This window comes from Cupriavidus agavae, from assembly GCF_004217045.1.
GTDB lineage: Bacteria > Pseudomonadota > Gammaproteobacteria > Burkholderiales > Burkholderiaceae > Cupriavidus > Cupriavidus agavae.
This window is the reverse complement of the sequence record NZ_SGXM01000002.1, coordinates 517,775-573,951: the sequence shown is the minus strand read 5'-3', so window position 1 is coordinate 573,951 and position 56,177 is coordinate 517,775. Positions and strand designations below refer to the sequence as shown.

The 56,177-nt window shown below is 68.5% G+C and carries 49 protein-coding genes and 1 pseudogene (2 of these 50 running past the window's edge); 22 read left to right on the top strand and 28 right to left on the bottom strand.

The window, feature by feature from the left end:
• Positions 1–892 carry the 5' portion of a pyruvate dehydrogenase (acetyl-transferring) E1 component subunit alpha gene (pdhA, locus tag EV147_RS13560; protein WP_130391687.1) on the bottom strand. It extends 200 nt beyond the left edge of the window, so the window shows 892 of its 1,092 coding nt (coding positions 1–892); the start codon lies at positions 890–892; its stop codon lies off the left edge, out of view.
• Between the two features lie 289 nt (positions 893–1,181).
• On the opposite strand from pdhA, the gene EV147_RS13555 reads away from it, so the two are divergent.
• Genes EV147_RS13555 through EV147_RS13535 form a run of 5 tightly spaced genes read left to right on the top strand, consistent with a single transcriptional unit; the run spans position 1,182 to position 5,688 of the window.
• On the top strand, positions 1,182–2,057 hold the full coding sequence (locus tag EV147_RS13555; RefSeq protein WP_130391686.1) for a TauD/TfdA dioxygenase family protein: 876 nt from the start codon (positions 1,182–1,184) through the stop codon (positions 2,055–2,057).
• 51 nt (positions 2,058–2,108) lie between these two features.
• Complete coding sequence (locus EV147_RS13550; protein ID WP_235844726.1) at positions 2,109–3,146, top strand: ABC transporter substrate-binding protein; 1,038 nt, start codon at positions 2,109–2,111, stop codon at positions 3,144–3,146.
• 1 nt (position 3,147) lies between these two features.
• Positions 3,148–4,002, top strand: coding sequence for an ABC transporter ATP-binding protein (locus tag EV147_RS13545; RefSeq protein WP_130391685.1), 855 nt, complete (start codon positions 3,148–3,150; stop codon positions 4,000–4,002).
• A 2-nt stretch (positions 4,003–4,004) separates the two neighbouring features.
• Positions 4,005–4,874 (top strand): ABC transporter permease, encoded by an 870-nt coding sequence (locus tag EV147_RS13540; protein WP_130391684.1) that lies wholly within the window; start codon positions 4,005–4,007, stop codon positions 4,872–4,874.
• A gap of 46 nt (positions 4,875–4,920) precedes the next feature.
• Positions 4,921–5,688, top strand: a complete 768-nt coding sequence (locus tag EV147_RS13535; RefSeq protein ID WP_130391683.1) for a class I SAM-dependent methyltransferase — start codon at positions 4,921–4,923, stop codon at positions 5,686–5,688.
• A 15-nt stretch (positions 5,689–5,703) separates the two neighbouring features.
• Here EV147_RS13535 and EV147_RS13530 read toward each other — a convergent pair whose 3' ends face one another.
• Positions 5,704–6,939 carry an MFS transporter gene (locus EV147_RS13530; protein ID WP_130391682.1) on the bottom strand — a complete coding sequence of 412 codons (1,236 nt, stop codon included), beginning with the start codon at positions 6,937–6,939 and terminating at the stop codon, positions 5,704–5,706.
• A 226-nt stretch (positions 6,940–7,165) separates the two neighbouring features.
• On the opposite strand from EV147_RS13530, the gene EV147_RS13525 reads away from it, so the two are divergent.
• From EV147_RS13525 to EV147_RS13515, 3 genes are all read left to right on the top strand, one after another.
• A complete protein-coding gene (locus EV147_RS13525) occupies positions 7,166–7,942 on the top strand; it encodes an IclR family transcriptional regulator (protein WP_130391681.1) in 777 nt (258 codons plus the stop codon).
• Between the two features lie 206 nt (positions 7,943–8,148).
• Positions 8,149–9,423: a GGDEF domain-containing protein gene (locus EV147_RS13520; RefSeq protein WP_130391680.1), complete on the top strand. Its 1,275-nt coding sequence runs from the start codon at positions 8,149–8,151 to the stop codon at positions 9,421–9,423.
• Positions 9,424–9,531: 108 nt separating this feature from the next.
• The gene (locus EV147_RS13515; protein WP_235844725.1) at positions 9,532–13,302 is read left to right on the top strand and encodes an autotransporter outer membrane beta-barrel domain-containing protein; all 3,771 of its coding nucleotides are present in this window, start codon (positions 9,532–9,534) and stop codon (positions 13,300–13,302) included.
• Positions 13,303–13,391: 89 nt separating this feature from the next.
• Here the strand turns inward: EV147_RS13515 and EV147_RS13510 are convergent, their stop codons facing one another.
• The 4 genes from EV147_RS13510 to EV147_RS13495 all read right to left on the bottom strand — a co-directional run bounded on the left by EV147_RS13510 (position 13,392) and on the right by EV147_RS13495 (position 18,513).
• Positions 13,392–15,704, bottom strand: a complete 2,313-nt coding sequence (locus EV147_RS13510; protein WP_130391678.1) for a cytochrome P450/oxidoreductase — start codon at positions 15,702–15,704, stop codon at positions 13,392–13,394.
• Positions 15,705–15,718: 14 nt separating this feature from the next.
• Positions 15,719–16,705, bottom strand: coding sequence for a Bug family tripartite tricarboxylate transporter substrate binding protein (locus tag EV147_RS13505; protein WP_130391677.1), 987 nt, complete (start codon positions 16,703–16,705; stop codon positions 15,719–15,721).
• A 138-nt stretch (positions 16,706–16,843) separates the two neighbouring features.
• On the bottom strand, positions 16,844–17,551 hold the full coding sequence (locus tag EV147_RS13500) for a glutathione S-transferase N-terminal domain-containing protein (protein ID WP_130391676.1): 708 nt from the start codon (positions 17,549–17,551) through the stop codon (positions 16,844–16,846).
• 74 nt (positions 17,552–17,625) lie between these two features.
• Entirely contained in the window at positions 17,626–18,513 is an 888-nt protein-coding gene (locus EV147_RS13495) for a LysR family transcriptional regulator (RefSeq protein WP_130391675.1), read from the bottom strand.
• 100 nt (positions 18,514–18,613) lie between these two features.
• Here EV147_RS13495 and EV147_RS13490 point away from each other — a divergent pair, with 100 nt between their 5' ends.
• Together EV147_RS13490 and EV147_RS13485 are read left to right on the top strand one after the other, a co-directional pair.
• The gene (locus EV147_RS13490) at positions 18,614–19,363 is read left to right on the top strand and encodes an SDR family NAD(P)-dependent oxidoreductase (RefSeq protein ID WP_130391674.1); all 750 of its coding nucleotides are present in this window, start codon (positions 18,614–18,616) and stop codon (positions 19,361–19,363) included.
• Positions 19,364–19,417: 54 nt separating this feature from the next.
• Entirely contained in the window at positions 19,418–20,035 is a 618-nt protein-coding gene (locus EV147_RS13485) for a hypothetical protein (RefSeq protein WP_235844724.1), read from the top strand.
• A gap of 55 nt (positions 20,036–20,090) precedes the next feature.
• Here EV147_RS13485 and EV147_RS13480 read toward each other — a convergent pair whose 3' ends face one another.
• From EV147_RS13480 to EV147_RS13470, 3 genes are all read right to left on the bottom strand, one after another.
• Entirely contained in the window at positions 20,091–21,047 is a 957-nt protein-coding gene (locus tag EV147_RS13480; protein ID WP_130391673.1) for a glycosyl hydrolase, read from the bottom strand.
• A 100-nt stretch (positions 21,048–21,147) separates the two neighbouring features.
• On the bottom strand, positions 21,148–23,277 hold the full coding sequence (locus EV147_RS13475) for a di-heme oxidoreductase family protein (protein WP_198680238.1): 2,130 nt from the start codon (positions 23,275–23,277) through the stop codon (positions 21,148–21,150).
• A 446-nt stretch (positions 23,278–23,723) separates the two neighbouring features.
• Positions 23,724–26,039 carry an FdhF/YdeP family oxidoreductase gene (locus tag EV147_RS13470; RefSeq protein WP_130391797.1) on the bottom strand — a complete coding sequence of 772 codons (2,316 nt, stop codon included), beginning with the start codon at positions 26,037–26,039 and terminating at the stop codon, positions 23,724–23,726.
• Between the two features lie 293 nt (positions 26,040–26,332).
• On the opposite strand from EV147_RS13470, the gene EV147_RS25955 reads away from it, so the two are divergent.
• Both EV147_RS25955 and EV147_RS25950 read left to right on the top strand, forming a co-directional pair.
• Entirely contained in the window at positions 26,333–26,590 is a 258-nt protein-coding gene (locus EV147_RS25955) for a hypothetical protein (RefSeq protein WP_157994688.1), read from the top strand.
• A complete protein-coding gene (locus EV147_RS25950; RefSeq protein ID WP_157994687.1) occupies positions 26,587–26,736 on the top strand; it encodes a hypothetical protein in 150 nt (49 codons plus the stop codon). Before EV147_RS25955 ends, EV147_RS25950 begins: the two co-directional genes overlap by 4 nt.
• Before the next feature lie 44 nt (positions 26,737–26,780).
• On the opposite strand, the gene EV147_RS13460 is transcribed toward EV147_RS25950, so the two are convergent.
• Positions 26,781–28,250 (bottom strand): sensor histidine kinase, encoded by a 1,470-nt coding sequence (locus EV147_RS13460; RefSeq protein ID WP_235844723.1) that lies wholly within the window; start codon positions 28,248–28,250, stop codon positions 26,781–26,783.
• A 288-nt stretch (positions 28,251–28,538) separates the two neighbouring features.
• On the opposite strand from EV147_RS13460, the gene EV147_RS13455 reads away from it, so the two are divergent.
• Both EV147_RS13455 and EV147_RS13450 read left to right on the top strand, forming a co-directional pair.
• Positions 28,539–29,015, top strand: coding sequence for a Dps family protein (locus tag EV147_RS13455; RefSeq protein WP_130391670.1), 477 nt, complete (start codon positions 28,539–28,541; stop codon positions 29,013–29,015).
• A gap of 137 nt (positions 29,016–29,152) precedes the next feature.
• Complete coding sequence (locus EV147_RS13450; protein WP_130391669.1) at positions 29,153–30,418, top strand: TIGR03862 family flavoprotein; 1,266 nt, start codon at positions 29,153–29,155, stop codon at positions 30,416–30,418.
• A 66-nt stretch (positions 30,419–30,484) separates the two neighbouring features.
• Here the strand turns inward: EV147_RS13450 and EV147_RS13445 are convergent, their stop codons facing one another.
• The 6 genes from EV147_RS13445 to EV147_RS25940 are packed head-to-tail and all read right to left on the bottom strand — an operon-like array spanning position 30,485 to position 34,717.
• Positions 30,485–31,456, bottom strand: a complete 972-nt coding sequence (locus tag EV147_RS13445) for a cytochrome d ubiquinol oxidase subunit II (protein WP_130391668.1) — start codon at positions 31,454–31,456, stop codon at positions 30,485–30,487.
• A gap of 16 nt (positions 31,457–31,472) precedes the next feature.
• Positions 31,473–32,900, bottom strand: coding sequence for a cytochrome ubiquinol oxidase subunit I (locus EV147_RS13440; RefSeq protein WP_130391667.1), 1,428 nt, complete (start codon positions 32,898–32,900; stop codon positions 31,473–31,475).
• A 6-nt stretch (positions 32,901–32,906) separates the two neighbouring features.
• Complete coding sequence (locus tag EV147_RS13435; RefSeq protein WP_130391666.1) at positions 32,907–33,368, bottom strand: DUF3331 domain-containing protein; 462 nt, start codon at positions 33,366–33,368, stop codon at positions 32,907–32,909.
• Positions 33,361–34,365, bottom strand: a complete 1,005-nt coding sequence (locus EV147_RS13430; protein WP_130391665.1) for a helix-turn-helix transcriptional regulator — start codon at positions 34,363–34,365, stop codon at positions 33,361–33,363. Before EV147_RS13430 ends, EV147_RS13435 begins: the two co-directional genes overlap by 8 nt.
• A gap of 41 nt (positions 34,366–34,406) precedes the next feature.
• Positions 34,407–34,556 (bottom strand): hypothetical protein, encoded by a 150-nt coding sequence (locus EV147_RS25945; RefSeq protein WP_157994686.1) that lies wholly within the window; start codon positions 34,554–34,556, stop codon positions 34,407–34,409.
• Entirely contained in the window at positions 34,553–34,717 is a 165-nt protein-coding gene (locus tag EV147_RS25940; RefSeq protein ID WP_157994685.1) for a hypothetical protein, read from the bottom strand. The genes EV147_RS25945 and EV147_RS25940 overlap by 4 nt, the downstream gene beginning before the upstream one ends.
• A gap of 359 nt (positions 34,718–35,076) precedes the next feature.
• On the opposite strand from EV147_RS25940, the gene EV147_RS13425 reads away from it, so the two are divergent.
• Positions 35,077–36,516, top strand: coding sequence for an efflux transporter outer membrane subunit (locus EV147_RS13425; protein WP_235844722.1), 1,440 nt, complete (start codon positions 35,077–35,079; stop codon positions 36,514–36,516).
• Positions 36,513–37,703 (top strand): HlyD family secretion protein, encoded by a 1,191-nt coding sequence (locus EV147_RS13420; protein ID WP_407923229.1) that lies wholly within the window; start codon positions 36,513–36,515, stop codon positions 37,701–37,703. Before EV147_RS13425 ends, EV147_RS13420 begins: the two co-directional genes overlap by 4 nt.
• Positions 37,704–37,737: 34 nt before the next feature.
• On the opposite strand, the gene EV147_RS13415 is transcribed toward EV147_RS13420, so the two are convergent.
• Entirely contained in the window at positions 37,738–39,249 is a 1,512-nt protein-coding gene (locus EV147_RS13415; RefSeq protein WP_130391663.1) for an MFS transporter, read from the bottom strand.
• The gene (locus EV147_RS13410) at positions 39,231–39,470 is read right to left on the bottom strand and encodes a hypothetical protein (RefSeq protein WP_130391662.1); all 240 of its coding nucleotides are present in this window, start codon (positions 39,468–39,470) and stop codon (positions 39,231–39,233) included. The genes EV147_RS13415 and EV147_RS13410 overlap by 19 nt, the downstream gene beginning before the upstream one ends.
• A gap of 266 nt (positions 39,471–39,736) precedes the next feature.
• Here EV147_RS13410 and EV147_RS13405 point away from each other — a divergent pair, with 266 nt between their 5' ends.
• Genes EV147_RS13405 through EV147_RS13395 form a run of 3 tightly spaced genes read left to right on the top strand, consistent with a single transcriptional unit; the run spans position 39,737 to position 42,646 of the window.
• Positions 39,737–40,120 carry a response regulator transcription factor gene (locus EV147_RS13405; protein ID WP_130391661.1) on the top strand — a complete coding sequence of 128 codons (384 nt, stop codon included), beginning with the start codon at positions 39,737–39,739 and terminating at the stop codon, positions 40,118–40,120.
• A gap of 22 nt (positions 40,121–40,142) precedes the next feature.
• A complete protein-coding gene (locus EV147_RS13400; protein ID WP_130391660.1) occupies positions 40,143–41,990 on the top strand; it encodes a PAS domain-containing sensor histidine kinase in 1,848 nt (615 codons plus the stop codon).
• Positions 41,987–42,646 carry a response regulator transcription factor gene (locus EV147_RS13395; RefSeq protein ID WP_130391659.1) on the top strand — a complete coding sequence of 220 codons (660 nt, stop codon included), beginning with the start codon at positions 41,987–41,989 and terminating at the stop codon, positions 42,644–42,646. The genes EV147_RS13400 and EV147_RS13395 overlap by 4 nt, the downstream gene beginning before the upstream one ends.
• A 97-nt stretch (positions 42,647–42,743) precedes the next feature.
• On the opposite strand, the gene EV147_RS13390 is transcribed toward EV147_RS13395, so the two are convergent.
• The 3 genes from EV147_RS13390 to hppD all read right to left on the bottom strand — a co-directional run bounded on the left by EV147_RS13390 (position 42,744) and on the right by hppD (position 46,602).
• Positions 42,744–43,940: an amino acid aminotransferase gene (locus tag EV147_RS13390; RefSeq protein WP_130391658.1), complete on the bottom strand. Its 1,197-nt coding sequence runs from the start codon at positions 43,938–43,940 to the stop codon at positions 42,744–42,746.
• Positions 43,941–43,957: 17 nt separating this feature from the next.
• The gene (locus tag EV147_RS13385; protein ID WP_130391657.1) at positions 43,958–45,340 is read right to left on the bottom strand and encodes an amino acid permease; all 1,383 of its coding nucleotides are present in this window, start codon (positions 45,338–45,340) and stop codon (positions 43,958–43,960) included.
• Positions 45,341–45,528: 188 nt separating this feature from the next.
• Positions 45,529–46,602: a 4-hydroxyphenylpyruvate dioxygenase gene (hppD, locus tag EV147_RS13380; RefSeq protein ID WP_130391656.1), complete on the bottom strand. Its 1,074-nt coding sequence runs from the start codon at positions 46,600–46,602 to the stop codon at positions 45,529–45,531.
• Between the two features lie 203 nt (positions 46,603–46,805).
• Between hppD and EV147_RS13375 the strand changes: the two genes are divergently transcribed.
• Positions 46,806–47,279: an Lrp/AsnC family transcriptional regulator gene (locus EV147_RS13375; protein ID WP_130391655.1), complete on the top strand. Its 474-nt coding sequence runs from the start codon at positions 46,806–46,808 to the stop codon at positions 47,277–47,279.
• On the opposite strand, the gene EV147_RS13370 is transcribed toward EV147_RS13375, so the two are convergent.
• Positions 47,276–47,608, bottom strand: a complete 333-nt coding sequence (locus tag EV147_RS13370; RefSeq protein ID WP_130391654.1) for a thioredoxin family protein — start codon at positions 47,606–47,608, stop codon at positions 47,276–47,278. The genes EV147_RS13375 and EV147_RS13370 overlap by 4 nt on opposite strands.
• Positions 47,609–47,710: 102 nt before the next feature.
• Entirely contained in the window at positions 47,711–50,098 is a 2,388-nt protein-coding gene (locus EV147_RS13365; RefSeq protein WP_130391653.1) for an ATP-dependent DNA helicase, read from the bottom strand.
• Between the two features lie 134 nt (positions 50,099–50,232).
• Between EV147_RS13365 and xth the strand changes: the two are divergent.
• A pseudogene (gene xth, locus EV147_RS13360) lies at positions 50,233–51,039 on the top strand (exodeoxyribonuclease III); the annotation flags it as partial.
• A gap of 213 nt (positions 51,040–51,252) precedes the next feature.
• Here the strand turns inward: xth and EV147_RS13355 are convergent.
• From EV147_RS13355 to EV147_RS13345, 3 genes are all read right to left on the bottom strand, one after another.
• On the bottom strand, positions 51,253–51,903 hold the full coding sequence (locus tag EV147_RS13355; RefSeq protein WP_130391651.1) for a TetR/AcrR family transcriptional regulator: 651 nt from the start codon (positions 51,901–51,903) through the stop codon (positions 51,253–51,255).
• 229 nt (positions 51,904–52,132) lie between these two features.
• Positions 52,133–52,597 carry a copper resistance protein CopQ gene (locus EV147_RS13350; protein WP_130391650.1) on the bottom strand — a complete coding sequence of 155 codons (465 nt, stop codon included), beginning with the start codon at positions 52,595–52,597 and terminating at the stop codon, positions 52,133–52,135.
• 350 nt (positions 52,598–52,947) lie between these two features.
• On the bottom strand, positions 52,948–53,370 hold the full coding sequence (locus EV147_RS13345) for a VOC family protein (RefSeq protein WP_130391649.1): 423 nt from the start codon (positions 53,368–53,370) through the stop codon (positions 52,948–52,950).
• 152 nt (positions 53,371–53,522) lie between these two features.
• Here EV147_RS13345 and EV147_RS13340 point away from each other — a divergent pair, with 152 nt between their 5' ends.
• Positions 53,523–54,398, top strand: coding sequence for a LysR family transcriptional regulator (locus EV147_RS13340; protein ID WP_130391648.1), 876 nt, complete (start codon positions 53,523–53,525; stop codon positions 54,396–54,398).
• 2 nt (positions 54,399–54,400) lie between these two features.
• On the opposite strand, the gene EV147_RS13335 is transcribed toward EV147_RS13340, so the two are convergent.
• A complete protein-coding gene (locus EV147_RS13335) occupies positions 54,401–55,699 on the bottom strand; it encodes an MFS transporter (RefSeq protein ID WP_130391647.1) in 1,299 nt (432 codons plus the stop codon).
• 50 nt (positions 55,700–55,749) lie between these two features.
• A protein-coding gene (locus EV147_RS13330; protein WP_130391646.1) for a TetR/AcrR family transcriptional regulator crosses the window boundary here: on the bottom strand, positions 55,750–56,177 show its 3' portion. It continues 190 nt past the right edge of the window; 428 of the gene's 618 nt are visible here — the last part of the coding sequence; its start codon lies off the right edge, out of view — the gene reads right to left on this strand; it ends in the stop codon at positions 55,750–55,752.

The window sequence follows — 56,177 nt, the reverse complement described above, 5'->3', positions numbered from 1 at the left end:
CCCAGGCGCCAAGGCTCGCCAGATAGCTGCGCAGGCGCGCAATGGGTTCGTGGCGCCAGGCTTCCCTGACGGTGGCTTCGTCGCGGTAGCGCGAGGCATCGTCGGCGGTGGTGTGGTCGCCCAGCCGGTAGGTCACGGCCTCGACCAGCGCCGGGCCGCCGCCAGCGCGGGCATGTCCGATGGCCTCGCCCACGCGCTGCCGCACGGCTATCACGTCGTTGCCGTCGACCTGCTCGCCGGGCATGCCCGCCGCGATCGCCTTTTGCGCCAGCGTGGCGGCAGCGGTCTGCTTGCCGCGCGGCATCGAGATGGCCCACTGGTTGTTGTTGATGACGATGACCAGCGGCACCTGCCAGGCGCCGGCCATGTTCATGCCCTCGTAGAAGCCCCCGTTCGAGGTGCCGCCGTCGCCGATCAGGCAGACCGCCACGGCGCCGGGCCGGCGCAGCTTCAGCGCATAGGCGATGCCGGCCGCATGCCCGACCTGCGTCCCGATCGGCACGCAGTTGCCGAAGTCGTGCGGCACCGCCGCAAACGCGCTGCCGCGCTCGTCTCCGCCCCAGTACAGCAGGCTCTCGGTCATCGTGACGCCCCGCACAAACTGCGCCGCGTGGTCGCGGTAGGAGGGCACCAGTACATCGTCGGCCTGCATCGCCGTGGCCACCCCCACGCCCACGGCTTCCTGCCCGAGCGCCGAGGCGAAGGTGCCGATCTGGCCCGTGCGCTGCATGGCGATGGCCTTGAGGTCGAACTGGCGCGTCAGCACCATGGCGCGGTAGAGCGGCAGCAGCGCCGCCGGATCACGGGCGAGGTCGGGAAGCTCGGACGCGGGCGCGCCCTCGGGACTCAGGTAACGGGTAAAGCCGATTTCGAAGCGCGCAACAGTGCCCATGTGGGGGTCTCCTTGTGCGGTGCGGCGGAGCATCTTTTGAATGCTGCTGCTTTCGACTATAGGAGACGGCGCACGGGAATGGGCGTGCGGTGGCGCGCATGAAACGCGCGGAGGTTGCGCCCCGCTCCCGTGAGCGGGAGACGGGCGGAAAACCCGAACTTTCCGCATGTGCTTATGCACGCCTTCCCATATGCACCCACCGTATAACGCGGCGCGATTTGATTCGTTGTCTGCGCAATGCCGGATCCCTACAGTGCATGGCTTGTGCTTTTCCCCCAGAGAGCCTCACATGACATTCGCAGTCGATACCCTCCAGGATTTCGAGGTCCGTCCGTTCGATGCCGCGCTTGGTGCCGAAGTGGTGGGCCTGGACCTGAGCCAGCCGCTGTCCGCCGAGGATTTCCGGCGTATCCACCGCGCCCATCTCGACCACCACGTGGTGGTGTTCCGCGACCAGCGCATCACGCCCGCGCAGCAGATTGCGTTCAGCCGCCGCTTCGGGCCGCTGCAGATCCACGTGCTGAACCAGTTCCAGCTGGCCAATCATCCCGAGATCCTGATCGTCTCGAACGTGCTGAAGGACGGCAAGCCGATCGGGCTTGGCGACGCGGGCCATTTCTGGCATTCGGACCTCTCGTACAAGGAGACGCCGAGCCTCGGCTCGCTGCTGCATGCCATCGAACTGCCGTCGGAAGGCGGCGACACGCTGTTTGCCAACATGCACGCCGCGTGGGAAGGGCTGCCGGCCCGCCTGCAGCACAAGGTCGCAGGACTCTGCGCCGAGCACACCTATCTGGCGCGCTACGCCGAGCTGCAGCAGCGCAGCCCGTGGCGCCCGAACCTGACGCCGGAGCAGATTGCCCAGGTCAAGCCGGTGGTCCAGCCCGTGGTGCGCACGCATCCGGAGACGGGCCGCAAGGCGCTGTTCGTCAGCGAGCATTTCACGACACGCATTGTCGGCCTGCCCGAGGACGAGAGCCGCGCGCTGCTCGACACGCTGTTCGCCCACAGCGTGCAGCCGGCATACGTGTACCGCCACCAGTGGCGCGCGCATGACCTCGTGTTCTGGGACAACCGCTCGCTGCTGCATCTGGCCGCCGGCACGCCCGACCACCTGCGCCGCGTGATGTACCGCACCACGATCGAGGGCGATACGCCGTTCTGATCCGCTTACCCCAAGAACCTGCAGTCCGCAACCGCCAAACGGAGCCCCCGCATGTCCCTGCGCACGTCGCTGTATTCGTCCGCCACCACCCTGACCCGGCGCGCCGCGCTGGCGCTGCTGACCGCCGGCCTGGCCGTCACCGGCACCGCGCATGCGGAGGGCAGGATCCGCATCGCCGAGCAGTTCGGCGTGGTCTACCTGCTGCTGAACGTGGCACGCGACCAGCAACTGATCGAGAAGCACGGCAAGCAGCAGGGGGTCGACGTCAAGGTCGAGTGGACCCAGCTTTCGGGCGGCTCGGCCGTGAACGACGCGCTGCTGTCGGGTGCGATCGACATCGCCGGTGCCGGCGTGGGGCCGCTGCTGACGCTGTGGGACCGCACCCATGGCCGCCAGAACGTCAAGGGCGTGGCATCGCTCGGCAACTTCCCGTACTACCTGGTCTCGAACAATCCGAAGGTGAAGTCGATTGCCGATTTCACCGAGAAGGACCGCATTGCGTTGCCGGCCGTGACGGTCTCGGTGCAGTCGCGCGTGCTGCAACTGGCTGCCGCGAAGCAGTGGGGCGACAAGGAGTTCAACCGCCTCGACAAATGGACCGTGGCCGTGCCGCATCCGGATGCGGCCGCTGCCGTGATCTCGGGCGGCACCGAGATCAACAGCCATTTCGGCAACCCGCCGTTCCAGGAGCAGGAGCTGGCCGGCAACCCGAACGCGCGCATCGTGCTCAATTCGTATGATGTGCTCGGCGGCCCGGCCTCCGCGACGGTGCTCTATGCCACCGAGAAGTTCCGCAGCGAGAACCCGAAGACCTATCGCGCCTTTGTCGATGCGCTGGCCGAGGCTGCCCAGTTCGCCACGAAGAACCCCGAGGCGGCTGCCGATCTGTACATCCGCGTCAACAAGGCGAAGATTGACCGCGCGCTGCTGGTCAGGATCCTGAAGAACCCGCAGGTGCAGTTCAAGATCACGCCGCAGAACACGTTCGTGCTGGCGGATTTCATGCACCGCGTTGGCGCGATCCGGAACCAGCCGAAATCGTGGCAGGACTATTTCTTCCAGGACGCGGCCACCGCGCAGGGGAGCTGACATGGCGGAATCCGTGCATGGCGGCGCGCGTCTGCGCGTGGTCTCGCCGCCGCAGCCGCTGCTGCAGGTGGACAATGTCTCGCTGGAGTACCGCACCGCGCAGCGCGTGGTGCGCGCCACGCACCGGGTGAGCTTCGACGTGCATGCGGCGGATCGCTTCGTGCTGCTGGGGCCGTCCGGGTGCGGCAAGTCCACGCTGCTCAAGGCCGTGGCCGGTTTCGTGCCACCGGCCGAGGGCGAGATCCGGCTTGACGGCCAGCGCGTGCGCGCGCCGGGGCCGGACCGCATCGTCGTGTTCCAGGAGTTCGACCAGTTGCCGCCGTGGCAGACGGTGAAGCAGAACGTCATGTTCCCGCTGCGCCAGTCGGCCCGGCTGTCGAAGCCGGAGGCCGCCGACCGGGCGATGCACTACCTCGACAAGGTGGGCCTGGCCGCATTTGCCGATGCGTACCCGCACACGCTGTCGGGCGGCATGAAGCAGCGCGTGGCGATTGCCCGGGCGCTGGCCATGCGCCCCAAGGTGCTGCTGATGGACGAGCCGTTCGCCGCGCTCGACGCGCTGACGCGCCGCCGCATGCAGGAGGAGCTGCTGGCGCTGTGGGACGAGGCGGGCTTCACGCTGCTGTTCGTCACGCACTCGATCGAGGAGGCGCTGGTGGTGGGCAGCCGCATCCTGCTGCTGTCGCCGCATCCGGGGCGCGTGCGGGCCGAGCTGAACAGCCACCACTTCTCGCTGGCGAGCCAGGGCAGCGCGGAGTTCCAGCACGCGGCGCAGCGCATCCACCAGATGCTGTTCGAGGCGCCTGTCGAGCCGCCCGCCACCCATGACCGCGCCAGGGCTGCGGGGAGCCATTGACCATGACCACGTTTCAGACCACGATCCGTCCCGAGTACGAACGCACACTGGAGCCGTTCACGGCGGTGCCGCTGTCGCGCGGCCTGCCATGGTATCGCCAACTCTGGCAGCAGGGCTGGCTGCGCAAGGCCGCGATCCTGCTGGCGCTGGCCTTGTTCTGGGAGATCGCCGCGCGCTTCCAGGACAACGACCTGCTGCTGCCGACCTTCCTGTCCACCGCGCGTGCCTTCGGCGAGGCCGTGGCCAGCGGCGAATTGCCGGGCAAGGCGGCGGTATCGTTGTCGGTGCTGCTGCAGGGTTACGCGGCGGGCATCGTGCTGGCGTTCGTGCTGACCACGCTGGCGGTGTCCACGCGGCTCGGCCGCGACCTGCTGGAGACGCTGACCGCGATGTTCAACCCGCTGCCGGCGATCGCGCTGCTGCCGCTGGCGCTGCTGTGGTTCGGGCTCGGCAGCAAGAGCCTGATCTTCGTGCTGGTGCATTCGGTGCTGTGGCCGCTGGCACTGAACACCTACGCCGGCTTCCGGGGCGTGCCGGAAACGCTGCGCATGGCGGGGCGCAACTACGGCCTGCGGGGCCTGCGCTACGTGGTGCTGATCCTGGTGCCGGCCGCGCTGCCGGCCATCCTGTCGGGCCTCAAGATCGGCTGGGCCTTTGCCTGGCGCACGCTGATCGCGGCAGAACTGGTGTTCGGCGCGTCGTCGGGCAAGGGCGGGCTGGGCTGGTACATCTTCCAGAACCGCAACGAGCTGTACACCGACCGGGTATACGCGGGGCTGGCGACGGTGATCCTGATCGGGCTGGCCGTCGAAGGGCTGGTCTTCACCACGCTGGAGCGCCTGACCGTGCGCCGCTGGGGCCAGCAGCACTGAATCCACCGCTTGCCGGCGCCCTGCGGGCGGCGTATCGTCTCGGGTCATGACTGCGATCCATCATGCCGCCGCCCAGGGTTTTTCGACCCAGGCCGATGCCTACGCCCGCGGGCGCCCCGACTATCCCGCTGCGCTGGCCGACTGGCTGCGCGGCACGCTCGGGCTGGCGCCCGGCCAGGTCGCCGTCGACCTTGGCGCCGGCACTGGCAAGTTCACCCGGCTGCTCGCGTCCACAGGGGCCAGCGTCATCGCGGTGGAACCGGTGGACGCCATGCGCGCCCAGCTTTCCTCGAAACTCCCCGATGTGCAGGCGCTGCCCGGCAGCGCGGAATCGATGCCGCTGCCCGATGCGAGCGTCGATGCCGTGGTCTGCGCGCAGGCGTTCCACTGGTTTGCCAACGAGGCCGCGCTGCGCGAGATTGGTCGCGTGCTCAAGCCGGGCGGCCGGCTGGGCCTGATCTGGAACGTGCGCGATGAATCGTTGCCGTGGGTGGCCCAGCTCACGGCGATCATGACGCCATACGAGGGCGACGCGCCGCGCTTCTACAAGGGCGACTGGAAGAAGGTGTTTCCGGCCGAGGGCTTCGGCCCGCTGGCGCTCACGACACTGCCTTACACGCACGATGGCCACCCGGAGCAGGTGATCGTGGACCGGATCATGTCGGTCAGCTTTATTGCCGCACTGCCAGCGGCGGAACAGGATGCCGTGCGTGCGCGGTTGCACGCGGTGATCGCGGATGACCCGACGCTGCGCGGGCACGACACCGTGTCGTTCCCGTACAGCACCGAAGCCTATTGCTGCGCGCGCCTGTAACGCCGGCCCAGGCGGTCAGGTGGCCGGCGCCAGCTGTTCGCGGTTGCGCGCGGCCAGCACCTGGCTCAGCACGAGCCCGCCCACGGCGCAGAGCGCGGCGAACAGGTACACGGCCGGATAGCCGCCCTGTTTGGCGATCACGCCGGCGATCGGGCCGGTCAGGCCGAGCGCGAAATCGAGGAACAGCGAATACGCGCCCAGCGCCGAGCCGCGGTTGGTGGCCGGCACGCGCCTGACCGCTTCCATGCCCAGCGACGGGAACACCAGCGAGAAGCCGAATCCGACCACGGCCGCGCCCGCCAGCGCCTGCCACGGCGCGTGCGCCATCCAGATGATGGCCAGCCCGGCCGCTTCCACGGCAAACGAGACCAGCGCCACCGGGTAGCCCCCAAAGCGCGAAATCGTGTCGGCCATCAGCAGGCGCGCCAGCACGAAGCAGGTACCCAGCGCGGTCAGCGCCAGCGCGGCGTGGTCCCAGCCGTGGCCCGCGTAGTACAGCGTGATGAAGGCGGTGATCGCGCCGAAGCCCACCGAACCCAGCGCCAGGCACACGCCGAACGGGGTCATGGCACGGAACACGCGCCGGAACGGCAGGCGCTCGCCCTTGAGGATCGGCACCGGCGGCCGGCGCCGCGCCACCAGCAGCGCCACGCCTGCCAGCGCCGTGGTGACCACGCCGATGATCGCCAGCCCGCCGAAGCCGGCCAGCACCACGCCCACGGGCGCCCCCACGGCCAACGCGCCATAGGTCGTCATGCCGTTCCACGAGATCACCTTGGCCGTGTGGCGCGAGCCCGCGCTGCCGATGCCCCAGGCGATGGTGCCCGTGGTCACCAGGCTCTCGCCGGCGCCCAGCATCAGGCGGCCGGCCAGCAGCCAGCCCAGCCCGAGCCAGTCAGTGCCCGCGAACAGCGCCGCCACGAGCGTCAGCACGCCGCTGCCGGTGACCAGCGCCATGCCGGTCAGCACCGAGCGCTTCGGCCCCTGTGTATCGCACAGCGTGCCGGCCCAGGGGCGGCTCAGCAGCGTGGCCAGGTACTGGACGCTGATGGCCAGCCCGGCCAGCACGGCGCTGTAGCCAAGATCGCCATGGACGAACCCGGGCACGACAGCCAGCGGCAGGCCCACCGCGAGGTAGGCGACAAAGTTGAAGGCAACGACCGAAAGAATCCTGCGGGTCACATTGCCGGGTTCGGCATCATCATGCGGCGGCGTGACCGGCGTGGTCGACAAGGGGCGGGAAGCAGACATCGTGATGTTGGGGGCGCGGGAAGGACGGGGATTCGGCCATCCCCGATGGGATAGACCTAGGGAAAACCCGTAAGGCGCCATGATACCGACATTGCCGCAAGGGCGTGCGGCGGTTTTGTATCGCAGTCTGTCCGGTCAGCGGTCCGGGGGCGCCGTTGTTGCGCGATTGACAACGATCCGGCCGTTCTATACGGTGGACGCCCGTTCCGCCCGCCATGCCCTCGCCATGCCTCGCAAAGCCGCCCAACTCTCAGAAGCCGACAAGCATTCCGCCGATGGCGGCGCCGTGGCCGTGGACCGTGCGCTGTTCGTGCTGTCGGCGTTCCGCGAAGGCGACACGGCGCTGGGGCTGGCCGAACTGGCCCAGCGCAGCGGCCTGTACAAGAGCACGCTGCTGCGCCTGCTGGCCTCGCTCGAACATGCCCGGATGGTGCAGCGCCACGCCGACGGCCGCTACGGGCTGGGTCCGGAGATCGCGCGGCTCAACGCGGTCTATGCGGCGTCGTTCTCGCTCGAACACGTGGTGGTGCCGGTCCTGCGCGATCTGGTGCGGGCCACCAACGAATCGGCGGCCTTCCACGTGGAGCAGGGCGAGCACCGCCTGTGCCTGTACCGCGTGGATTCGCCGCAGCCGGTGCGCGACCATATCCGCGCCGGCGACCTGCTGCCGCGCAACCGCGGTGCCGGCGGCCGGGTGCTGCGGGCATTTGCCGGGGCGCGCGGCGAGATCTACCAGCGCATCCGGGACGAAGGGGTCATCGCGCTGGTGGGCGACCGCAGCCCCGATATCGCCGGGGTCTCGTCGCCGGTGTTCGGTCCCGACGGCACGCTGCGCGGCGCGCTGACGCTGACTTGTCCGACGCCGAGGTTCTCAGGCGCGTTCCGTGCCCAGGTGCTGGACGCCGCCCGGGCGCTGACCGCCGCGCTGGGCGGCACGTTCCCGCCCTTGCAGCCGCTGCGCGAATCGGCGGACCCCGACGCCACGCCGCCGCTCGACGACTGAGTCTTCCGGGGCGGTGCATTTCAGTGCGTGACAACGGTCCCGTACCCGGCTTGTCGGGGGTGCCGCCCCGCCGGGCGCGCGGGCTATGATGCGTGTTTTCCGTCGCATCCATTCCTCCGTTCCGCACGTCGGGTCACCCTCCAGGCTTCTCGGGTCTACGTGTTAACGGCAGTCGCCCCCGGTAGCGTTAGAGGACAGAGACTCCCTTGCACCTGGCTCAGCAGACCATTCTCGTGGTCATGATGGTGGTTTTCTCCAGCACGCTGGTCATGGGCGCGGGGCTGGTGCTCGCGCTGCGCGCGAGCGATGCCGGCCGGCTGTGGGCCAGCGGCCACGTGGTGGCCTCGGGCGCGGGACTGGTGGTGGCGCTCGGTGCCAGCGCCGGCACCGGTTCGATCCAGGTGGCCGCGCTCGGCGCCGGTGGCTATCTGGTGGGACGGCTCATGATTTATCGCGGCGTGCGCGTCTACTACGGCCTGCCCGACCACCGCCTGCTGCTGCGTGGCATCGGCCTGATTACGGTGGTGCTGCTGGCGCTGGCCAGCGGGCTGGCCGACGGGCCGCTGCTGGTGCACGGCGTGGCCTACGGCATGCTGGCGATGCTGTCGTTCAGCACCATCGTCACGATGCTGCGCAGCCGGCGCGGACGCACCAGCATCGGCGGGCCACTGGTACTGGCCTCGCACCTGGTGCTGCTGGGCGCGCAGATTGCCGCGCTGAGCTACGGCGCCGCGTTCAAGGGCCTGGCCATCACGCCGTTCTTCCTGCAGACCAGCGCTTCGGTCTGGCCGCTTGCACCGCTGGTGGCCGTGCTGCTGGGGCTGTTCGGCTTCAGCCTGATGGCGATGGAACAGATCATCGCGCGCAACGAGAGCGGCGCCCGGCTCGACGCGCTGACCGGACTGCTGAACCGCGGCGCCCTCGACGTTACCGCCATGGGCATGGTGGCGCGCTGGCAGCGGGGCGGCGAGCCGCTGTCGTGCCTGGTGATCGATGTGGACCACTTCAAGGCCGTCAACGACCGCCACGGCCACCATGCCGGCGACCATGTCCTGCGCGAGATCGCCACGGCGCTCGACAACTCCCGCCGCGCGTCCGATATCGCGGGGCGCTACGGCGGCGAGGAGTTCTGCATCCTCTGCCCGCATACCGACGAGCACCAGGCCACGGCGCTGGCCAACCGCATCCTGCGCAAGGTGCGCCTGATCGAACTGCCCGCCGGCGAGGGTGCCGGTTGCGGCCACGCCAGCGTCAGCATCGGCGTGGCCCAGCTGCGCGGCGGCCCGGCCGGACGCGAAGGACTCTGGCGCACGCTGTTCGCCGAGGCCGACCGCGCGCTCTATGCGGCCAAGCAACGGGGCCGCGACCAGTTCGTGGTGGGGTCGAGCATGGTGGTGGAGGCGGCGGGGACCGCCGCACCGCAAGCCACGGCGGATGCCACCGACCCGGCCGACGTTCCTGCCTTCGCCACCACCGGCTGACCCTCCCGATTTCACTTAAGTGTCAAATCTGAAACTTTCACTAACGTTTCAGTTATTCGCGGCACACACTTTGACACGGCTGCCTTCCAGGCAGGACAGGGGATGCCTATGTCCGTGTCAACGCGATTTCCTCGCCCGCGCCGGTACCTGGGTGTGGCGCTGCTCGGCCTTGCGCTGCCGTCAGCGCCGCGTGCCCAGACGGCGTATTGCGGCGCAATACCCGGCGGCAGCTACGGCAGCGTGGTCTGCGAGCCTGCCATCGGCGTGGCGGCCGAGGTCCAGACGGCCGAAGGCGGCAGCTTCAATTCCACGTCCGGCCCCACGCTGCGCGCGTACGGGCGCCAGGCCAGCGCGACGATTTCGGTCGTTGGCAGTACTTTTGCGAACAGCAGCGCGACCACGGCCAATGCCGTGGGGGTCCAGGTCAACGGGGGTGTCGGTGACGCCACGGCGCGTTTCACCGGCGGCAACAGCACGATCACGGCCTCGGGTAGCGGAACGTTCGACGCGGTATCGGTCGTCAACAACACGGCGGGGGCGTCGCTGATCGACGTGGCGGCTGGCGCCCGGGTCGACATCGTGAACGCGGTTGGCGGCGACGAGCGCGACGGGTTCGACATCAAGGCCACCGGCGGCGGCAATGCCACGGTCTCGCACGCCGGCACCGGCACCATCGTGACCGCCGGCGGCCATGGCGTCTGGATCCGGGGCAACGGCGGCAGCGCGCTGTCGGCGCAGGTCGGCAGCGGGGTGTCGATGGTGATAGACAACCGGCTGGCGTCGCCCAACGACACGGCGGAGGCACCCGGCCCGGAGGCCGGTGCGGCCAACCATGCGGGCATACGCGTGCTTCAGCAGGGTGGCGGTACCGTGAACATCGTCAACGGCGCCGCGATCCAGGGCATTGGCGAGAACGCGTTCGGCATCCTCGGCAATGCCACGACTGGCGCAATCACGATCGCCAATACCGGCAACATCTCGACGGACGGCACGGCCGGCTCAGCGATCCGCGCCGGTGCGACAGGCGGCGATATTGGCGTCGCCAATTCGGGCAGCCTGCTGACGACCGGCGCCAACGGGCACGGCATCTACGTCAGTTCGTCCGGGGGCTCGGGCAATGTCACCGTCGAGAACAGTGGCCGCATGCTGCTGGGCAGCCCTGGCGCCGTCGATGGCTCGCGCGGCATCTACGTGATCGCAGTCGGCGCCGGCAACGCCACCATCACCGGCACCGGCGATATCACGCTGCTCGGCAATGCGGCCACAACGCGCGGCTTCGGCATCACGGCCAGCGCGGTGAACGGCAATGTCGCGATCGACTACAGCGGCGCGTTCTCGACGGCCGGCAATGGCGCGGCGGCGCTGCGCGCACACTCCACGGCCGGCAATGCCAGCGTGAACTACACCGGCTCGCGCATCGAGACGTTCCACAGCAACGCCAACGGCATCTACGTGACGAGCGATTCGACGACCGCCTCCGCATCGATCACGGCTGGCGGTACGATCATCACGCACGCCGACGCGGGCACGGGAGATGGCTCGGGCGTGGGGTCGTTCGGCCTGCAGGCCACCACGCGCGGCGGCCCGGTGTCGGTGCGCTTCACGGGGCCGGCCATCGACGTCAATGGCTCGGGCGCAGCCATCGTGGCCGGTAGCGCCACGGGCAGCGGCAACACCGGGGCGGGCACGGTCACCATCGGGAATGCCGGAGCCTTGACGGCGCGCGGCAACGCGCAGCGCGGCATCTGGAGCTTTTCGCGGACCGGCGCGCAGACCGTAACGAACACCGGCGTGATCCAGACGCTCGGCGACGTGGGTTCGCAGGGAATCTATGCGCAGGGCACCGGGGTGGCCGATATCGCCGTGGTCAACAGCGGGGCCATCACCACGCGCGGCAGTGATGCGTCGGGTATCGAGGCCACCTCGTCGGGCGGCACCGTCGATGTCACGAATACGCAGCCCGTACAGGGCGGCTGGAACACCAGCGCTGGCGTCGCGACGGGCGGTGCCGTGCAGCGCGTGCGCAACGCGTCGGCGCTCGGCGCACTGAGCGATGTGGCCGTGCTCGCCGATACCGGCACGGCCGGCAGCCTGCAACTGGTGAATACCGGGCAGATGACCGGCGTGGTCACGGCCGCGACCTCCACCGCGTCGATCGACAATGCCGGCACCTGGAACCTGCGCCGCTTCGTGGACGCCGCCGGCACCGGGACGCGCGATACCTGGCGCGTGGCGATATCGAACCTGGGCACGAGCGGCGCCAACGTGCTGACCAACACGGGCACGCTGTCGCTGGCGGCGCAGCCGGGCGGCAACGGCACGATGCGAACACCGGCGGATGCCATCGTCTACTTCGATACGGCCGGTGCCTACCTGCCGCTGGGCAGAGCCACCAACATGCCGACGCCGGGCGGTGCGGCGCAGGGGAAATTGCTGGGCGTCGGCACGTTCCGGCATACGGGGACGATCGATCTGACCGGCGGGGCTACGGCGGTCGGCAACGTGCTCGTCATCACGGGCGGGCAGGTGGCGGGGGTGGCTGGCGGCGGGCAGTTCGTCTCGAACGGCGGCGCGCTGAAGCTCAATGCGGTGCTCGACGAAGGCGGCGCCGTCAGCCGCTCCGACATGCTCGTGGTGGACGCCACGTCGACCGGCGCGGGCGGGCCGACGCGGGTCGCGGTCACCAACCAGGGTGGTGCCGGTGCGTTGACGGTGGGGAGCGGCATCCCGCTGGTGGAGATCCTGGACACGGCGCCCGCCGCCAGCGCGCCGGACGCGTTCGCGCTGAACGGCCGCGCGGTGGCTGGTGCCTACGAGTATCGACTGTTCCGGGGCGACCAGGATGGCGCGAACACCGATGTCTGGTACCTGCGCTCGGAGCGTGGCCCGGACCCTGCGCCGCCGGGGCCGCCCCGGCCGCTGTACCGCCCCGAGGTGGCGGCCTATCTCGCCAACCAGCGGCTGGCCGGGCAGATGTTCGTGCACAGCCTGCACGACCGGCTTGGCGAGCCGCAGTGGATCGAACAGCAGGGTTTCGATCCTGCGCAGGACAAGCCGCGCGCCGGCTGGCTGCGCGCGGTGGGCAACTGGCAGGGGTCGCGCAGCAAGGATGGCGTGTTCAAGACCTCGACCGATGCCTTCCTGCTGCATGGTGGCGTGGAGCTGGCCAGATGGGATGACAGCCCGGACACCGACCGCGGCCACGCTGGACTGATGCTGAGCTACGGCACAGCCAGTACCGATGCCACGGCTGCCGGCAACGACTTCCGGGCGAAGGGCAAGGTAGAAGGGTGGAGCGTGGGCGCCTACGGCACCTGGTACCAGAACGACGAAAGGAAACTCGGTGCCTATGTCGATACGTGGTTCCAGTACGGCTGGTTCACCAATCGCGTCCAGGGTGACCTGCTGCCGACCGTCAGATACAACGCGCAGGGCCTGGCGCTATCGGGCGAGGTGGGCTACGCGCTGCCCGTGCGCGACGGGTGGGTCGTGGAGCCGCAGGCCCAGCTGATCTACGCCCGCTACGACGAAGATGACATCACCGAGCCAAACGGGACCCGCGTGAGCGGCGCGGATTCCTCGGGCCTGATTACCCGGCTGGGGGTGCGCACGCATCGCACGTGGGAACGCGACGACGGCCGGCGCGTGCAGCCTTATCTGACGCTGAACTGGTGGTACAGCGATACCGACAGCAACGTCACGTTCAACCAGTTGCCGATGGGCACGATGTACCCGCACAACCGCTTCGAGGTCAAGCTCGGGGCGAACGTGGATCTTGGCCGGAGATTGACCGGGTGGGCCAACGTGTCAGGGTCGTGGGGACAGCAGGATTACTACCAGTACGCGGTGCGGGTGGGGGTGAAGTACGCGTGGAAGTGAGGCGTTGCCAGCCCCTTGTTTTTGCTCCGCTCTCCCACTGCATGGGAGAGCGGAACGCATAGCAGCGGGTGGCGGTGTTGCCGAGCCAGCTACAACCCAAGCACAATCTTCCCGCCCTTGCCCCGCGAACAGCACGACATCATCCGCCGTCCTTCCTCCCGTTCCGCCCGCGTCAGCACCACGTCGCGGTGGTCGATCTCGCCGGCCAGCACCGGCACTTCGCAGGAGCCGCACAGCCCTTCCTCGCAGTCGCTCTGCACGTCGATGTTGGCGCAGCGCAGCGCGGTCAGCAGCGTCTGGTCGGCGGGCACTTCCAGCGTCAGGCCCGAATCCCTGAGTTCCACGGTGAACGGTTGTTCCTTCGACGGGTCGAGCGTGCCGAGCGTGGAGCTGAAATGTTCCACGCGCAGCGCGTCCTCGGGCCACGCCGCGCAGCAGGCTTCCAGGGCCTCGACCATGCGCGCCGGGCCGCAGGCGTAGATCTGCGTGGCGTCGTCGGGCGTGTCAAGGAGCGACGCAAAGTCGGCACGCTGGCCTTCGTCGCGGACGTGAAGATGCAGCCGGTCACCGTGCAGCGCCACGAGTTCGTCGCGCATCGCCATGGCCGCACGGGAGCGGCCGCAGTAGTGGAACGCGTAGTCGATGCCGAGCGCCCGGGCGCGCCGCGCCATGGCGCTGACCGGGGTCACGCCGATCCCGCCGGCAATGAAGATCGCCTTGCGGCAGCTTTCGTGGAGCCGGAAGTGGTTGCGCGGGCCACGTACCCTGACGCGATCGCCGGTGCGCAGGTGCGCGTGGATCCATGCCGAGCCGCCCCGGCTATCGGCCTCGCGCAACACGCAGACCTCGAACGCCGAGGCATCGGCCGGATCGCCGCACAGCGAATACTGGCGCGAGATTCCGGTCTGGCCGCACTCGATGTCGATATGCGCGCCCGGCGCCCAGCGCGGCAGCGCGCGGCCGTCCGGCGCGGCCAGCCGCAGCTTCACGATGCCGGCCGCGGCCGGCACGAGCGCGGCGACCACCAGCGTGCGGCCCACGCTGCCGCCCGTGGGCTCGCCGATGCGTACCGCATCGCGCGGCGCCAGCACGGCCGGATTGGCCCGCTCGGGATTCCGCGCCGGGTCCCACTCCACCCACAGATGCTCGGGGCCGCGGAACGAGGTGTTCGGCACGTAGGTGAACCGCTGCTCGGCCAGCCGCATGTGGGGCAGGCGCGCGGTCAGTTCTTCCAGGAAGACCTGCATCTCCATGCGCGCCAGATTCTTGCCCATGCACTGGTGGGCGCCATAGCCGAAGGTGAGCTGGTCGCTGGCATTGTCGCGGTGGATGTCGAACAGGTCGGCATCGGCAAAATGCCGCTCGTCATGGTTGGCCGACGCGGTGACGATCAGCAGCTTGCTGCCCGCTGACAGCGGGATGCCGCCCACGTCGGTATCGCGCGTGACCACGCGCCGCCACGCCGCCACCGAGCCGTTGTGGCGCAGGCATTCCTCCACGGCATCGGGAATCAGCGCCGGGTCGTCGCAGATCTCGCGCCAGACGTCGGGATGCTGCAGCAGCAGCTTCAGCGCATTGGCCGAGGCATTGGCCGTGGTCTCGTGCGCCGCCACGATGCCGGCCATCATCATCGAGTGCAGGTAGGAGTCGGTCACCACCTCGGGCTGTTCGCGCTGGCGGCGGATGCCGTACTGCATCCAGCCGGGGCCGGAAGGGTCCTGCCGCATCTTGTCGAGGATGCGGCCCGCCAGTTGCCAGAAGTTGCCCACGGCATGCGCCACGGCCACCTGTTCCTCGGGCCTGGGGCGGCCCCAGGTGTTGACCGTGTGGGCGATGGAGTACTGGCGCAGCAGGTCCATGTCCTCCTCGGGCACGCCCAGAAAGTGCAGCGCCACGGTCAGCGGCACTTCCCAGAGCATCTGGTCCACCAGGTCGGCGCGGCCGGCGTCGATGAAGCGGTCAACGTATTCGCGCGTCAGCTGGCGCACCATCGGCTCGTGATGCGCGAGTTCGGCTGGCGTGAACGGTTCCATCAACGCGCGGCGGCGCGGCATGTGGGCGGGCTCGTCCTCGTTGACCAGCGTGCGGTTCATCGCGTAGCCGTACGAGGCCAGCACGGCATTGGCCGCGTCGCCGGTGGGCGTGATCTTCTCCAGCGCAATGGCCGGGCTGAAGGTCAGGTTGTCGCGGAAGATGGCCTTGATGTCGTCGTAGCGCGTCACCACCCAGTAGCCAAGCTGCGGACTGTAGAACACGGGCTCCTGGTCGCGCGACCAGCGCACGTAGTCAGGCGGGTCCTGCTGGTAGCCGTCTCCGAACGGATCGAACGCGGCGGCTTCGGGGCTGACGGGGCAGCCATTCGGCGCGCGCGCCGCGCCGTGGTCGATGGGGCACTGTGACATGCGGATCTCCGGCTTCAGTCGAGCGAGATCTTCAGTTCGTGGATCAGGCGCGTCCAGCGCGTGGTCTCGCTGCGCAGCAGTTCGCTGAACTGGGCCGGCGTGTTGCCGACGGGCTCCACGCCAAAGTCCACGAGCTTCTTGTTGATCGCCGGGTCCTTGATCGACGCCACGACCTGCCGGTTCAGCGTGTTGATGACTTCGGGAGGCGTGGCGGCAGGTACCACCATGCCGACCAGCGCGGCGGCCTCCACGTTCCGGTAGCCCAGTTCGGCGAAGGTGGGTACGTCAGGCAGTTGCGGCAGGCGCGTGGCGTTGGCCACCGCCAGCGGGCGCACCTTGCCGCCCTTGATGAAGCCGGCGCCGGCGGCGTAGTCGACCATCATCGCGGGAATCTGCCCCGCGGCCACGTCGGACAGCGCCGGCGCGGCGCCGCGGTAGGGCGCATGCGTCATCGGCAGCTGCGCTTCCACCTTGAGCAGTTCCATGGCCAGGTGGTGCGGGCTGCCGGCGCCGGCCGAGCCGTAGTTCACGCCGCCCGGCGTGGCCTTGACCTGGGCGATGAACTCCTGCGCGGTCTTTGCCTGCGTGCCGGGCCCGACCACGAGGATCATCGGGAAGCGGCCCAGCAGCGTGACGGGCGCCAGGTCCTTGGCCGGGTTGTACGAGAGCGTCTTGTACAGCGCGGGATTGAACACCAGCGTGCCGTTGTCGGCGGAAAGGACCGTGTAGCCGTCCGGCGCGGCGCGCGCGGTTTCGGAGGCGCCGATGGCAGTGTTGCCGCCCGGCTTGTTGTCCACCACCACCGGCTGGCTGATGCGCCCGGACAGCCCCTGCCCGATCGTGCGCGCGAGGAAGTCGGAGCCGCCGCCGGCCGGGTACGGCACGATCCAGCGCACCGGCTTGGCGGGCCACGCATCGGCGGCATGGCCCGGTGCGGCGGCGACGAGCAGGGGCAGGGCAAAGGTGGCGGCGAGCAGCGCGAAGGGCTGGCAGCGGGGCATCGGGGTGTCTCCTTGGGATATGGCCGCTCGCTGGGCGGCCTGTTATCCGTGGATCATATCGCTTTGCACCGCACGTTGCGGTGCGGGAGAACCCCAAGCCGGGCGGCCACCCGCCCCTGTGGCTAACCCTTGCAGCCCTTAGTCGGGCCGCTTCGGGATATCGACCGCACGCTGCACGGCGGGGCGCGCGTTGAACGCTTCCACCACGCGCGAGACTTCGGGCAGGTCACGGATGCCGACGAGATCGCCGGCATCGTAGAAGCCCAGCAAGTTGCGCACCCACGGGAACGTGGCGATATCGGCGATCGAGTAGTCATCGCCCATGATCCACTGGCGGCCCCTGAGGCGCGTGTCGAGCACCTTCAGCAGGCGCTTCGATTCGGCCACGTAGCGGTCGCGCGGACGCTTGTCCTCGTAATCCTTGCCGGCGAACTTGTGGAAGAAGCCCACCTGGCCGAACATCGGCCCGATGCCGCCCATCTGGAACATCACCCACTGCAGCGTCTCGTAGCGCAGCGCGGGGTCGGCGGACAGGAACTTTCCGGTCTTCTCGGCCAGGTAGACCAGGATGGCCCCCGATTCCCAGAGCGCCAGCGGCTTGCGGCCCGGTCCGTCGGGGTCGATGATGGCGGGGATCTTGTTGTTCGGGTTCAGCGACAGGAATTCCGGCGAGTTCTGGTCGTCCTTGTCGAAGCGCACCAGTTGCGGCTCGTAAGGGAGGCCGGTTTCCTCCAGCATCAGCGAAACCTTGATGCCGTTCGGCGTGTTCAGCGAATAAAGCTGCAGGCGGTCGGGATGCTGCGCCGGCCACTTGCGGGTGATCGGGAAGGCGGAAAGATCGGCCATGGGGAGGGTTCCGGTTGGGCGAAAGCGCCTATGGTAATGGCTTTGCGCGGGATCTGGGAGCCGGGCCGCGCCGGCTAGCCCGCCTGCCGGGCCAGCTCGGCGGCGAGAAAATCGACGAATACCTTTGCACGCAGGGGCAGGCGGCGCCCGAAGCCATGCAGGATTTGCAGCGGGACGGGCCGTAGCGCCTGTTGCGGCAGTACGGCACGCAGCCGGCCGGCATCGAGATCGGCCTGCACGGTGGTCTTCAGCAACTGTGCGATGCCGAGTCCCTGCAGGGCTGCCGCACGCAGCGCGTCGCCGTTGTCCGCGTCGAAGATGCCTTCGGATGGCGTCCACGGGCCGGCGGCGAAGTCGAGCGGCATCACCTCGCCGCGCAGCCGGTAGCGGACATGGCGATGCCCGGCGAGGTCGGTCAGCGAGGCTGGTTCGCCATGGGCGGCCAGATAGGCGGGAGCAGCCACGAGCACCAGCGGCAATGTGCCGAGCGGGCGGGCGTGCAACGCGCTGTCGGCGGCGTGGCCGGCGCGCAGGGCCAGGTCGAAGCCTTCTCGCACCAGATCCACGTGCTGGTCGCCCAGGCTGATATCGAGCGCCAGCCGGGGGTGGCGTGGCATCAGCGTGGCGGTGATCGGCCCCAGCAGCGCGCGGCCCAGGTCGCCGGGCATGCTCACGCGCAGCCGCCCGGCTGCCGTGGAGGGCGGGGCCAGCACCTCGCTGGCTTCTTCCAGGCCGCGCACCAGCGGCGCCACGCGGTCATAGTAGGCGCGGCCCTCGGCGGTCAGCACGAAGGCACGCGTCGAGCGCTGGAACAGCCGCACGCCAAGCCGTGCCTCAAGGCGTGACATGCTCTTCGACACTGCGGAGGGCGTGGTACCGAGCAGCCGCGCGGCGGCGGTGAAGGAGCCGGCCTCCACCGCGCGCACGAAGGCGGCAAGCCCGTGCAGGCGTTCCATCGACATGGATGACAGATTGGCACAAGTGAAGCGTCCATTGTAGGGCTGTCCGGGCCGCGCTGCCGGCCGTAGATTCGAGTCCGTAGCCAACACAGGAATGCAGATCATGAAACAACTCGAAGGCAAGGTTGCCGTTGTCACCGGCGGCAACAGCGGCATCGGCTTCGCCATGGCCAGCCGATTCGCCGCCGAAGGCGCTGCGGTGGTGATCGTCGGCCGGCGCGCTGACGCGGTGGACGCCGCCGTGAAACAACTGGGCGAGAAGGCCGTGGGCGTGACCGGCGACATCGCCGATCTGGCGACGCATGACCGCGTGGCGGCGCTGGTGGCCGCGCGCTTCGGCGGGGCCGACATCTACGTGGCGAACGCGGGCATGAACCAGATCACGCCGTCGGAGCACGTGGGCGTGGAGGAATACGATGTCCAGTTCGCCACCAACACGCGCGCCGTGTTCTTTGGCGTGCAGAAGATGGCGCCGCTGTTGCGCGCGAACGGATCGATCCTGCTGGTCAGCTCGATCGCCAGTGGCAAGGCGCTCGACGGCCACGCGGTCTATGCGGGCAGCAAGGCGGCCATCGAGGCATTTGCGCGCAGTTGGGCGCTGGAGTTCAAGGCGCGCGGCATCCGCGTCAACGTCATCAGCCCCGGCCCTGTCGATACGCCGATCCTGGCCAAGCTGGGCGTGGCCGAGACGGAACGTGCGGGCTTCGAGGCGATGATGGCCGGCGCCATTCCGCTGGGCCGCCTGGGCCGGCCCGGGGAGGTGGCCAACGCGGCGTTCCTGCTGGCCAGCCCGGAGGGCAGCTTCATCACGGGCGTGAACCTGCGCGTCGATGGCGGTATCGCGCTGGCCTAAAGTCCACGGGTGGGAAAGCCGTAGAATCTCCGGATATCTCTGGAGATTCATCGCATGCAGGCAGTCCCCCTCCTCGCTGTTGCCGCCATCGCCATCGCCGCCACCGCCGCCGCCGCGCTGCCGGCAGCGGCCGCCAACGCACAACCGGCGCCCGAATCGGCCGCGCAGGCAACCGGCAACATCGCCGCACCGCTGGGCCTGGAACTGGGCAAGACGCGGTGCGCCCGCATCACCCAGGGCCCGAACCACGTCAGGGCCGGCAAGGCGGCATGGGCCGGCGGCGACGCCATCGAGATCCGCAACCTGGAGCGCTTCAACCTGCCGGGGCTGGCGCGGGTGATCGTCAATTGCGATGCGCAGGACACCGTGGCGCTGGTGACGCTGACGTTCGAGCGCCCGGCGTTCGACGACGTGCGCGGCAAGCTCGACAAACGCTACGACGCGCGCCGCAAGACTGAGGCGAATGCCGAGAACGGCTATGCGGAATGGCTGGCGAACAATGGCAGCATCGAGATGCTGCATGCCCGGGAAGGTCGCCAGTTCACCGTGGCGTACTGGGGCAAGGGCGCCAAGGCGCGTTACTTCGCCTACAACGGCGGTGGCGCCAGCGCGCCGGCCAGCGCTGCCGGCAAGGCGCCGCCCCCGGCGGTGAAGCAGCCTGCGGCACTGTAGGGCAAGAAGACAAGAAGGCCCGCCGGGCGCAACGCGCGGCGGGCCTTCCTGCTTTCTAGAACGGCAGGTTCAGGTAGTACTTGCCGAGTTCGGTCAGTTCGCCATCGGCGGCCAGCAGGCTCGTATAGTGGACATCGTCGCGCCAGCGGCCCGTGAACCACGCATAGCGGAACACATCGGTGCGCTGCTCGCAGATTGCCACCATCTCCTGCATCTGGCGCTTCTGCTTTTCCACCGTATCGATCTGCGCGCCGTCGGTGCCGCCGTGCCAGTTGGCGAATTCGGTCACCCAGAACGGCTTGCCGTACTTGGCCAGCCGGTCCAGCTGGCCGCCCAGTCCGTAGTCGTACCAGTGGAATGCAAGGTAGTCGATGCGCGGGTCGCGGTTGGCATTGGCCGCGCGATAGGCGGTGTAGAACGCGTCGAGCCAGACCACGGGGTCGGCATAGCCGGGCATCGTGCCCCAGGTGATCGTCGGGCCCACGAGCTTCACGCCAGTGCGCGCGGCGATGGCCTCGTAGCGCGGCCAGGCGGCGGCAGCGGCGGCGGGCGTCAGGTTGGCCTGGTCGGTCAGGTTCGGCTCGTTGAGCAGCAGCACGTACTTGACCTTGGGATGGGCGAGCAACCACGACTCCACGGCGGCGGAATCGAAGTTGTCGTTCCACAGCATTGGCATGAAGTCCATCGCGTAGGTGGTGGCCGCATCGTCGGGCGCCGACGCGCTGGGCCGCGACGCCCAGTTGTACCACCACGACACACCCGGCGCCAACGCGATGAAATCGGCCTTGCTGGCGAGATCGTAGGCGATGCCGCGCTTGGCGCTCTTGGTCACGCCGGGCGTGGCCACCGGAGGCGTGGTGACCGGGCTGGTGCTGCCGCCCGTGCCGCCATGGGGCGCGGTGGGATTGCCACCGGGGGTGCCGGGATTGACGGCACCACCCTCGCCGCCGCCGCAGGCGGTGAGGGCGAAGGTGAGGGACAGGGTGGCGAGGAAACGAGTGGTGGTGAGCATGGTCGTTCTTCCGGTTGCGCGTGCCGGCGGCTCTCCCGCTGTCTGGCACCCTCTCCCGCAGGCGGGAGAGGGGCCGGGGGTGAGGGCCGGCGGCTATCGCTTACAGCGAATCCAGGAACGCCCCGATCGCATCGCGGTCTGCCTTGGGCAGTGCTTCGTACCGCGTGCGGGCGTCCGTGGCCTCGCCGCCGTGCCAGAGCACGGCTTCGGTGTAGGTGCGGGCGCGGCCGTCGTGCAGCAGGCGCACGCTGGACCGGTCTCCCTGGATGAACCGCAGCGAGCCGATGCCCCATAGCGGCGCGGTACGCCATTGCTGCGGATAGGCGCGGCTTTCGGCCAGCGTGTCGGCCAGGCCCGGCCCCATGTCGTGCAGCAGCAGGTCGCTGTACGGGTGGATGGTCTGCTCGCGCAGCTCGGCAAACGGGTGCGTGTTGCCGGTCTTCATGGTCGGCGTGTGGCAGGCCACGCAGCGGATCTGGGCGAACAGATCGCTGCCGCGCGCAATCTGGGCCGGGTTCACGTCATGCTCGGGCGAGACCCGCACGCCGTCCGGGAAGCCGCTGCGCAGCTTGCGCTGGGCCGGCACGCCGATCAGCGAGAGGTAGTGCGTCATGCGCTCCAGTTCGTTCTCGGTGACCGAGGTCGGCACCGTGGAACCACGGCAGTCCGGTGCACCGCGCTGGCAGCCGGGGCTCGGGAACATCGGCGACGTGACGCCCATGTCCTTGATCAGCGCGTCGGCCACCTGCTGGCGAATGCTGGCCTTCGACGCCTTCCAGCCGAAGCGGCCCACGTGCGTCTTGCCGGTCTCAGGATCGACGATCAGGTTCGGCACGCCCTTGATGCCGTCGCCGTTCGCGTCGTTCGGGTCGGCCTGCGCCAGGATGGCGGATTCGGGCAGCGCTTCGAGCAGGCCCATGCCGATGACCTGCGGCGCCTGGCGTGCCGAGAAGCGCGCGGGAACCGGGCCCTTGAACGCGAAGACGGGTTTCACCAGTTCCACCTTCTCGCCATCGGGCAACGTGCGTACCGTGGTCTCGAACGACTGGGCGGTCACGTCGTAGGCCGGCGCGGTGGCGGACTGGGCGTGCTGCTGGACGTTGTTGCCGTAGGTGGCATCGGGGCCGCCCTCGGCGTTGGCGGTCAGGATCGACATCGTGTCGAGCTTCGCGGCGAGTGCCAGCGGCTTGCTGCGCCCGTTGTTGGTGTGGCACTCGATGCAGCGTGGCTGGTTGTAGCGCGCGCCCAGCTGGCCGATGTGGGCCGTGAAGACCGGGTTGTCCTTGTCGTGCTCCGAGTGCGTGCCGTCGGCGAACGAGGTGTGGAACAGGCGGCGGCCTTCGACGAAGCGCTGCGTGTTGGCGATGCCGATGTTGTTCGACATCTGCTGGAACACGCGCATCGGCTCCTCGGAGTAGTTGTACGAGATGCTGGCCGTACCGCCGAGCAGCGTGTCGTCGGGCAGCGGGGCGGAATCCAGGTTCGGCGCGATGCCGTACCACGGGCGCATGCCTACGCCAACCACGTAGAGCTGTTCGAACGAGTAGTAGCGGCTGCCGCCGCCATCCACCACCGGGTCGCGCTTGAGACGCGGCGCGGGGGCCAGCTCGATCGGGTCGCCGATCTTGAGCGGGCTGTGCGGGTCCGTGCGCCAGTTCGAGTCGAAGACGATCATGCAGTCTTCCTTGGGCTGCCCTTCGCGGCAGATCGGCAGCCCGCCTTCCTTGGCGTTGTTGAAGCCGGTGTTCATGGCCCAGCCGTAGTCGCGCACGTTGGGGTCCAGCACGTTGCGGAACAGGCTGAACGTGGTGCCGTCGAAGATGCCCTGGTTCACGCGCAGGTACATCTCGATCTTCTGCCGGCCGGCGGGCACGCCGTCGCGGATCTCGATGCCGAACGTGCGGTTCTGGAAGTAGAAGGTCGGGAACGTCAGGTAGCGGCCAGGGCCGGCGTCGGGCGCATCCCATGCCTCGCCGCGCTCGCGCGCATGGCGCTCGGTGGGGCGCGAACCCATCAGCGTGACCAGCGTGCCATCGGCCTCGCGGTACTGGATCTGCTCCATCAGCGGCGTGCCGGCCGCGTAGAGCGGCGACCATGCCTCGGCGGGCGTGGCGGCGGGCGGCGGCGTGGTGCTGCTCCCACCGTCGCCACCGCCTCCGCAGGCGGTGACCATCAACATGGCGGCCAGCATCAGCGCCGGCACACGACCTTGCGCGTGGCGTTTCATCATGGTTATTGACCCTTCGTTCTTGTTCGAACCGTGTGGGGTTCGGCTTATCGTTGTCTCGGCGCCGCTGCAACGCGTTGCAACGCGAGCGTGTTGCGCCGATGGCCTGCATTCCCTGTCCATCGCGTAATTCCTGAAGCCGCGGCGATTATCGGCAGCCCCATTTATAGATGTCAATTGTCATTATCTGGCGCGCCGGGTGACAAAAATTGCGGCGCGGGTGACGCATCGCGTCACTTGGCGAGGGCGCGCCGTCTGGCGGCAGGCGAGGAGCGTTTCCGCATGAAAAAGGGCCGCGCGAAGCGGCCCGGAATGGGGATGATTGCCCAGGGCAACCTTGCGCAAAAACGCAACACCGGCAGGAATGCCGGGAATATCGGCAGTACCGGCGGGAATGCCGGCACCGCCGATGGCACGCGCAGGGAGTATCAGGCGGCAGGGGTCAGGTGTCAGGCGTCGGGCGGCTGTTGCATGGCGGCGCGTTCGAGCAGCACCGGAATCGATTTCGACGTCGGCGTGTTGCAGAGATCGCCCACGCTGTCGAGCGGCACCAGCGGGTTGGTCTCGGGGTAGTACGCGGCGATGCAGCCGCGCGGAATGTCGTAGGCCACGATGCGGAAGCCATCGGCGCGCCGCTCGATGTCGTCGTCCCAGACCGTGCTCATGTCCACCCAGTCGCCGTCGGCAAAGCCGAGCATCCGGATGTCGGCCTCGTGCATGAAGACCACGCGGCGCTGGCCAAACACGCCGCGATAGCGGTCGTCGAGCGCGTAGATCGTGGTGTTGTACTGGTCGTGCGAGCGCGTGGTCATCAGCACCATCACGCGTTCGCCGTGACGGGCGCGGGCGCGCGCAATCGGGGTGTCTGGAACCAGCGGGTTGACCAGGAACTCGGCCTTGCCCGACGGCGTGTGCCATTCACGCTCGCGCGCCGGCACGTGCAGGTGGAAGCCGCCCGGATGCGCCACACGCGCGTTGTAGTCCTCGAAGCCGTCCACCACCTCGGCGATCTTGTCGCGGATGCGGGCATAGTCGGCCGCATACCAGCGCCAGTCCACCGTGGCGCTGCCCAGCGCGGCATGGGCCAGGTTGGCGACGATGGCGGTCTCCGACATCAGTTCCGGCGAGGCCGGCGCGTTCATGCCGAACGAGATATGCACCTGCGACACTGAATCCTCGACGGTCACGCCCTGCGGCACGCCGTCCTGGCGGTCGATCTCGGTGCGGCCCAGCGTGGGCAGGATCAGCGCCGTGCGGCCGTGCACGAGGTGGCTGCGGTTGAGCTTGGTGGCGATGTGCACGGTCATGTCGCAGGCGCGCAGGGCTTCCCAGGTGCGCGGGGTGTCGGGCGTGGCGGCCGCGAAGTTGCCACCCAGCGCCACGAACACGTTCACGTCGCCGCGCAGCATGGCCTCGATGGTGTCCACCACGTCATGCCCGTGGGCGCGCGGCGGATCGAAGCGGAAGGCGGCGCCCAGCTTGTCGAGGAAGCCGGCCGTGGGCTGCTCCTCGATACCGACCGTGCGGTTGCCCTGCACGTTCGAGTGGCCGCGCACCGGGCACAGGCCGGCACCGGGGCGGCCGATATTGCCGCGCATCATCATCAGGTTCGAGAGCAACTGGATGGTCTGCACCGAATGCTTGTGCTGGGTCAGGCCCATGCCCCAGGTGCAGATCACGCGCTGGCCGCGGGCATAGATCGCGGCCAGGCCCTCGATCTCGGCGCGCGGGACGCCGGACTCGCGCTCGATCACGTCCCACGGCTCGGCGCGCAGGTCGGCGGCAAAGGCGTCGAAGCCGTGCGTGTGCGTGGCAATGAAGTCGAGGTCGAGTACGCGGGGCTGGCCGGCGGCCACGGCGTCGTCGTCGAGTTCCAGCACGTGCTTGGCCACGCCGCGGATCAGCGCGAAGTCGCCGCCCAATGTCGGGCGCACGAACACCGAGCAGATCTCGGTGCTGGAGTTGGTCAGCATCTCGAGCGGGCTCTGCGGGCTTGTGAAGCGCTCCAGGCCGCGCTCGCGCAGCGGGTTGATCGAGACCAGCGTGGCGCCGCGCCGGGCGCAGTCACGCAGCTCGGCCAGCATGCGGGGATGATTGGTGGCCGGGTTCTGGCCGAACAGCAGGATGGTGTCGCACTGCTCGAAGTCTTCCAGCGTGACAGTGCCTTTGCCGACACCCACGGTCAGCGGCATGCCCCGGCTGGTGGCCTCGTGGCACATGTTCGAGCAGTCGGGAAAGTTGTTGGTACCCAGCATGCGCGCGAACAGCTGGTACAGGAACGCGGCTTCGTTGCTGGCGCGTCCCGAGGTGTAGAACGCGGCCTGGTTGGGGTCGCGCAGCGCACGCAGGCGCGCGCCGATGGTGGCGAACGCGTCGGGCCATGAGATCCGGCGGTAGGTGTCGGAAAGCGCGTCGTATATCACCGGCTCGGTCAGGCGGCCGTGCTGTTCAAGCTCGTAGTCGGTCTGCGCCATCAGCGACGCCACGGTGTTCTGCGCCAGGAACTCGGGCGTCACGCGCTTGCTGGTGGATTCCGCCGCCACGGCCTTGACGCCGTTCTCGCAGAACTCGAAGGTCGAGGCGTGCTCGCGGTCGGGCCAGGCGCAGCCGGGGCAGTCGAAGCCGTCGGGCTGGTTCTGCCTGAACAGCATGCGGTAGTCGCGGCCCGCCACGCGCTCCTTGAGCAGGTTGATGGCGACGTATTTCAGTGCCCCCCAACCCGCCGCCGCGTGGGTATAGGGTTCGATGCGGGGTTTGGACCTCATTGCCATGACGGTTGCTCCTGCCGGATTCTGGTGAACGTGACAGACGCAGCGTAGTCCCCGCCGGAAAGTCGCCATTCCGGCGAGGGCGATCGATTTCGGTATCGCACGGCGCCCGGACGACGATCAGACCAAAGGATAGGGTAGTGCAACAACGCGGTTATCGCGCGACCCCAGCGTACAGATGCTTTCCGCGCCACGCCTGCCTACCATGCAATGGCGGGCTTGCAACACGGCCCAGGGCGGGAACACCGGCTGGTGAACCTGCGCGTTCCAGGCAACCCAAGGAGTCGAACATGATCGCCAAACACATCGTTCCCGTCGTCGTGGCATGCGGCCTGGCTGCGGTCAGCGCGCTGGCATCGGGCATGGCGGACGCCGCCGAGGCCCACGTCCACCAGCATGGCCACCCCACCTACAACATCGATCGTCCGCGCGATCCGTTCACCGATGGCGCGCGCTATCTGGTGACGCCGGCGGACGAAGGGCATTTCGTGCTGGTCGGGCATGACCTGACCGGTGTCTCGGCGCCCCCGGGCGGCGTGCCGGCATGATCGCCGCCCGCCCCGCTACCGTGGAGACGGCGATGCCGGACATCCTGAACCGTGTCGCGGATGTCCGGCCGCTGCTGGCCTGGCTCTGCATCTGTGCTGCCAGCGCCGGCATGGCATTCGCCACGGCCGTGTGGGCGGGCGCGTAAGCCTGCCGGTCAGTGTGACGGGGCGGGCGGCCTGATGGAAAGGATCAGGCCGCTTCTTCCTCGGCGCGCAGGCTGGCGGTCTTGAGCGGCAGGCGCACGACCATGCGGGCGCCGCCTTCGGGCGGAGATTCCGCCTCGATGCTGCCGCCGTGCGATTCCACGATGTTGCGGCAGATCGACAGCCCCATGCCCATGCCTTCGGGCTTGGTCGTGTAGAACGCGTTGAAGAGCCGCTTCATCGCCTGCTCCGGGATGCCCGGCCCGGTGTCGCTGACCACCAGCAGCACGGTATTGTCCGGCAGCACGCGGCTGGTCACGGTCAGGCGGCGGCGCCCATTCACGTCGGCCATCGCCTGGATCGCGTTGATCATCAGGTTGACCAGTACCTGCTGGAGCTGGGTCCAGTCGCCGTGGATGCGTGCCGAGGCGGCGTGCAGGTCTGTGATGGCGGAGATCTGGTGGTCCTGCATTTCGCGGCGCACCAGCTCCACGGTGTCGGCCAGCAACGCGTCGACGGCAATGTCGATGTAGCGGGGCTCGGCCTTCTGCGCCATCGCGCGGATCTGGCGGATGATGTCGCTGGCGCGGCTGGCGTCGCGGATGATCTGCTCCACCGCCTCCCCGGCCTCGCCGATATCTGGTGGCGTACGCTGGAGCCAGCGCTGCGCCGATTCCCCGCATGTCACGATGGCCGCGATCGGCTGGGTCACCTCGTGGGCGATCGACGCCGCCAACTGGCCGAGCGTGGTGACGCGCGCCACGTGCGCCAGTTCGTCCATGGTCCGGTGCAGCGCCTGCTGGGTCAGCGTGGCTTCGGTGATATCCATCAGCGCGCCCACGTACTCATGGCTGTCGCCGTCGGAGACGCTGCGGCGCGCCACCAGGTGCACGTAGCGCAGGCTGCCATCGGGCATCAGCAGCCGGTGCTGGATCTCCACCAGCGCCGCGCCGTCGAGCATGGCGCCATGCGCGCGCTGCACGTCGGCCATGTCGTCCGGGTGCACGCGGGTCAGTACCAGGCCGAAGTGCACCACGCCGCCGCGCGGGTAGCCGAGGATGCGGTGCGATTCGTCGGACCACACCATCGTGCCGGCTGGCACGCGGATCGCCACGCTGCCCGTCTTGCTGAGCCGCTGGGCTTCGGCCAGGAACGACTCGCTGCGGGCCAGCGCGGCCTCGGCGCGGCGCCGGCGGTCCATGGCGGCCAGGTTGCGCAGCGCCAGTACCGTGGTGGTGCCGATGGCCAGCAGGGCGAACACGCAGCGCGCCAGCTGGCCGTGGTCGTGATCGGTGTTCGGCGAGACCACGAAGGCCGTCACCGTCAGCAGCAGCGAGATGGCGGCCGCCAGGCGCACCGCGCCGATCGAGCCGGTCAGCGCGACCAGCAGGATCACCAGCACATAGAGCACGGCGATCGCGAATTCGAGCGGCGTGAAGGCGTCGATCAGGAACACGCCCAGTGCCAGCAAGCCGGCGGTGCCGTTGAGCAGCCGGTGGATAGTGGAGTTGTACATGCCCAGTCCGTCGTGGCGGGTTGTCGGTGAGGCCCGCGCTGTCTCCAGCATGGCCCGACGCTGATACTAATGCCGAATGACTGCACTAGTAATCATATGAAGGTATGGTGGGTTGTTCAGATTGTTTTGCCATGCAAACCGGCAAAGTCTGGGCTTCCCGCGCAAGGCCGCCCGCCGGATCGCCGCCATGATGGCACGGTGTTCCCCCGAACCGACAGGCCTGGCGGCCGGCAGTGCACTTTCGCGGTGCAGCGTCCGCCAGCGAATGGATCCCTTGCAGGAGTCAACATGACCAAGACGTCCCTCGATTCGGATGCCGGCCTGGCCGTCACCGAGATCTCCGATCACCTGAACCGGCTGCTGGCCGACGTCTTCGCGCTCTACCTGAAGACCAAGAACTTCCACTGGCACATGTCCGGCCCGCATTTCCGGGACTACCACCTGATGCTCGACGAGCAGTCGGAGCAGATTTTCGCCATGACCGACGACGTGGCCGAGCGCGTGCGCAAGATTGGCGGCACCACGCTGCGCTCGATCGGCAATATCGCCCGCCTGCAGCGCCTGCGCGACAACGACGAGGAGCAGGTCTCGCCGAAGTCCATGCTGCGCGAGCTGCATGCGGACAACCTCAAGCTCGTGGAAGACATGCTCGACGCCCACGCGGTCTGCGACGACCACGCCGATGTGGCCACCGCCAGCCTGCTGGAAAACTGGATCGACGAGGCCCAGCGCCGCGCCTGGTTCCTGGGCGAAGCGGTCAAGTAAGCGCGCGCTCCCCCACGCGTTCTGCGCGGTCAGGCGCCCTCTCCGGTGGAGAGGGCGTTTTCACATGGGCGGCGGGAGGCTGGCCGGGGCGCCCGCTGCGCTTATAATCCGGCGGCCTGCCGCCATCCGCCCAAACCATGTCCACAGCCTCAGCCACCGCTCCTGTCCGCCTTGCGGGCGCCATCGTCATTGGCGGCGGCCCGGCTGGCCTGATGGCCGCCGAGCGGCTGGCCGCGCAAGGCATGCCCGTGCAGCTCTACGACGCCATGCCGTCGGTGGGCCGCAAGTTCCTGATGGCGGGCAAGGGCGGCATGAACATCACCCATGCCGAGGCGGCAGACGCCTTCCTGCGCCGCTACGGCGCGCGCGCAGACCGTATCGCGCCGCTGCTGGCGGGCTTCGACGCCAATGCGCTGCGCGCCTGGGTGCACGATCTCGGCATCGACACCTTCGTCGGCACCTCCGGCCGCGTCTTCCCCACCGACATGAAAGCCGCACCGCTGCTGCGGGCGTGGCTGCACCGGCTGCGCGAGTCGGGCGTGAGCATCCATACGCGCCATCGCTGGCTCGGCTTCGGTCCGTCCGTCGATGGCTGGCATGGGCTGCGCTTCGCCACGCGCGATGGCGACACCGAGGTGGCGGCGCGCGCCGTGGTGCTGGCGCTGGGCGGCGGCAGCTGGGCGCGGCTTGGCTCCGATGGCGCCTGGCTGCCATTGCTGGCGGCGCGAGGTGTGGACGTGGCGCCGCTGCGGCCTGCCAACTGCGGCTTCGACGTGGCGTGGAGCGAGGTACTCCGCACCCGCCATGCCGGGCACCCGGTCAAGCCGGTGGCCATCGGCGTGACGCTGGCGGACGGCACGGTGCTGCACCGGCAGGGGGAATTCGTCGTCAGCGAGACCGGCATCGAAGGCAGCCTGGTCTACGCGATGTCCGCGCCGATCCGCGACCTGATCGATGCCCACGGCAATGCCACCATCACGCTGGACCTGGCGCCGGGGCGCACGGCGGAGAACGTCGCCGCCGAGGTGGCGCACCCGCGCGGTTCGCGCTCGGTGTCGAGCCACCTGCAAAGCCGGCTTGGCATTACCGGCGTCAAGGCGGGCTTGCTGCGCGAGGTGCTGTCAAAAGACGCGATGCACGACCCCGTGGCGCTGGGCGCAGCCATCAAGGCACTGCCGCTGCGGCTGGACCGCGCGCGACCCATCGACGAAGTCATCAGCTCGGCCGGCGGCGTGCGCTTCGAGGCCATGGACGCGCGGCTCATGCTGGCCGCGCTGCCCGGCGTGTTCTGCGCCGGCGAAATGCTCGACTGGGAGGCGCCCACGGGCGGTTACCTGCTGACCGTCTGCTTCGCCAGCGGCCGCGTGGCAGGCGAGGGTGCGGCGGCCTATCTCAAGACGTAGCCCCCGGACGTAAAAAAGCCCCGGCCGAAGCCGGGGAGGGAGCGGGGGAGACAGCAACAACGCGGGTCAGGCGGCAACTTTGCCGCGGAATACGTGGTACTGATAGAGGTTGTAGCCCAGCATCACCGGCAGCAGCAGGCCGATGCCGATCAGCATGAAGACCAGGGTCTTGTCATCGGAGGCAGCAGCCATCAGTGACAGCTTGCCGGGCACCACGTTCGGGAACAGGCTGATCGCCAGCCCGCCGAACGAGACCAGGAACAGCAGCACGGCGGCGCGGAACGGTGCGCGGCGGCTGCCCGTCCAGGTCGAGCCGGCAAGCCAGGCCACGGCGCCGGCAGCGACCACGCCCAGCGCCAGCAGAATCGCCAGCACGCCGTGTTCGTGCCAGCGCTCGGTGCCGATCAGGCTCAGGTGCAGCGTGGCGTACGACAGCACCAGCGCGCTGACTACCGTGACCGGCAACATCCACAGCGCCCAGCCGCGCGCCGCGCTTTCCACCGGGTAGGACGTCTTCTTGATCAGGTAGGTGGCGCCCAGCAGCGCATAGCCGGCGGCCACGCCGATGGCCGCGAACAGCGTGAACACCGCGTTCCACGCGCCGGGGTTCAGGCCGGTGATCAGGCGCCCCAGGATCACGCCCTGCGCAACGGCCGCTACCAGGCTGCCGACGCCGAACACGCGGTCCCACAGCACGCTGTGTCCCGCGGCATGGCGGAACTCGATGGCCGCGCCGCGCATGATCAGCCCGGCAATCAGCGCCATCAGCGGCACGTACAGATGCGGCAGCAGCAGCGCGTAGGCCGCCGGGAAGGCGCCGAACAGGCCGCCGCCGAGCACCACGAGCCAGGTCTCGTTGGCATCCCAGACGTGCGCGATCGAGGTAACCATCGCGTCGCGGGTGCTGCGTTCGGGCGCGAACAGGCTCAGGATGCCGATGCCCAGGTCGAAACCGTCAGTGACGACATAGCACGCCAGCATCAGGCCCAGGATGCCGAACCAGAGCGTGACCAGCAGGGAGTGGGGGGAGGTTTCCATGATCGATGCCTCGGTATCAGTAGGTGCCGCCGTCGGCCAGCGTAACCGGGCTGGCGGAGGTGGCGAGAGGTCGCGGCAGGCCCTGCAGCGGCGCCGGCAGCGTCAGGTCGGGGCCCTTGCGCAGCCAGCGCGAGGCCAGCCAGGCGAACGTGGCCAGCAGGACCGCATAGAACGCGGCGAACATCACCATGCTGCTGGTCACGTCAAGCGCGCTGATCGCGGTGGAGACGCCCGCCTCGGTCCGCAGCAGGCCATAGACCAGCCACGGCTGGCGGCCCACCTCGCGCACGATCCAGCCGCATTCCACGGCCAGGTAGGGCAGAGGGATGGCCAGCACCCAGGCCAGCATCAGCCAGCGATGCTGTGCCAGGTTCTCGGGCTTGCGGCGGGTGCGGTACACCACCTGCGCGGTGCGCAGCGCCAGCAGTACCAGCAGGAAGCCGATGCCGGCCATCACGCGGAACGAGTAGTAGAGCAGCGGCAGCATGGGCGGCTGGTCGGCGCGCGGGATGTCGGCCAGTCCGGTCACCGTGCCGTGCACCTCGTGCGTGGCCAGCAGGCTCAGCATGCCGGGCACTTCGAGCGACCAGGCATTGCGTTGCTGCTGCTGGTCTGGCCAGGCCAGCAGCGACCACGGCGCGGCGGTGCCGGGCGCGTTGGTATGCCAGTGGCCTTCGATCGCGGCGCCCTTGGCGGGCTGGGTCTTGAAGACATCCACGCCGCTGCCGTCGCCGAGCCAGACCTGCAGCGGCGCCACGATCATCAGCAGCAGCATCGCCAGCCGGAACGAACGGGCGAAGAACTCGGGGTTGCGGCGGCGGAACAGGTAGTACGCCGAGATGCCCGCCACCACCACGAAGCCGGTTTCGAGCGCGGCCATCCACATGTGGGTGATGCCCCAGATGGCGTCGGGGTTGAAGATGGCGCGCAGGTAGTCTGTCACCACGATCTTGCCGTCCACCACGGCCACGCCGGCCGGCGTCTGCATCCAGGAGTTGGCCACCATGATCCAGAAGGCCGACAGCGACGAGCCCAGCGCCACCATGCCGGTGGCAAACAGGTGCACGCCCTTGGACACGCGGTCCCAGCCGAACATCATGATGCCGATGAAGCCGGCTTCGAGCATGAACGCCATGGCGCCTTCGAAGCCGAGGATGTTGCCGAAGAACTGGCCCGTGAACTGCGAGAAGCTGCTCCAGTTGGTGCCGAACTCGAACTCCATCGGGATGCCGCTGACCACGCCCACGGCGAAGTTCAGCAGCAGCAGCTTGCCCCAGAAGCGGGCGTGGCGGTACCAGGCGAGGTTGCCGGTGCGCACCCAGAGTGCTTCCACGATGAACAGGTAGGCCGACAGGCTGATGGTCAGGATCGGCCAGAGGATGTGGAAGATCGCGGTGAACGCGAACTGGCCGCGCGAGAGGTCTAGGACGTTGTCGAGTGCCATGGCGGATTACCGGGAACGGTAGCGGAACGCGGGTTGGGGGTCGCGCGCCGGCTCGGTCACGCCGCAGCAGTTCTCGATGGCCGACGCCAGGATCATTGCCTCGGCGTTGAGCGGAGCCGGGCGCGTGCGCTGCGGGCGGTACACGGTGGCAAGCCGGGGAATCGGCAGGCCGGTCAGCGCGCAGATGCCGGGTTCGCGGGCGGTGCCGATGGCCCAGATCTGCTCGCCGTAGCGGCAGTGCGTGGCATCGCGCCAGCTCACCACGGCCAGCGCCGTGCTGGGGCGCTCGATGACCGTGACGATCGGGGCATGCGCGCGGCCAGCGTGGTCCTCGGCCGTGTACGTGAGCGTGTGCTGTTGCGGTTCGAGCAGGGCAATCGTGCGCAGCCATGCCTCGCACGAGCTGTCGAAGGGTGCGTCGCGGGTTTCCGCGGCGGCCGGGTTCATGACGCCAGTAGCTTCAGACATGGTTGCTCCCTTGGGTAGAGGTGACCTTGACACGCCAGCAGTACGGGGTATCGCCGACGAAACGCTTGAAGACGGTGGTGAAATGGGCCTGCGAGCGGAAGCCGCTGCGCATGGCAACTTCGAGCACGCTGCCCTGGCCGCTGCGCAGCAGGTCCTGTGCGTGCTCGATACGGCGGCGCACCAGGTATTCGTGCGGGCGCATGCCGGTGGCGCGGCGGAACTGCGCGGCAAAGTACATGCGCGTGAGCCCGGTGCTGCCGGCGATATCGGCCAGGCCGATCGGCGCCGCCAGGTTCTCGTCGATGAACGCGATGGCCCGGCGCAGGCGCCACTGCGGCAGTGCGGTCTGCGCGCGGTGGTTCGTGGCCACGCGCTGGAAGTGGCTCGCCACCACGCGGGCCACGATGGCCAGCGCCACGCTGTCGGCGAACATGCGGCCCAGGCCGGCGTCCTGCGCATGCGCCACGGCCAGCGCCTGGCCCAGGCGTTCGAGCGCCGGATCGTTATGGATGAACGGGTCGTCGAGCAGCAGTTCGCCGGGATGCGCATGGCCGAACTGGTCCTCGTAGCAGGCCGCCAGCACCGCCTGGGGGACGAACAGGTGGAGCACGTCGCAGGCCGAGGTGAAGACGGCGCGGGCGGCCACGCCCGGGGCGGTCACCTGCACGGCGCCAGCCGTCACGCGGCCGTCGAACACCGGCATGCCGGCGCAGAGGAAGCGGATCGAACCCGAGCGCAGCGCCAGCGAGATGCAGTGGTGGTCCGGCGCGCCTTCGTGCGCCACGGAGACTTCCTCGTCGCCGTCGCAGGCCCAGCGCGAGATCACGATCGAGTCAGGACGGCGTGCCTGCAGCGCATCGGCGTCGGGCGGCTGGCGCCAGAGCTGCTCGCGGTAGACGAGGGCCGGAGCCTGGGCGCTGGCCACGCGCTGCGATTGCGGCAGCGGCGGGCGGGAGACTTCGGGCTTTTCGAGGACGGGAGTCGACAGATCTTTCATGGCGTGGCTTCTCGGATTTCGGTGGCGGGCGGGGTGGCGGCTCAGGCGGCGTAGCGCAGGAAAGCCACGGCGATCAGGATCAGGTTCATGACGGCCAGCACGATCCAGCCATACATCAGTACCAGGCTCTCCCGGCTGTCCAGGCTGGCGTCGTGCATCGGTTCGGTGTCGGCAACGGTGTTCGGGGTCATCGCGTGCGCTCCTCGGAGGCGGTGTGGTGGCCGGCCGAAGCAGCCGGTTGGATCGGCGCGATGGCCTGTGCCCACATGCGGTGCACGCCTGCGCCAGCCAGGGCCAGCGCAACGACTGCGGCCAAGGCGTACAACGTGTTCGGGAAGAGACGGGATTTCATGCTGGAAGGCTCCCTCGTCGAATCGGTGTCTGGTGCAGTGAATCGTAGGAGCCGCCCATGGGTGGTCTCAATTGGCGCGTGGATGAGGTCTGGTTAAACGTTCGTATAGGTTTGTGAAATGGCACTCACCTTTTCGTGTAGGCAGGGTGCCTTTGGTTTGGGGCGGCAAGGGTTGGGGGTGGGTTTGGGAGCCAACGTGAGGAGTTCGGTACCGGCACGGTGCGATCCCGACAGAATGTCTGCCTGCGCGATCACGTGAAACGCGCTGTCGCGCCAGACTTCGCCTATCGCATCCTTGGATAGGGGCCGCCATGCCTTCTGCTACTACCGGATGGCGGCTTGCCTCGCTGGCCGTTGTCATGTCAACCACCGCCGCCCTGGCCGGGTGTGCCGCGTTCGGCGACGCGCGCACCACGCAGCGCCTTGCACCGGTTTCGGACGCGGCGCGCAGCCTGCCGGCGCAGCACGGCCAGTGGCCCGCGCAGGATTGGGCCGACCAGTTCGGCGATCCCCAGCTTGGTGCGCTGACCCGCGAGGCGCTGGCTGGCAGCCCCACGCTGCAGGCCGCGCTGGCGCGGCTGGCCTCGGCGCGGGCGCTGGCCGAAGGCGCGCGCAGCGGGCTCTATCCCCACGCCGGCATCGAAGGCGGGTTCCACCGCGAACGGATTTCCGAGACCGACACGCTGCGCGGCACGCCGCTGGCCGGACGATGGGTCGACCAGGCGCAGTTATCGGGCACGCTGTCGTATGACCTCGATTTCTGGGGCCGCCACCGCGCGGCGTTGCAGGCGGCGCTGTCGGGCGTCAGCGAGGCAGACGCCGAAGCCCAGTCCGCGAAGCTCGTGCTGACCACGGGCGTGGCGCGCGTCTATGCCCGCCTGGCCACGCTCTTTGCGTTGCGCGACGTGACTGCGCAGACTATCGACCAGCGCCGCGAACTGGCCCGCGTGGGCCGCCAGCGGCTGGCGGCGGGGCTCGATACGCAGGTGGGCCTGACGCTGCAGGACGCCGACCTGGCCGGCGCCGAGGCGGACCTGACACGGATCGATGACGAGATTGCCGTGGTGCGCCACCAACTGGCGGCGCTGCTCGGCAAGGGGCCGGACCGCGGGCTCGCCATCGCCCGGCCCGTCCTGCTGTCCGGGGCCGCGCGCAAGCCCGTGGCCGGGCTGCCCGACGATGCCCGCATCGGCCTGCTGTCGCGCCGGCCCGATCTGGTAGCGGCCCGCTGGCGTGTGGAGGCCGCGTCGAAGGATATCGAGGTGGCGCGCACCGCCTTCCTGCCCGACATCTCGCTCAACGCCATGGCGGGGCTGACCACGATCACCCCGTCGGATTTCCTGCTCGGCGCAAGCCGCGCGTTCTCGTTCGGTCCGTCGCTGCACCTGCCCGTGTTCGAGGGCGGACGCCTGCGCGCGGACCTCCACGGCCGCTACGCCGCCTATGACGCGGCCGTGGCCGACTACAACCAGACGCTGACCCAGGCGCTGCGCGACACCGCCGATACGGTCGATGGCCTGCAGGCCACGGGCACCGAGATCACGCAGCGCCAGCACGCGCTGCAGCTGGCCGATCACGCCTACGCGCTCGCCGCCCGGCGCTGGCAGGCCGGTCTCGTCAACCAGCTGGCCGTGCTGGCCGCCCAATCCGAGGTGCTGGCCCAGCGCCAGCAGGTGGCGCAGTTGCAGGGCCAGCGGCTCGATCTCCAGTTCCGCCTGATCTGGACGCTCGGCGGCGGCTACGCAGGCCATCCGCCCGTCGCCGGCACCGCCGCGCCCGCCTCCACCCAGATGCCATGACCATGCCGACTACCACGATGCCTGCCCCGACTGCCCCGGCCACCCCGGTTCCCGAAGCTTCCCCGAGCGCCGTGCCGCGCCGGCGCCTGATCGCCGTGGCCGCGCTGGTGGCCGCCGCTGGCATCGCGGCCGGCGTCTGGTGGCTGGCCGAAGGCCGCTTCTACGCATCCACCGACGACGCCTACGTGGGCGGCAACATCGTGCAGGTAACGTCGCTGGTGCCCGGCACCGTGGTGTCGATTGCCGCCGACGATACGCAGCACGTGCTGCAGGGGCGCCCGCTGATCGGGCTCGATCCGGCCGACAGCGAGGTGGCGCTGCAGCAGGCCGCCGCCCAACTGGCCGCCACCGTGCGGCAGGTGCACACGCTCTACGTCAACAATGGCACGCTGCAGGCCGATATCGCCCAGCGGCAGGCCAATGTGGAGAACGCTCGCGACGACCTGCGCCGGCGCATGTCGGTCGATGGCACCGGCGCCGTCTCGAACGAGGATGTCGACCACGCCAGGTCCACGCTCAAGGCGGCACAGTCGGCACTGCGCGCGGCGCAGGAACGGCTGGTGTCGAACCAGGCCCTGACCAGCCACGCCACCGTGGCCGAGCATCCGGACGTGATGAAGGCCGCCGCGAGCTACCGGGCCGCCTATCTGGCCTTCGCGCGCTCGACCCTGCCGGCGCCGGTGGCCGGCTTCGTGGCGCGGCGCAAGGTACAGCTGGGCCAGCGCGTGGCCCCCGGCGAACCGCTGATGGGCGTGGTGCCGCTCGACCAGGTCTGGGTGGACGCCAACTTCAAGGAAAACCAGATGGCCGAGATGCGCGTGGGCCAGCCCGTCAAGCTGACGGCCGATTTCTACGGCTCGCGCGTGCAGTACGACGGCAAGGTGGCCGGCTTCTCGGCCGGTACCGGCGCCGCGTTCTCGGTGCTGCCGGCGCAGAACGCCACGGGCAACTGGATCAAGGTGGTGCAGCGGCTGCCGGTGCGCATCACGCTGGAACCGGCCCAGTTGGCCGCCCATCCGCTGCGGCTTGGCCTCTCGATGCAGGTTTCGGTCGATATCCACGAGCACGGCGGGGCCACGCTCCATACGCTGCCGGCGGTCACGCCGCTGTCCACCGACGTCTATGCCGCGGTGGGCCGCGACGCCGACGCCAGCATCGCGCGCATCATCGCGGCCAACCAGCAGTAGTCCTGCCTATATATATAGGCAGGCCCGGCGGAGGTCAGCGCAGCCAGCGCTGCCAGGCCGCCACCCCTGCCACCAGCAGGCAGGCCGGGGCGACGATGGCCAGCAGGTTCGAGGCGGCCAGCAGCACGGCCTGCTGGTCGATGGTCTGCGACAGGCTCACCAGCGACACATCGGCCGGCAGATGGGCGGCCAGGTAGGGATCGACGCGCCCGACCAGATGGGTACGCGCCACGGCCTCGCCGTATTGCAGGCATTGCGCGGCGGTGCCGGTGCCGGCGGCCGAGGCCACCTGACGCACGATGTTCTTGAACTGGTAGGTGTGCGAGAAATCGTCGAGCGACGTTTCGAGGAACGTGAGCTTGGCCACCAGCACCAGCGCGAACGGCACGGCCACGCTCTGCAGCACCAGCGCCTGGGCCACGCGGTCGAGCGACAGGTCGGACATGACCCGGGTGGCCAGCATCCAGGCCGCCACGGCGATCATCGCGTAGCCGAGCGCCAGCCAGCGGCGCGAGCCGGGCAGCTTCGCCCCGTACAGCACGAACAGGACTGCCGCCACCACCCCGAAGCTGCTGCTGATCGTGGTGATCATGCCGGTGGTCTCGAACGAGAAGCCGAGTCCGAGCTGCATCAGGATCGGCATCACGTAGTTCCACAGCCCGGCCGTGAACGCATAGATGGCGAAGAACGCCAGCCCGGTCAGGTAGCGCTTGCCGCCAAGCCGGTGCGTGTTCAGCCACGGGTCCGGCCGCACATGCAGGCGGAGGAAGGCCAGCGCCATCAGCGCCGCGCCGGCGGCCGGCCAGCCCACCACGCCGAGCGCGTCGGACGCGGTGTAGAGGCGCAGGTCGGCCAGCCCGTGCACCAGCACCAGCGCGCCGGCCCCGAGCAGGAAGACCGTGAGCCAGTCCATCGCGGCCAGCGTGTCGAAATCCGGCCGGTATGGCGGCCTGACCCGGTGCGGGTAGGTCACCGAGACCAGCAGCAGCGTGCCCGCCATGGCGATGGCCTGCACCACGAAGATGGTGCGCCAGCCGGCATCGAGCATCAGCGTGGCCGTGACCCATGGCGCCACGGCCAGCATGCCCAGCGCACCCACGACGAACGGCCACAGCAGGCGCGGGCGCTCGGGCGGGGCGGCGATCAGCTGGATCAGCGTGCGCGCCGAGGCAAACAGGCCGCCGGCGCCCAGGCCCTGCACGAACAGCGCCATGGAAAGCTGGGTGATGTTGTCGGACACCGCGCAGAGCAGGGTGCCGGCGATGGCAATCCACAGGCCGGCAATCGTCACGCCGCGGTAGCTCAGGTACTCGGCCAGCCGGCGCAGCATCAGGTTGGCCACGATGGCGGCGGCCGCGTAGGCGGTGAAGCACCAGAGAAACTCGTCCGGGGTGGCGTAGATGCCGGCCCGGATCTGCACGGCAGCCGTGGCCAGGATCGATGTTGCGACGAAATCCACGCCGGTCGCGCAACCCAGCGCCAGCCCCATCAGCATCACGCCGCCGCGCGTGACGCGCGGCAGGGCAGTCAGCGCGACGGCTGGCATGCGGTGGCGGCGGCGCGGCAGTCGGCGGGGCGGGCCGCCTTGGCCGGCCGGGCAGGGCTGGCCGTGGCCTTCGGCGGCAGCACGCTGTAGTCGTAGCGATCCGCCGCGAACGGGCTGGTGGCCGGGTCCGTGGCGTGGGCGGCCATGGCGCCCAGCAGGCAGCCGGCGGCGAGCAGGGCGCGGGACGTGGCGCGAACGGCGCCGTAAAGTGTGGTGTTCATGATGAACCTCCTGTGATTGGGTCCGAAACCGGGTAGGGGAGGCTTGAGCCTATGCGGGGGCGCGGCAGGGCCTTTTCGCGGCGCGGGCGCCGCTTTCGCAAGCGCACGGGGCGGTGCGTGGCCGTGCCGGAGCGGGGCGAAAGCTGTTCGTAAGCCTTGCGCGGCACTGGCGGCAGCGGTGTTGTTTTTCACTATACGAAGGCATAGTTACTGCGACCCTGTTCCCTCGCTACCATGGCGCCATGAGATTGAAGTGAGGTGCCAGCTTGGCCACGAACAAGGTCGTCGCTATCGTCGACGATGACGAATCCATCCGCACTGCCACTTCCCGACTGGTGCGATCGCTGGGATGGGAGGTGCATACCTACCCCTGCGCCCGCGCGTTCCTCGATGCCGGTGCCACGTCTGTGACGTGCATCGTGTCTGACGTGCAGATGCCCGAGATGAGCGGGATCGAAATGCTGCGGCTGCTGAAGGCGCAGGGCAGCGACGTGCCGGTGATTTTCATCACCGCGTTCTGTACCGAGGCCATCCGCCGCGAAGCACTGCGCGCCGGCGCCAGGGAATTCCTCTGCAAGCCCGTGAACGGCGCCGAGATCCAGCGTTGCCTGGACGAGGTGGCGGCGCTGGCCCAGAGTCCCCGCCCCTAGCACCGGCCCAGCCGAGCGCCGCATGACGGACATCCATCGATCCGCGTTTCCGCTCCCGTTCGGAGCCCCCGCCACGCATGACCCCGCCGCCAGCAGCCGCTGGATGCTGGCGCTGGCCGTTGCCATTGCGCTGGCCGTGTTCTCGTTCGACGCCTTCACGCGCTACCAGGTGGCCGTGGCCGTGCTCTACGTGCTGGTGGTGCAACTGGTTGCGGTGTCGGGCTCGGCCCGGCTGACCGTGCTGGCCAGCCTGGCGTGCGTGGCGCTGACGCTGCTGGCGTTCGTGCTGACCCACGAACCGGCCAGCACGGTTGGCGCGCTCGGGCGCTGCATGGTCAGCCTGCTGGCCATTGCGGCGGCCACGGCGCTGTCGATGCGCCACCTGCGCACGGATCGCCGCATGCGCGAGCAGATCGAGCTGCTGAACCTGTCGCACGACGCCATCGTGATCTACGACATGCGCGGCGTGGTCACGTTCTGGAACCGGGGCGCGGAGTCGCTCTACGGCTGGCAGGCGGCGCAGGCCGTGGGCCGCGATTTCCATGCGCTGACCGATACCCGCTTTCCGCAGCCCGACGAGGCGGTCTATGAGACGCTCTCGCGCCAGGGCCGCTGGGAAGGCGAGGTCGAGCGCCGCCACCGCGACGGCCGCGACCTGATCGTCGCCAGCCGTATCGCGCTGTGGCGCGACCAGCGCGGCCATGCCATCGCGCTGATGGCCACCAACAACGACATCACGGAGCGGCGCCGGGCAGAGATCGAACTGGCGCGCAACGAAGCCTTCCTGGCCGACGCCCAGCGCCTGAGCAAGACCGGCAGCGTGCTGCGCTACGCCGATTCGTACGAGATGAACTGGTCCGACGAGGCGTTCAGGGTGCTTGGCTTCGGCACCGAGGAGATTCCGAGCTTCGACCGCGTGCTGCAGCGCACCCATCCGGAAGACCTGCCCATCGTGCAGGGCATGGATGCGGCGATCCGGCGCGGCGAGCCCGTGATCGACGGCAAGCACCGGCTGCTGATGCCCGACGGCGAGGTCAAGCACGTGCATTTCGTGGCGCGGCTGAACAACCGGCCCGGCCATCGCGCCGAGTACGTGGGCGCGCTGATGGATATCAGCGCCGCCGTAGCCGCCCAGGAGGCGCTGCAGCGCTCACTGACGGAGTTGGCACACGTGTCCAGACTGACTACACTTGGCGGGCTGGCGACAACCGTGGCGCACGAGGTCACCCAGCCGATCGCCGCGATCGTGACCTGCGGCGATTCGGCGCTCCGGTGGCTGGACCGCCCGGACCCGGACGTCGCAGAAGCGCGGCAGTCGGTGGAGCAGATGATCCGCGATGCGCAGCGCGCCTCGGAAATCGTCCGGCAGATCCGGGGCATGGCCCAGAAGCGGGAGCCGCAGTGGGCGCCGGTAGCGGTCAATACGCTGGTGCGCGAGTCACTGTCGCTGCTGGCGCGCGAGTGTGCGACGCATCAGGTGCAGCCCGATGTGCAGCTGTCGGACGAGGAATGGATCGTGCCCGGAGACCCCGTGCAGCTCCAGCAGGTGCTGGTGAACCTGCTGGTCAACGCGATGCAGGCCATGGACGACGCGGGCAGCAACCCGCGCGTGCTGCGCGTTGGCACGGCGCGGGCCGACGCCTCGCATGTCCGGATCGTTGTCAGCGACACGGGGCCCGGTTTCGCGGGAGGCGACGCCGAACGCATTTTCCGGGCTTTCCATACAACAAAAAAAGACGGGGTGGGCATGGGACTGTCGATCTGCAGGTCCATCGTGGAGGCGCACGGCGGCCAGATCTGGGCCACCTCCGGTAATCCCGGCGCCAGCTTCCACGTGGAACTGCCGCTCCGGAACGAAGGGGAATCATGAATACAGCCGTGTCATCCGGAAACGGACCGTCCATCGTCTACGTGGTGGACGACGACGAATCGATGCGCAAGGCCGTGGCCATGCTGCTGCGCTCGGTGGGCTATCAGGTGGAAATCTTCGCCTCGGCCACCGACTTCCTGGCCGGCCAGCTCCAGGACGTGCCGAGCTGCCTGATCCTCGACGTCCGGCTCAAGGGCCAGAGCGGACTGGCGGTGCAGGAGCAGTTCGCCGCCAGCAAGATGCAGATCCCGATCATCTTCATGACCGCACATGGCGATATTGCGATGTCGGTGAAGGCGATGAAGGCCGGCGCGATGGATTTCCTGGCCAAGCCGTTCCGCGACCAGGACATGCTCGACGCGGTGGAAAGCGCGCTGGCCCGCGACGCCGCGCGCCGCGAACTGGACCGCACCGAATCGGACCTGCGCGTGCGCTACGCCGAACTGACGCCGCGCGAGAAGGAAGTCATGGCCTACGTGGCCCGCGGCATGCTGAACAAGCAGATCGCCGCCGAACTCGAACTCAGCGAAATCACCGTCAAGATCCACCGCGCCCAGGGCATGAAGAAGATGGGCGCCCGCTCGCTGGCAGATTTCGTGCTGAAGGCGGAAGCGCTCGGAATCGTGGAATCGGCGACGAGCGGCGGGAAGCAGTAGTTATTGCTTCCGCGCCGTTATTGCACCCCTCTTCCGCAAGCGGGAGAGGGGTGCGCATTACAGCCGGAAGCGGTTTCGTCCCGGGGACAGGGGAAGATCACCCCTTCAACACCACTCCGATCGCATTGGCGACGATTCCCACGTTGCTGTCGTTCAGCCCGGCCACGCACATCCGGCCCGAGCGCAGGATGTACACCCCGTGCTCGTTGCGCAGACGGTCTACCTGCCCGGCGGACAGGCCCGTGTAGGTGAACATGCCGCGCTGCTTGATATAGCGCGACAGCTTCTCGCCGGACACGTGGGCCTGGAGCTGGTCGTGGATGGCCTGGCGCATGCGGGCGATGCGCTGGCACATCGCGGCCAGTTCCGCTTCCCAGTTCTTGCGCAGCGCCGGCGTGGTGAGGACGCGGGCCACGACGCGGGCGCCGTGGGTGGGCGGGTTGCTGTAGTTGGCGCGCACGGCGCCGGTCAGCTGGCCCAGCACGCGGCCGGCTTCGTCGGCGCTCTGGCAGATCACGCTCAGGCCGCCGCAGCGCTCGCCGTACAGCGAGAAATTCTTCGAGAACGAGTTCGCCACGAGCGCGGGCACATTCTGGCGCGCCAGCTCGCGCACGGCAAAGGCGTCGTCGTCCAGGCCGGTACCGAAGCCCTGGTAGGCCATGTCCACGAACGGCAGCAGCTTGCGGGCCTTGAGCACGCCGATCACCTGGCGCCACTGGTCCTCGTTCAGGTCCACGCCGGTCGGGTTGTGACAGCAGGCGTGCAGCAGCACCACGTCACCCTGCGGGATGGCTTCGAGCGCGGCCACCATGGCGTCGAACTTCAGGCCGCCGGTCTCGGCGTCGTAGTACGGGTAGCTCTCCACCTGGAAGCCGGCGCGCTCGAACACCACGCGGTGGTTTTCCCAGCTCGGATCGCTGATCCACATCTTCGCGCGGGGGAAGTAGCGGCGCAGGAAGTCGGCGCCCACGCGCAGCGCGCCGGACCCGCCCAGCGTCTGCAGCGTGGCGATGCGGCCTTCGGCGCGTGCGGCGCTGTCCTCGCCGAACACCAGCGCCTGCACGGCCTGGCGGTAGCCGACCATGCCGGACATCGGCAGGTAGGGGCGCGGGCCCATGTCCGCCAGCAACGCGGCCTCGGCCTCGGCCACCGCCTGCATGACGGGCAGGCGGCCCTCGTCGTCAAAGTAGATGCCGATGCTGAGATTGACCTTGCTGGTACGCGGGTCCTGCTGGAAATCCTCGTTCAGGGAGAGGATGGGGTCGCCGGGAAAGGCTTCGATGTGTTCGAACATGGGAGGCTTCTTCTGGTTCAGGGGCGGGCGGCAACTGGCAGGGCCGCGCCGGCGTTCTTCTGCCGGAGGCGATAGCTTACGCCAAGAACGACGAGCCAGACAGGGATCAGATACACCGACAGACGCAGGCCCGGCGTCAGGAACATGACGACCAGAATGCCCGCCAGGAATACCAGCGTCAGGTAGTTGGTCAGCGGATAGCCGAGGCTCTGGAACGCGGTGGTCTGGCCGGCGGCGCGCTTGGCGCGGCGGAACATCAGGTGGATGATGCTGATCATCGCCCAGTTGATGATCAGTGCCGATACCACCAGGCCCATCAGCAGTTCGAACGCCTCGCCGGGCATGAAGTAGTTGACCAGCACGCAGGCACCGGTGGCCAGGGCAGACACGCCGAGCGCAGCCAGCGGAATACCGCGGCGGTTGACCTTCGTCAGGGCGCGCGGGGCGTTGCCCTGCTGGGCCAGGCCCAGCAGCATGCGGCTGTTGCAATAGACGCCGCTGTTGTAGACCGACAGCGCGGCGGTCAGCACCACCACGTTGAGCACGGTCGCCACCAGTTCGCTGTTCAGCGCGTGGAAGATCAGCACGAACGGGCTGCCGCCGGTGACCACGTTCTGCCACGGGTACAGCGACAGCAGCACGGCCAGCGCGCCCACGTAGAAGATCAGGATGCGGTAGATCACCTGGTTGGTGGCCTTGGGGATGCTCTTGCCCGGGTTGTCGGCCTCGGCGGCGGTGATGCCCACCAGTTCGAGCCCGCCGAACGAGAACATGATCACGGCCATCGCCATCACCATGCCGCCCAATCCGTTGGGGAAGAAGCCGCCGTGCTGCCACAGGTTGGCCACGCTGGCCGCCGGGCCGGCGCCGCCGGTGGCCAGCAGGTAGCCGCCGAAACCGATCATGCCGACGATGGCGGCGACCTTGATGATCGAGAACCAGAACTCCATCTCGCCGAACGATTTCACGCTGGCCAGGTTGATCAGGTTGATGACCACGAAGAAGCCGAGCGCCGAGACCCATGTGGGGATGGCGGGCCACCAGTACTGGACATAGATGCCCACGGCCGACAGTTCGGCCATGCTGACCAGGATGTAGAGCACCCAGTAGTTCCAGCCCGACATGAAGCCCGCGAACTGGCCACAGTACTTGTTGGCGAAGTGGCTGAACGAGCCGGCCACGGGCTCGTCCACGACCATTTCGCCCAGTTGGCGCATGATGAAGAAGGCGACGATGCCGGCGATGGCATAGCCGAGCAGGACGGAAGGGCCGGCGAGCTTGATGGTCTGGGCGATGCCCAGGAACAGGCCCGTGCCGATGGCGCCACCCAGCGCGATCAACTGGATGTGGCGATTCTTCAGGCCACGCTGGAGCGTGCCCTGGCTGTCGGTTGCATGCATGGAGTTGTCTGTCCTCTACCCATTCTTGTGGAATGGCGCGCGCCTCTGTCAACGGGCGCTTTGAAAAAGGCGCCGGCGCGGGTAACGCCGGCGCGCAGGGGTCCGCGCCGGCAACCCGAGAGGATACCGGCAGACGGTTGGAAAAACAGGGATCTGGCGCAACCCGGACCGGAATCCGGGCGCCGGGGTCACACTTTCAGCGTGCCGCGCTCGATCTGGTCGCGCTCAAGTGACTCGAACAGCGCCTTGAAGTTGCCTTCGCCGAAGCCATCGTCGCCCGCGCGCTGGATGAACTCGAAGAACACCGGGCCGAGCACGCCTTTCGAGAAGATCTGCAGCAGCAGGCGGGGCTTGCCGTTCTCGGTGGTGCCGTCCATCAGGATGCCGCGCGCCTTGAGCTGGTCAACCGGCTGGTTGTGGCCCGGCAGGCGGGTGTCGAGTGCCTGGTAGTAATAGTCGTTCGGGGCCGTCATCAGGTCCACGCCGGACATCTGCAGGTTGTCGATGACCTCGATCAGGTTGTCCACCAGGAAGGCAATGTGCTGGATGCCTTCGCCATTGAACGCCATCAGAAATTCTTCAATCTGCCCGGCACCCTTCGACGATTCCTCGTTCAGCGGGATGCGGATCATGCCGTCCGGCGCGGTCATGGCCTTCGAGGTCAGGCCGGTGTATTCGCCCTGGATGTCGAAATAGCGGATTTCGCGGAAGTTGAACAGGCGTTCGTAGAAGTTGGCCCAGTAGGCCATGCGGCCACGGTAGACGTTGTGCGTCAGGTGGTCCACCAGCTTCAGGCCGTGGCCCTTGGGGCGGCGGTCCACGCCCTCGATGAATTCGAAATCGATGTCATAGATCGACTTGCCGTCCTCGAAACGGTCGATCAGGTACAGCGGCGCGCCGCCAATGCCCTTGATGGCCGGCAGGCGCAGTTCCATCGGACCCGTGGCAATCTCGATCGGCTGGGCGCCCAGCATCAGCGCGCGGTTGTAAGCCTTGTGCGAATCCTTGACCCGGAACGCCATGCCGCAGGCGCTGGGGCCATGCTCGGCGGCGAAATAGGCGGCCTCGCTGTGCGGTTCGTTATTGACGATGAAGTTGATGTCGCCCTGGCGGAACAGCAGCACATCCTTGGAGCGATGCCGGGCCACCAGCGAGAAACCCATTTTCTCGAACAGCGGTTCGAGAACGTTGGGCGTGGGCGAGGCGAATTCGACGAACTCGAAGCCTTGCAGTTGCATCGGGTTTTCAAACAGATCGGCCATGGTCGGTGCGCGCGGGGGCGAGTAGGGAGTAGAAATCGTATTTCAGCGAGACGCTGCGCAAGTGGCTTTTGAGGCGCCTGCGGCGTAGCGCAATGTGAGGAAATTGTAGTTCTCGCCGTGCAAAATAGGATTTCGTTAGCGCCGCAGGGAAACCCTCGGATATGAGATAAAATTTCGCGAAACATCGCCCGGAGGAAACGGAAATGCAGCAAAACGACCTTGACCGCACCGACCGGCGCTTGCTTGGCATGCTGCAGGAGCATGGCCGGATCTCCAATCTGGAGCTGGCCGAGGCGATCAGCCTGTCACCGGCCCAGACGCTGCGGCGCCATCGCCGCCTGGAGGAGACCGGCATCATCAAGCGCTACGAAGCGCGGCTCGACAGCGCGGGACTGGGGTTTGGCGTGACCGCGTTCATCCACGTGACGATGGAGCGCGGGCATATCCGCGACCTCTCGAAGTTCAAAAGCCTGGTGGCCGAGCTGGCGCAGATCCAGGAATGCTTTTCGGTGACCGGCGATATCGACTATGTGCTGAAGGTGGTGGCGAAAGACCTGAAGTCGCTGTCGGACTTCCTGCTCGATACGCTGATGCGGATTCCGGGCGTCAGCGGCGTGAAATCGAGCGTATGCCTGGACGAGATCAAGTGCACGAGCGCGATGCCGCTCGACGTCTAGCCCGCTTGGCCGAGGCCCGCCATCGCGTCGGCAATCTCCTGCGCTGACTGGGGTCGCACCAGCCTGCCCACTTCCTGGCCGTCGCGCAGGAACACCAGCGTCGGCCACAGCTTCACGCGGAACGACCGGCCCAGCGGCCGGCCGCTGCCGTCCTCCACCTTGATATGCGGCAAATCCCCATGCTGGCGAAACGCGGCCTCGATCAACGGCTGCGCCCGCAGGCAGAAGCCGCACCACGGCGTGCCGAATTCGAGCACCAGCGGGCCGGATCTGGCATCGATCTCGGCACGGGTCGGCTCGGTGGCGGCGAAGGTGGTGGTCATGGGCATGGCGGGCTCCGGGAGGTGATTGGGGGATTCTGCCAGTGACAAGCATATTGCGTGCAAGCACCTCAGGCCCGCGCGAGGGGTGGGGGAGAGGGCGGGAGGATGCTATGCCGTTGCCTCATCAGGGCTTGAAACGCCGGCCCTCTCCCCTGGCCCCTCTCCCGCCTGCGGGAGAGGGGAAAATGGCCGCGACCCGATATCCCACCACCCCGGCAGCAAATCCCTCACTTCGGCGCGTCCGTACCGGTCATCGATCAGCCACACCACGCCGCGATCCTGCTGGGTCCGGATCACGCGGCCCGCCGCCTGCACCACCTTCCGGAGGCCCGGATACAGGTAGGCGTAGTCGTAGCCCTGCCCGTACACGGCCTCCATCCGGTCGCGCAACTGCTCGTTGACCGGATTCACCTGCGGCAGCCCCAGCGTGGCCACGAAGGCGCCGATCAGGCGGTCGCCGGGCAGGTCGACGCCTTCCGAGAACACGCCGCCCAGCACCGCGAAGCCGATGCCCTGGCCGCCCGGCGCGAACGCGTCGAGGAACGCCGTCTGGCCCGCCTCGCTCATGCCGCGTGCCTGCGCCCAGGTCGGGATGCCGGGATGGTCGCGCGCCAGCAGCGCGGCCGCCTGCTGCAGGTACTCATGGCTGCTGAAGAACGCCAGATAGTTGCCCGGCTGCCGTGCGAACTGGTCGGCCATCAGCGTGACGATGGCCGGCAGCGAACGCTGGCGCTGGGCGTAGCGCGTGGAGATATGGCGCGCCACGTGCACGTCGAGCTGGTCCGCCGTGAACGGCGATGGCACCTCGACCCAGACTGCGCTGGCCGGCAGGCCGAGCAGGTTGCGGTAGTAGTCGGCTGGCTGGAGCGTGGCGGAGAACAGCGTGGTCGAGTGGGCTCCGGCGAAGCGCGGCGCCAGGTACGGCGCGGGCAGCAGGTTGCGTACGCACAGCGCGGCATCGGTGCCGGCGCGCAGCCGGGGCGTGCGCGTGATGTCGAACAGCGAGTGCTTGCCGCCGTATTCGGTCAGTTGCTCGGCCAGCCGCAGGAAATGCATCGCGTCGAAGTAGAAGCGTTCCAGCAGCGCGTCGTGCCGCTGCGGATGCTCGCTGATGTCGTCGATGATCGCCGTGCAGAGCTGCGCCAGCGCCTCGACAAAGGCCGCCGGCTCGGCGTCGCGCGTTTCGTACGCGGCCGCGCCGGATTTCGCCAGCGCATTCCATTGCCGGTAGACCTTGTCCATGGGCCGCTTGAGCACCGCCGGCGCCGCCAGCCTCACGCCCCGGAAGGCCGCATGGTCCAGCGTGGCCGTGTACATCGCGCGGCCACGTTCGACAAGGTTGTGCGCCTCGTCCACCAGCACGCTGACGCGCCACTCGTTGAGCGCCGTCAGCGCAAACAGCAACGCGCTGCGGTCGAAGTAGTAGTTGTAGTCGGCCACCACCAGATCGCTCCAGCGGATCATCTCCTGGGCCAGGTAGTAGGGGCAGACCTGATGCGCGCGGGCGATCTCGCGCGTGGCTTGCCGGTCGAGCAGCGGCGCCTGGGCGGCGGCGGCGCGGGCGGCGGGCAGGCGGTCGTAGAACCCCTGGGCCAGCGGGCACGATTCGCCATGGCAGGCCAGATCCGGATGCTCGCACGCCTTGTCGCGCGCGGTCAGTTCCAGCACGCGCAGCGGGGAGCCCGTGGCATCGCCCCGCAGTTGCGCCGTGGCGTGCAGCGCCACGGCGCGGCCCGTGGAGCGCGCGGAGAGGAAGAACAGCTTGTCGAGCCGCTGCGCCGGCATGGCCTTGAGCGCCGGAAACACGGTGCCGATCGACTTGCCGATGCCGGTGGGCGCCTGCGCCAGCAGCGTGCGCGCCGCCACGTTGGCCTTGTAGACCGATTCAGCCAGCAACCGCTGCCCGGTGCGGAACGTGCCGTGCGGAAACGCCAGCGTCTGCAGCCCCGCGTCGCGGGCGGTGCGATGCGCCAGTTCCTGCTCGGCCCACGCCTTGAAGCGGCGGCAACTGTCTTCGAAGAATTCGCGTAGCGTGGCGGCGTCGAAGCGCGCCTTCAGCATGCGCTCGCGCTGGCTGATGACGTCGAAGTAGACCAGCGCCACCTCGATCTTTTCAAGATTCCGCGATGCGCAGAGCAGCCAGCCATAGATCTTGGCCTGCGCCCAGTGCAGTGCCTGATGGTTCTGCGGTATCTCGCGCTTCTCGCCGCGCACGGTCTTGATTTCCTCGACGCGATTGGCCACCGGATCGTAGCCATCGGCGCGGCCCCGCACGCGCAGGCCCTCGAAATCGCCGGACAGCGAGACCTCGGCCTCATACCCGGAGCCGCGCCGGCTCGTGACCACGCCATGCCCGGCCACGCCCTCCTGCGACGTGGGCGAGGGCGTGAAGCGCAGGTCGAGATCGCCCGCCTTGGCCGTGAACTCACAGAGCGTGCGCACGGCAACGGTATAGCGGGGTGGTTCGACAGGAACGGGCGCGGGGGTGACGGACAAGGCGCAAACGGCGGATGGCAACGAGAACTGTATGAATATACAGTGATCGGACACCGACAGGCAGCCGCCGCGCAGGAATTTATGATGGAGCCACCGTCCGCCCGAGGAAGCTCACAAAAACTGGAGAAACGCCGATGCCATCGCTGAAGATCGCCACGTTCAATATCAACGGGGTGCGCACGCGCCTGGCGTCGCTGCTGGCCTGGCTCGAACGCGAGCAGCCGGACGTGGCCTGCCTGCAGGAACTCAAGGCCGTGGACGAGGGCTTTCCGATCGAGGAAATTCGCGCGGCCGGCTATGGCGCGATCTGGCAGGGCCAGAAATCGTGGAACGGCGTGGCGATCCTGGCGCGCGGCACCGATCCCGTGGAAGTGCGCCGCGGGCTGCCGGGCGGCGAGGGTGGCGACAATCCCGACACCCAGAGCCGCTATCTGGAAGCGGCGGTCGAGGGCGTGCTGGTGGCTTGCCTGTACCTGCCCAACGGCAACCCGCAGCCGGGGCCGAAGTTCGACTACAAGCTGGCATGGTTCGAGCGGCTGATCTCCCACGCGCAGACGCTCCACGATAGCGGCCATCCGGTGGTCATCGCCGGCGATTTCAACGTGGTGCCCACCGACGACGACATCTACAACACCCGCTCGTGGCTCAAGGACGCGCTGCTGCAGCCCGAGAGCCGCGAATGCTACCGGCGCCTGCTCGCCCAGGGCTGGGTCGACGCGCTGCGCAAGCAGTATCCCGACGAGCGGATCTATACCTTCTGGGATTACTTCCGCCAGCACTGGCAGACCAACTCGGGGCTGCGCATCGACCATCTGCTGCTGGGACCGGGCGTGCAGCTGCGCGATGCCGGCGTGGACCGCTGGGTGCGTGGCGAGGAAAAGGCGAGCGACCACGCGCCCACATGGGTTGTCGTCGAAACCGGGGCGGGAGGACCGAAGAAGAAGGCGCCGGCAGCGAAGAAGGCCGCCGCAGGGAAGGTCCCGGTGAAGAAGGCCCCGGTGAAGAAAGCCCCGGTGAAGAAGTCCGCGCCCAAAAAAACCGCCGGGAAGCACCCGGCGTCGGAGAAAACAGGGACGTCCACCGCGAGAGCGGGACGGCGGACGTCAGGCACCTGAGCCGTTGCAGCGCGGCTCAGGTGCCACAGAACCTTGCGGTCAGGCGGGCACGGCCTCGGCCACCTTCGCGGCCTCGTCGGCTACGTGGGCCTGCACTGTCTGCAGCGAGCTGCCCACGGCGCCCATCAGCATGTCGGCGGCCGCATCGAGCCGGTCTTTCGAGCCCGACATGCGCGCCGTGATGATGCCGTTCTGGATCGCGCCATAGAGCACCGTGGCCAGCGCCGCCGGCGGCACCGGATAGCGCTCGCCGCGTGCCTGTTCGGCGCGGCGCAGCAGGCTGGCGATCCAGTCCTCGTTCATGCGGTAGTGCGCCTGCAGCGGCACGCGGATCGCATCGGGCAGTGCCAGCACCTCGGCGGACAGCATGCCGGCCAGGCAGATCTGGTTCAGCTCGATGTCGCTGCGCAGGGGGCGAATGTACTGCCACGCCTGCTCGGCCAGCGGCAGGCTGATATCGATCGCGGCCAGCCGCGCCTGCGAGCGTTCGCGGTACAACCGCACCACTTCGAGCACCAGGTCATCCTTGGCCGGAAAGTGATAGTGAATGCTCGATGTCTTCACGCCCACCAGTTCCGCCAGGTCGCGATAGCTGAATCCGTTGTAACCGCGCTGCCGGATCAGCACGGAAGCGTGCTGCAGCAACTGGTCGCGCACGGACTGCGCGGCATGTGTGGAATGCGTTTTCATGAGATTCGTCCGGGGCCTTGTGAGCCTTGGACCCTCCGGTTTGGCCGCCGTCCCAGGGATCGCTAGACGGACAGCGACTGCGCGACAAACGAAAATACAGCTCCGGTGCCGAAGCACAGCAACACCCATCCACCCACGATCAGGGCCGTGTCACGCCATTTCATTGCAAAACTCCAGATATCCGGGCCGCGGTGGACCGGCTAACGTTGCCGGGCCACCGCTCGGGCGCTCAGGCCAGGGCGCCGTCGGTGTACACGTCGAAGCTGCGCGACGGTTCGGCCGACACGCCGGTCCGGTCACGGCCGGCCACGGTGCGGGCACCGCCGGTGTAGGGGTCGAACGGGGCAGCCTTGGCGCCGTCGAGGTACGGATCGATCTGGCGCGACGGTTCGGCCGAAACACCGGTCCGGTCCAGGCCAGCCACGATGCGGGCACCGTCGGTGTACGGATCGAACTTGCCGCCGACCTTGGCGCCATCGGTGTAGGGATCGGTCTTGCCAACGCGGGCACCCTCGCTGAAGGTGTCGAACTTGCCGGTGCGGGCACCGTCGGTGAACGAGCTGCGGGCGTCCTGCACGCGGTAGCTGTAGCCGTAGACTTCGCCGGCCTTCTGGGCGGCGGGGGCGGCCTGGGCAGCGCCTGCAACGAAAGCGGCGGCGAGGGCGGCGGCGGTGATGAGGGTCTTGGCGGTCATGATGCTCTCCTGGCTCGGGCCCGACGCTCCGTCATGTGGGGAGTCGTCGTGGCCGATGTCTGTGCTGCGAATCGACCGGTCCTTCCTGCTTCCCGATCTGCTATCTACTGCTAGATAGAGAAGCGCTGCTAAAAAAAGAACCGATCTCCGGTACTGACAAACAAAACTGGTAAGGCTTGGACGCCGCGCCCGGGCTTTGTTGTTACCGCAGTGCGTCGTCCATGGCTCGAATATTATCTACTACTAGATAGATAGGCAAGGAATTTAAAGAAATTACGATGCCGGCGTGGGGGTGGCGCTCTAAACCGGCCGGGAGCAGGCGCCAACCCATTGAAACAAAAGGAAAAAACTTACTTCGCAAACACCTGGCTCAGGTCGCCGAAGGCCTTGAATTCGAGTGCATTACCCGACGGATCGAGGAAGAACATCGTTGCCTGCTCGCCAACCTGCCCCTTGAAGCGCACATGCGGCTCGATCACGAACTTCGTCCCGGCGGCGCGCAGCTTGTCGGCCAGTTGTTCCCACTGCGCCATCGACAGGATGGCGCCGAAATGCCGCACCGGTACGTCGTCGCCGTCCACGGCGCTGGTCCCGCGATGGCCGCATTCGTCCGGTGAGAGATGGGCCACGACCTGGTGGCCGTAGAAATCGAAGTCGACCCAGGCGTCGGAACTGCGACCCTCGGGGCAGCCGAGCAGATCGCCGTAAAACTGGCGCGCGGCGGCGAGGTCGTGAACCGGGAAGGCAAGGTGGAACAGCGGCATGGCAGTCATGGGGGCTCTTGTGGGGAGGGCGGTTGGAAAGCGATGCCGTTGATTGTAATCAGCGCAACTCGTAATATGAAACGAATCATTCCGGGGCTGAGCATCAGGAATTTCGTTGCTCGACGCCCCATCCCAACCAGCGCCCCCGACCCCCTTCGCCCGTGATCCGCTATTTCAAGACCTTCCTGAGCGCCGCCGAGACCGGCTCGTTTTCGGCCGCCGGCGCCCGGCTCGGCCTGACCCAGTCGGCGGTCAGCACGCAGATCCGCCGGCTGGAGGAAGACCTCGGCTGTACGCTGTTCGACCGTACCGGCAAATCGGTGACGCTGAGCGAGGAAGGGCGGCGGTTGCTGCCCGAGGCGGCGCGGCTGGTGGCCATCTATGCGGGCATGAAGGGCGCGGGCGCCCAGGCTGACACGGCGCCGCTCGACCTGGGCGCCGTGTCCACGGTGCAGTCGACGCTGCTGCCGCGTGCGATGCAGCGCTTTCGCGTGGCGCATCCCGATACGCATGTGAACATCGTGCCGGGCATGTCGACCCAGCTGCTGACGCAGGTGGATGCGCGCGAACTCGACATCGCCGTGCTCGTGAAGCCGCGCCTGGGCCTGACGCCCGAACTGAAATGGGTGCCGCTGATCCGCGAGGCGTTCGTGGCGGTGGCCCCGGCTGGCACCACGGGTGACCTGAAGGCGGTGCTGCAGACCGTGCCGTTCATCCGCTACAACCGCCACGCCACGGGCGGGCAGCTGGTCGATCGTTACCTGAAGCGGCACCGCTTCTGGGTACGGGAGGGCATGGAGCTGGACGAGCCCGCCGTGATCCTGCAGATGGTCAGCCAGGGGCTCGGTTGCGCGATCATCCCCGCGGCACTGGTGCCGGTGCGCGAGACGCCCGGCATCGTCGAGATACCGATGCCGGGCGCGCCGCTGCACCGCGAGATTGGCGTGCTGGTGCGGCAATCGGTGCTCAGGCGCGCGCCGGTTGCCGCACTGATCGACGCGTTCGAGGCCGCCGGCCACGAACGCCAGGCACGGTAGGGTCAGGCGCTGGCCGCCTGCGCCGTGGCCTGCTGCGCCGGCCGGCGCACCATCAGCGCCAGCAGCGCCGCCAGCAGGCAGGCCGTGCCGGCCACGTACAGCGCCGGGGAATAGGTCAGCCAGAACGTGCGCGAGAGCCCCGCGCCGAACGCCGCCACCGCCGCGCCAATCTGGTGGGCCGCGAAGATCCAGCCGAACACCATCGGAGCCCGCTCGCGGCCGAACGTGCTGGCGGCGAGCTTGATCGTCGGCGGCACCGTGGCGATCCAGTCGAGCCCGTAGAACATGGCGAAGATCGACAGGCCGTACAGCGTGAATTCCGAATGGGGCAGCCAGAACAGCGACAGCCCGCGCAGGCCGTAGTACCAGAACAGCAGCTTGCGGCTGTCGTAGCGGTCCGAGAGCCAGCCCGACAGGATGGTACCCACGAAATCGAATGCGCCCATCATCGCCAGCGCCGACGCGGCCGGCACGGCGGACATGCCGAAATCCGCGCACAGGGCGATGAAGTGCGTCTGGATCAGCCCGTTGGTGGACAGCCCGCAGATAAAGAATGTCCCGGCCAGAATCCAGAAGGTCTGGGTGCGCGCCGCTTCGCGCAGCACCACGAACGGTCCGCGCCAGGACAGCGGCGCTGCGGCAGCCGGCGCGGCAGGCGCCGTGCCCGGCGCTTCGCCGAATGCCGTCAGGCCCACATCGGCGGGACGGCTGCGCATCAGGCCGAGCACCACCACGGCCAGCGTGGCGCACGCGGCCAGCACCGGCAGCACCGCCACGCGCCAGCCCATGTGTTCGATCAGCCAGGCGGCCACGGGCAGAAAGGCCAGTTGCCCCGTGGCCGAACTGGCCGTCAGGACACCAATCACCAGCCCGCGCCGCGCGGTGAACCAGCGGTTTGCGACCACGGCGGCCAGCACCAGCGCCGTGAGGCCCGAGCCCACGCCGAGCATCAGTCCCCAGGCCACGAACAACTGCCACAGTTCGGTGGCCACCGTTGCCAGTGCCATGCCGCCGGCAATCAGCGCCAGCGCCGCACAGACCACGTTGCGCACGCCGAAGCGCTCCATCAGCAACGCCGAGAACGGCGCCATCAGGCCGAACAGCGCGAAGCGGAACGCCAGGATCGACGACACCTTGTCGGTGCTCCAGCCCATCTCGGCGGTCAATGGTTTCAGGAAGGCGCCCGGCAGGCCGAGCGCGGCGGAAGTGGTCAGCATCACGCAGAACGTGACGGCGGCAACGATCCACGCGTAGTGGATGCCGCGCCGGTCCAGCCGGCGGGAAAGGGCTTGCGCGAACATGGGGGCAGGTCAGGGTGGAGAAGACGGTTCGAAGGGAAGTCAGCCGCCGCTCAGCCGGCGACCGTGTTGGAAGTGCTGTCGAGCAGCCAGGCACGGGCGGCGTCGAGAATCTCGTCGGACAGGCCATCGCCAGCGGTGGCACGCGCCAGCGTGATGGCGCCGACGAAGGTGGCCAGTTGCACCAGCGCCTGCCGGTGGGCGTCGGGGCCGGCATCGGCGCCAGCGCCGGTGTTGATGGCCTCCCAGGTGTCGATCAGTTGGCGCAGGCCGTCGAGATAGGCTTCCCGCACGGGCTTGCCGGCCGGCTCGCGCGCCACGTCGCTGGCGAACGCCGACGCAGGGCAGCCATGGCCGGCGGCATCGCGGTGCGCCGCGCTCAGATAGCGCTCCACCAGTTCGCGTCGGGCGCTGGATACGTCACCTTTGGCGCGCCTGGCAGTGGCCTGCCATCGGTCGTTGGCTTCCGCGAACGAACGCG

What these genes read in the sequence shown, in the direction of transcription:
- EV147_RS13535 (WP_130391683.1), top strand. Translation starts at nt 4,921, where the DNA reads ATGACTGCGATCCATCATGCCGCCGCCCAGGGTTTTTCGACCCAGGCC.
- EV147_RS13385 (WP_130391657.1), bottom strand. Translation starts at nt 45,340, where the DNA reads ATGCATGCAACCGACAGCCAGGGCACGCTCCAGCGTGGCCTGAAGAAT.
- EV147_RS13410 (WP_130391662.1), bottom strand. Translation starts at nt 39,470, where the DNA reads ATGAACACCACACTTTACGGCGCCGTTCGCGCCACGTCCCGCGCCCTG.
- EV147_RS13500 (WP_130391676.1), bottom strand. Translation starts at nt 17,551, where the DNA reads ATGGCCGATCTTTCCGCCTTCCCGATCACCCGCAAGTGGCCGGCGCAG.
- EV147_RS25940 (WP_157994685.1), bottom strand. Translation starts at nt 34,717, where the DNA reads ATGAAATCCCGTCTCTTCCCGAACACGTTGTACGCCTTGGCCGCAGTC.
- EV147_RS13445 (WP_130391668.1), bottom strand. Translation starts at nt 31,456, where the DNA reads ATGGAAACCTCCCCCCACTCCCTGCTGGTCACGCTCTGGTTCGGCATC.
- EV147_RS13515 (WP_235844725.1), top strand. Translation starts at nt 9,532, where the DNA reads ATGTCCGTGTCAACGCGATTTCCTCGCCCGCGCCGGTACCTGGGTGTG.
- EV147_RS25950 (WP_157994687.1), top strand. Translation starts at nt 26,587, where the DNA reads ATGATCGCCGCCCGCCCCGCTACCGTGGAGACGGCGATGCCGGACATC.
- EV147_RS13335 (WP_130391647.1), bottom strand. Translation starts at nt 55,699, where the DNA reads ATGTTCGCGCAAGCCCTTTCCCGCCGGCTGGACCGGCGCGGCATCCAC.
- EV147_RS13390 (WP_130391658.1), bottom strand. Translation starts at nt 43,940, where the DNA reads ATGTTCGAACACATCGAAGCCTTTCCCGGCGACCCCATCCTCTCCCTG.
- EV147_RS13415 (WP_130391663.1), bottom strand. Translation starts at nt 39,249, where the DNA reads ATGCCAGCCGTCGCGCTGACTGCCCTGCCGCGCGTCACGCGCGGCGGC.
- EV147_RS13460 (WP_235844723.1), bottom strand. Translation starts at nt 28,250, where the DNA reads ATGTACAACTCCACTATCCACCGGCTGCTCAACGGCACCGCCGGCTTG.
- EV147_RS13530 (WP_130391682.1), bottom strand. Translation starts at nt 6,939, where the DNA reads ATGTCTGCTTCCCGCCCCTTGTCGACCACGCCGGTCACGCCGCCGCAT.
- EV147_RS13490 (WP_130391674.1), top strand. Translation starts at nt 18,614, where the DNA reads ATGAAACAACTCGAAGGCAAGGTTGCCGTTGTCACCGGCGGCAACAGC.
- hppD (WP_130391656.1), bottom strand. Translation starts at nt 46,602, where the DNA reads ATGGCCGATCTGTTTGAAAACCCGATGCAACTGCAAGGCTTCGAGTTC.
- EV147_RS13510 (WP_130391678.1), bottom strand. Translation starts at nt 15,704, where the DNA reads ATGTCACAGTGCCCCATCGACCACGGCGCGGCGCGCGCGCCGAATGGC.
- EV147_RS13475 (WP_198680238.1), bottom strand. Translation starts at nt 23,277, where the DNA reads ATGATGAAACGCCACGCGCAAGGTCGTGTGCCGGCGCTGATGCTGGCC.
- EV147_RS13470 (WP_130391797.1), bottom strand. Translation starts at nt 26,039, where the DNA reads ATGAGGTCCAAACCCCGCATCGAACCCTATACCCACGCGGCGGCGGGT.
- EV147_RS13450 (WP_130391669.1), top strand. Translation starts at nt 29,153, where the DNA reads ATGTCCACAGCCTCAGCCACCGCTCCTGTCCGCCTTGCGGGCGCCATC.
- EV147_RS13420 (WP_407923229.1), top strand. Translation starts at nt 36,513, where the DNA reads ATGACCATGCCGACTACCACGATGCCTGCCCCGACTGCCCCGGCCACC.
- EV147_RS13545 (WP_130391685.1), top strand. Translation starts at nt 3,148, where the DNA reads ATGGCGGAATCCGTGCATGGCGGCGCGCGTCTGCGCGTGGTCTCGCCG.
- EV147_RS13355 (WP_130391651.1), bottom strand. Translation starts at nt 51,903, where the DNA reads ATGAAAACGCATTCCACACATGCCGCGCAGTCCGTGCGCGACCAGTTG.
- EV147_RS13345 (WP_130391649.1), bottom strand. Translation starts at nt 53,370, where the DNA reads ATGACTGCCATGCCGCTGTTCCACCTTGCCTTCCCGGTTCACGACCTC.
- EV147_RS13485 (WP_235844724.1), top strand. Translation starts at nt 19,418, where the DNA reads ATGCAGGCAGTCCCCCTCCTCGCTGTTGCCGCCATCGCCATCGCCGCC.
- EV147_RS25955 (WP_157994688.1), top strand. Translation starts at nt 26,333, where the DNA reads ATGATCGCCAAACACATCGTTCCCGTCGTCGTGGCATGCGGCCTGGCT.
- EV147_RS13525 (WP_130391681.1), top strand. Translation starts at nt 7,166, where the DNA reads ATGCCTCGCAAAGCCGCCCAACTCTCAGAAGCCGACAAGCATTCCGCC.
- EV147_RS13400 (WP_130391660.1), top strand. Translation starts at nt 40,143, where the DNA reads ATGACGGACATCCATCGATCCGCGTTTCCGCTCCCGTTCGGAGCCCCC.
- EV147_RS13350 (WP_130391650.1), bottom strand. Translation starts at nt 52,597, where the DNA reads ATGACCGCCAAGACCCTCATCACCGCCGCCGCCCTCGCCGCCGCTTTC.
- EV147_RS13435 (WP_130391666.1), bottom strand. Translation starts at nt 33,368, where the DNA reads ATGTCTGAAGCTACTGGCGTCATGAACCCGGCCGCCGCGGAAACCCGC.
- EV147_RS13455 (WP_130391670.1), top strand. Translation starts at nt 28,539, where the DNA reads ATGACCAAGACGTCCCTCGATTCGGATGCCGGCCTGGCCGTCACCGAG.
- EV147_RS13425 (WP_235844722.1), top strand. Translation starts at nt 35,077, where the DNA reads ATGTCAACCACCGCCGCCCTGGCCGGGTGTGCCGCGTTCGGCGACGCG.
- EV147_RS13440 (WP_130391667.1), bottom strand. Translation starts at nt 32,900, where the DNA reads ATGGCACTCGACAACGTCCTAGACCTCTCGCGCGGCCAGTTCGCGTTC.
- EV147_RS13375 (WP_130391655.1), top strand. Translation starts at nt 46,806, where the DNA reads ATGCAGCAAAACGACCTTGACCGCACCGACCGGCGCTTGCTTGGCATG.
- EV147_RS13495 (WP_130391675.1), bottom strand. Translation starts at nt 18,513, where the DNA reads ATGTCGATGGAACGCCTGCACGGGCTTGCCGCCTTCGTGCGCGCGGTG.
- EV147_RS13540 (WP_130391684.1), top strand. Translation starts at nt 4,005, where the DNA reads ATGACCACGTTTCAGACCACGATCCGTCCCGAGTACGAACGCACACTG.
- EV147_RS13430 (WP_130391665.1), bottom strand. Translation starts at nt 34,365, where the DNA reads ATGAAAGATCTGTCGACTCCCGTCCTCGAAAAGCCCGAAGTCTCCCGC.
- EV147_RS13550 (WP_235844726.1), top strand. Translation starts at nt 2,109, where the DNA reads ATGTCCCTGCGCACGTCGCTGTATTCGTCCGCCACCACCCTGACCCGG.
- EV147_RS13395 (WP_130391659.1), top strand. Translation starts at nt 41,987, where the DNA reads ATGAATACAGCCGTGTCATCCGGAAACGGACCGTCCATCGTCTACGTG.
- EV147_RS13480 (WP_130391673.1), bottom strand. Translation starts at nt 21,047, where the DNA reads ATGCTCACCACCACTCGTTTCCTCGCCACCCTGTCCCTCACCTTCGCC.
- EV147_RS25945 (WP_157994686.1), bottom strand. Translation starts at nt 34,556, where the DNA reads ATGACCCCGAACACCGTTGCCGACACCGAACCGATGCACGACGCCAGC.
- EV147_RS13555 (WP_130391686.1), top strand. Translation starts at nt 1,182, where the DNA reads ATGACATTCGCAGTCGATACCCTCCAGGATTTCGAGGTCCGTCCGTTC.
- EV147_RS13370 (WP_130391654.1), bottom strand. Translation starts at nt 47,608, where the DNA reads ATGCCCATGACCACCACCTTCGCCGCCACCGAGCCGACCCGTGCCGAG.
- EV147_RS13505 (WP_130391677.1), bottom strand. Translation starts at nt 16,705, where the DNA reads ATGCCCCGCTGCCAGCCCTTCGCGCTGCTCGCCGCCACCTTTGCCCTG.